The following is a 57,083-nucleotide window of genomic DNA, read 5'->3' as shown; positions in this document are numbered from 1 at the left end:
GTACGCCTTCGGCCGGGTGATCCGGTCGAACGCGTAGAAGGCGGCCCCCGCCTGCGCGCTCAGCCCGTACCGCCGGGCGACGGCCCGGCCGATGTGCCGGCCGCCGGAGAGGTCGCCGAGGTAGCGGGTGTAGTGGTGGGCGACGAAGCGCTCCGGGGAGGTGGTGGCGACGGCGCGGATCCGGTCGGCGTAGGCCAGCGTCGCCGCGTGCGGTGCGCTCCGCCGCGCCCAGTCCGGCCCGACCAGGTGGGTCAGGTCCGCCTCCAGCGCGGGCAGCCGGGTCAACGCGTCGTCGACGAACGGCCCGGCGAGCGGGTCGTCGCGCATCGCCTCGGCAGCCGACTCCAACGCCTGGTAGAGGGCGTGGTGCTGCACCACGAGGTCGACGTAGCCGGCGAGGTCCACGTGCCCGGCGACCAGCGCCGTGACGTAGTGCTGGCCCTCGGCGGCGGCGTGGGCGCCCTGGCTGGCGGCCCGCAACCGGGCCGAGAACGGGACGGGTGCTGTGCTCATCTATTCCTCCGGAACGGTGCGGTGGGCCGGGCCCCGACGGCGGGGCACGACCAGCGGCAGGCGGGTACGCGGGTGCGGCACGACCTCGACGTCGTGCCGGTAGACCTCGCTGAGCAGCGGTGCGGTCAGGACGGTGGCCGGCGCGCCGGTGGCCCGGACCCGCCCGTCGGCGAGCAGGGTCATCCGGTCGGCGTACGCCCCGGCCAGGGCGAGGTCGTGCAGCACCACCACGACGGCGTCCCCGGCCTCGGCACGGTCGCGGGCGATCCGCATGACCAGCTCCTGGTGGCGCAGGTCGAGGGCGGCGGTCGGCTCGTCGAGCAGCAGCACACCGGCCCGCTGCGCCAGCGCCCGGGCCAGCGCCGCGCGGGCCTGCTCGCCGCCGGAGAGGGTGGGGAACGGCCGGGCGGCGAACCGGACCACGTCGCAGCGCCGCATGCTCTCGGCGACGACCGCGTCGTCGTGCGCCTGCTCGGGCCGCCCGACCCAGGGCGCGCGCCCCATCCGGACGACGTCGACCACGGCGAACGGGAAGCTCAGCGTGTGCCGCTGGGTCAGCACCGCCCGGCGCATCGCGAGCTCCACGGCCGACCACCCGCCGAGGGGACGGCCGTCGACCTCCACGCTCCCGGTCGTGGCCGGCAGGTCGCCGCTGACGGCGGCCAGCAGGGTCGACTTGCCCGCACCGTTGGGGCCGACCAGGGCGTGCACCTCACCGGCGCGGACGGCGAGGTCGACGCCGTCGAGCACCGGCCGGCCGGCGCGTTCGACCCGCAGCCCGGCGGCCCGGATCCGGACGCTGCCCGGCGTCGCCGGGGCCGGCGGCTGCGCTGCCGCCCGCCGGCCGAGCAGGCGCAACCGGGCCCGCCCGCGCGGGACGGCTGCGCCGCCGGAGGGGGTCGGCGTGCCCCGGCCGGTCACGCCCAGCCCCCCGCGCGGTCCCGCGTGCGCCGCAGCAGCCAGAAGAACGCGGGCCCGCCCACGACCGCGGAGAGCACGCCCAGCGGCAGTTCCTGGTAGTCGACGAGGGTCCGGGCGGCGAGGTCGGCGGCGATGACCACGATCGCGCCGCCGAGCGCGCTGGCCGGCAGCAGCAGCCGGTGCCCGGGGCCGGCGACCATCCGGACCAGGTGCGGCACGACCAGGCCGATGAAGCTGATGATGCCGGTGAAGGCGACCGCCGCCGCGCCGAGCAGGGCGGTGACCACGATCATCCGGACGCGCAGCCGCTCCACGTCGACGCCGAGGTGCCGGGCCGCCGGCTCGCCGAGGGCGAGCAGGTCGAGCCGGCGGGCGTCGGCGAGGGCGGCCACCAGGCCGACCGCGAGGCAGGGTGCGGCCAGCCCGACGGCCGACCAGTTCGCCTGGGCGAGGCTGCCGAGGTTCCAGAACGCGATGGCCTGCACGCCGGACTCGTCGGCGACGAACATCAGCAGCCCGATCGCGGCGCCGGCGACGGCGTTGACGGCGACGCCGGTGAGCACGAGGGTGACCACCTCGGTCCGGCCGCCGGAGCGGGCGAGCGCGTAGACCAGCCAGGTGGTGACGAGCCCGCCGGCGAACGCGGCGGCCGGCACCGTCCAGCCGCCGAGGACGGTGACGCCGGTGACGATCGCCAGGGCCGCTCCGAGGGCCGCGCCCGCGGACACGCCGATGACGCCGGGCTCGGCCAGCGGGTTGCCGAAGACGCCCTGCATCACCGCCCCGGAGCAGCCGAGCGCCGCGCCGACCACGGCGGCGAGCGCCACCCGCGGAAAGCGGACGAGCCACAACGCGCTCTCGCCGTGCGCGGCGGCCGGGCGGGGGCCGACGTCGAGGCCGAGCCGGTGCAGCACCGAGCCGAGCACCTCCGCCGGGGCGATCGCCACCTGCCCCCGGCCGGCGGCGAACAGGGCGGCCAGCAGCAGGCCGGCGGTGAGCCCGGCGAGCAGGAGCGCCCCGCGCCGGGGCCGGCGTCCGCGGGCGCGGCCGGCTGCGGCCTCCACGGTGGCCGGTGGGGTGTCGGTGGCGGTCACGACCGGCCCCGGCAGTGCAGCGCGGCGGCCAGCGCCCGCACGACCCGGCCGGAGCGGGTGCCGAAGGTGAGCAGGACGCCGTCGTCCATGTCGACGATCCGGCGGGCGGCCCCGGCGGGGGTCTGCGCCACCCCGGGGAGCCTGAGCAGGCCGTCGACGCCGCCGACGGACGCCAGCCCGCCGCTCATCACCAGGATCACGTCGGGGGCGGCGTTGATCAGGCCCTCGCTGGTCAGCGGCCGGAACTTCGCCAGGCCGATCGCGGTGCCGGCGTCCACCCCGCCGGCCGCCTCGATCATCGCGTCGGAGCCGGCGCCCCGGCCGCCGATGAGGTAGACCCCGGCGGTGCCGCGCAGGTAGAGGAAGGCGACGCGGGGCGACGCGCCGTCGGGCACGCCGTCGCGGGCGGCGGCGATCTCCCCCCGGACCCGGGCGACGAGCCGCTCGCCGGCCTCGCCGACGCCGAGCGCGGCGGCGATCGCCCGCACGTGCGCGGGCACGGCGTCGAGGGTCTGCTCGGCGGCGACGAGGACGACGGGGATGCCGGCGGCCCGTAGCTGGCGCAGCGTCTCGGGTGGACCGATGCTGTCGTCGGCGAGGATCACGGTGGGGGCGAGGGCGAGCACCGCCTCGGCGGACAGGTCGTGCCCGGCGGGGGTGACCACGGGCAGGCGCGCGGCGGCCGGGAAGGTGGTGGAGGTGTCCCGGCCGACGACGTTGCCGCCGAGTCCGAGGCTGAACACGATCTCGGCGATCGAGCCGTAGAGGTTGACCGGCAGGATCCGCGTCGCGTCGGTGACCGTGGTGGCGACGCCGTCGGCGGAGGCGACGGTGACCGGCAGGGCCGGGGCCGGCGCGGGGTCGAGCGGGGTGACGTCGGTGTCGGGCAGGGCGGCGGTGACCGGGCCGCAGGAGGTGGCCGACGGGGTCGTCCCGCCGGCGGGCGGCGCGCCGGCGCAGCCGGCCAGGGCGCCGGCGAGCAGCAGCAGGACGGCCAGCAGCGCGCGGCCCCGGCCGGGCGACCCGGCCCGCCGGGTCAGGGCGCGCCGGGTCGACGCCCGGCGGGTCACGGGGCGGGTCGACGCCCGGTCGGTCACGGGGCGGCGGGTCGACGCCCGGTGGGTCGCGGGGTGGGTCACGGGGCGGCCCTCCGCCGGCGTCGGCGCAGGCCGGCGAGCAGCGTCAGCCCGAGCAGGGGCAGGGCCAGCGCGGCGAGCCACCAGCCGCCGATTCCGGAGGCGGCGCTGACCCGGGTGACCTGGGCGGCGGGGTCGGTGCCCGCGGCGACGGCACCGCCGGTGCCGGTGGGGACCGGTGCCGCGCTGCCGGCGGGCGCGGCGGTGCCCGGGGCGGCGGCCGTGGCGGCGGGCGGCGCGGTGGTGGTGGTGCGCGCGGTGGGTCCGGCGCCGCCCGGGCCGGCGGCCCCGGTGGTGGCCGGGGCGGCGCTGGACCGGGCCGGGGTGGCCGCCGCGGCGAAGGTGATCGGCACCCGGACGTCCTGGGACCGGTCGGCGGGGCGGGTGTGGTCGGCGCGGGTGGCCACCACGCACCGGCGGACGGTGCAGTCCACGTCGCCGATGCGGGTGCCGACGGTGAGCGTGACCCGGAACGACCCGCCCGTGCCGTAGGGCTTCGCCAGTCCCTCCCCGTAGGACGGTGGGTTGGACGAGATCCAGTGCGAGGCGCCGGTGCTCCCGGTGGTGTCGGCCCCGCCACCGCACGGGCTGGGCGCGACGCCGGCCCCGTTGTCCACGCAGTAGGCGACGTAGATGCCCTTGGTGACGTCGTACCCGGTGCCGGAGACGGTGACGCTCGCGCCCGAGCGGGCGACGCCGCCGCTGGGCGTGACGGTGAGCGCCTGGCCGCCGCTCCCTCGCCCGGTGCCGGCGTGGGCCGGTGCCGCGCCGGCGGCGACACCGAGGGTGATCAGTGCTGCGGTCAGGACGGCGCGACGCAGTGCTCGCATCAGGCTCCCCACATGACGGATCAGGTCGGTTGACACACCGACCGTGACTAAGGTTTGCCTAACCTAAGCGATGGATTCGCAGTTCACAAGGGGTTCTTCGGGTCAAGATCTTCAACCCGTCGCCCCTGTGCCGCAGCAGTTAGGTTTGCCTAACCTCAACCACTGTCCGTATTGGGCGTGAGAAAGGAACAGCATGGTCCGATCCAGAACCGGTGCCGGCCGGTGGCGTTCGCTGCGGTGGGCCGCGGTCGCCCTCCTCGGCGCCTCGGCCGCCCTCGTCGGCGTCACCCCCGCCTCGGCGGCCGGGGCCGACATCAGCACCGGCAGCCTCACCTGGGGCTTCAAGGCGTCGTTCCGCAGCTACGTCAACACCGGCAACGGCAACCCGCCGATCGCGGCGAGCAACGGAGCCAGCATCAACGCCGACGGCACCTTCACCTTCCCGGCGAAGGGCGGCACGTACGACGCCGGCACCGGCGCCATCGACGCCAGGTACGGCGGGACTGTCGTCTTCTCGTACCCGGCGCACATGTTCACCATCACCCTGGCCAACCCGACGGTCGCCGTCTCCGGCGGCACCGCCGCGCTGAAGGCGGACGTCGACCTGGCCACCACCGCCACCGAGCCGGTCTCGGTCCGCCAGGCCACCATCGCCACCATCGCCGTCACCGACGGCAACCCCGGTGGCAGCGGCGGCACGGTGACCGCGACCGGCCTGGCGGCGACGTTGACCGCCGAGGGCGCCAGCGCGTTCAACGGCTTCTACGCCGCCGGCGCCGCGCTCGACCCGCTGTCGTTCACCTTCTCCACGGGTGGCGGCGGCGAGCCGGCCGGCCCGGCGGTCGCCGTCGCCCCGTCCACCGGCGTCGACCCGGCCGGGGCGACGATCACGGTCGAGGGCAGCGGCTTCGACCCCGAGGCCAACGGGGCGGCCGGCATCTACGTCTCCTTCGGTCCGAAGGTCGACGAGCACTGGACGAACGCCGGCGTCCTCCAGGTCACCAAGTGGGTGAGCAAGACGAACGAGCCGACGGAGGCCCGCGACCGGCTCCACGCCGACGGCACGTTCCGCACCACCCTGCCGATCAGCGCGGTCTACACCGACCGCACCGGCGCACAGGTCGACTGCACGCGGGTGCAGTGCTACGTGATCACCTTCGCCGCCCGCGGCTCGGCCGACCGGAGCCAGGACACCTTCACCCCGGTGACGTTCCGCAGCGCCCCGGTCGGCGGCGGAGGCGACGCCGACCAGCAGATCACCGCCACCGTCACCGGCGGCGCGCTGACCCTCGGCGTGGCCGGCTCCACGGTCGCGCTGCCGGCGGTCAGCAACGGGCAGGTCACCAGCGGGGCGCTGAACACCGCCACGGTGGCCGACCTGCGCGGCACCAACGCCGGCTGGAGCCTGGTCGGGCAGGTCTCCGACTTCGCCTCGGCCGGCGGCGGCAGCATCGACGCGGACAACCTCGGCTGGGTGCCGAACGCGTCCGTCGTCACCGACGGCCTCGCCGGCACGCCCGGCGTGGTCACCCCGGGCGCGGCCGCCGCGCCCGGTGCCGGCCTGGGCACGGCGCGCGCGCTGTGCACCTCGGCCAGCGGCGCGAGCAACGGCACCTTCGGCTGCGGCGCCCAGCTCAACCTCGGGATCCCGGCGTCCGCCCCGGCGGGCGACTACACCGCGGTCCTGACGCTCACCCTCTCCTGATCACGGCACCACCGGTGGGGCGGGCTCCGCGCCCGTCCCACCGGCCCGACCACCTGCGGAGCCCGGCATGCCCCTGCCCACCGCCCTGTCCCGGGCGAGCGTCGCGCTCGCCGCCGCGCTGCTCGCGGCGACGGCCCTGCCCGCGCCGGCCGACGCCGCGCCCGCCCCGTCGCCCGGCGTCGACGCCGACGCCGCCGACCGGACCGGCGCGGCCCGCTGGTCCGTGCAGCCGTCCAGCGCGAAGGGACCCACCGGGCGCAACTACTTCATCTACGACCTGGCCCCGGGCAGCACCCTGACCGACCACGTCGGCATCACCAACCTCGGCGACCGCCCGCTCACCTTCGACGTGTACGGCACCGACGCCTACACCTCCGCCGACGGGGCGTTCGCCCTGCTGCCGGCCGATCAGCCCGCCACCGACGTGGGCTCGTGGATCCGGTTCGAACGGCGGGCCTGGACGGTCCCGCCCGGCAAACGGGTCGACATCCCGTTCCGCCTCGCCGTGCCGGCCGACGCCACCCCGGGCGACCACACGGGCGGGGTGATCGGCTCGGTCGCCCGCGCCCGGACCACCGCCGACGGGCAGCGGGTCCTGGTCGACCAGCGCCTCGCCGCCCGGGTCCACCTGCGGGTCGACGGCCCGGTGCGCCCCGCCGTCACCGTCGAGTCGGTCGACGTCTCCTACGCCAACCCGGTCGACCCGTTCGCCGGCGGCGACCTCGTGGTCCGCTACCGGGTACGCAACACCGGCAACGTCCGGGTCACCGGCAGCGGCGCGGTGACCGTCGCCGGGCCGTTCGGCTGGGAGCAGGCCCGCACCTCCCCCACCGACCTGCCGGAGCTGCTGCCCGGCGGCACCGTCACCGTCACCGAGCGGATCACCGGCGTGCCCCCGCTGCTGCGGCTGACCGCCGAGGTCGACCTCGCGGCGGCCACCACGGACACCGCGCTGCCGCCGGTGCTGCGCTCCGCCGGGGTGTGGGCCCCGCCGTGGGTGCCGCTGGCGCTACTCGCGGTCGCGGGCGGCTGGGGCGGGCTGCGGTGGTGGCGTCGCCGCGCCCCCGGCGACGGCGGGCGGACCACGGCGGACGATGCGCGGCCCACCGTGGACGGCGGACCGGCCACGGTGGACGCCGGGCCGGCGACGGCATGACCGCCCGGACCCGCGCCGGCGCCCCGCTGGCCGCAGCCGTGGCCCTGGCCCTGGCGCTGGCACCCACCGCGGCCGGGGCGGCCGAGGGCGGGCCCGGCGTCACCGTGCCCGCCGGGCCGCTGCGGGTCGGGCAGCGGGTGCTGGTCGACCTCGACGGCTGGCCCGCCGGCACGGCGCAGGCCGAGGTGTGCGGCAACGCCGCCCGGCGCGGGGCGCTGGACTGCGCGACGGGCGACGCCACGCACGCCCAGGTGCCGCCGTCCGGTCGCGCCCGGCTGCCGGTGCTGCTGGCCGCCCCGCCGGTGGCGTGCCCCTGCGTGCTGCGCGTCCGGACGCCGACCGGCACGGCCGCCGCCACCGCCGCCCTGCCGCTGGCCGGGGTGGACGCGCCGCCCGCCGCGCCGGGCGTCCCGGCCGCGCTGACCCTGGAGTCGGTGCGCGCCGACGACCGGTCCGGGCCACGCGGCTGGTTCGGCCTGCCGGGCGAGCTGGCGCTGGGGTTCACCCTGCGCAACCCCGGCACCGAGGACGTGACCGACCCGCCGTTCACGCTGCTGGTCGGGCCCCCGGGGCGAGCCCGGACCATCGTGGCCGCCCCGGCGGTCGGCACCGTCGCCGCCGGGGCGACCCGCGACTACCGGGTCACGGTGCCCACGGGCGCGGCCCCGTACGGCCGGTACGAGATCGACGGTCGGATCGAGGTGCCCGGCCGCCCGGTCGCGTTCACGGTGGAGGCCGCCCGGCGGCCCTGGGGCCTGCCGGTGGCCGCGGCGGTCCTCACGGCGGCGCTGCTGCTCGCCCGACGGGGCCGTCGGGCACCGGCCCGGTGACCCGTTTCCGCAGCTCGGAGGTCGTGCCGACCGCGCCGCTCGCCGCTTGCCTACGCGGTCGGGAGGTGACCGGCCGCCCGCCCGGCGCGGCGCCGCGGCCCCGTTGACGGCCGACGCCGCCGCGCACTACGTTCGAGATGGGCACACCCGTCCGCATTCCGAACGCCGGCGCGGACGCCACGACGGCACAGAAGGCGGGAGGCCGATGGCGAAGATCGTCTCGCTGGCCGACGGGATCGCGGAGCTGGTGCACGACGGGGACGTGGTGGCCCTGGAGGGGTTCACCCACCTCATCCCGTTCGCCGCCGGTCACGAGATCATCCGGCAGGGGCGGCGCGGCCTGACCCTGGTGCGGATGACCCCGGACGTCATCTACGACCAGCTCATCGGGGCCGGCTGCGCCAGCCGCCTCGTCTTCTCCTGGGGCGGCAACCCGGGGGTGGGCTCGCTGCACCGCTTCCGCGACGCCGTGCAGCACTCCTGGCCCGCGCCCCTGGAGCTGGAGGAGCACAGCCATGCGGGAATGGCCAACCGCTACGTCGCGGGCGCCTCCGGCCTGCCGTTCGCCGTCCTGCGCGGCTACACCGGCACCGACCTGCCCCGGCACACCGCCACCGTCCGCACCGTCGACTGCCCGTTCACCGGCGAGACGCTCACCGCGCTGCCCGCGCTGCGCCCCGACGTGACCGTGGTGCACGCCCAGCGCGCCGACCGGGCCGGCAACGTGCAGCTGTGGGGCATCACCGGCGTGCAGAAGGAGGCCGTGCTGGCCGCGCGCCGGTCCCTGGTCACCGTCGAGGAGCTCGTCGACGAGCTGACGCCGGTGCCGGGGCAGGTCGTCCTGCCCGGCTGGGCGGTCACGGCGGTGGCCCGGGTGCCCGGGGGCGCGCACCCGTCGTACACCCAGGGTTACTCGGTCCGCGACAACGACTTCTACCGCGACTGGGACGCGATCAGCCGGGACCGCGACGCCTTCCGGGCCTGGATCGCCCGGCACGTGCTGGCGACGGAGGTGCCGGCGTGAGCGCGGCGGACTGGTCGGCCGACGAGATGATGACGGTCGCCGCCGCCCGGCAGCTACGCGACGGCACCGTCTGCTTCGTCGGCATCGGCCTGCCCAGCACCGCCGCGAACCTGGCCCGCGTCACCCACGCCCCCGGCCTCGTGCTGGTCTACGAGTCGGGCTGCCTCGGCGCGAAGCCCGACCGGCTGCCGCTGTCCATCGGCGACGGCGTCCTCGCCGACACCGCCGACGCGGTCGTCTCCGTGCCGGAGGTGTTCAACTACTGGCTCCAGCCCGGCCGCATCGACGTCGGGTTCCTCGGCGCGGCCCAGCTCGACCGCCACGGCAACCTCAACACCACGGTCATCGGCGGCTCCTACGCCGAACCGTCGGTCCGCCTGCCCGGCGCCGGCGGCGCACCGGAGATCGCCGCGTCCTGCGGCGAGGTGGTCGTCATCGTCCGGCAGAGCAGGCGCACGTTCACCGACCGCGTCGACTTCGTCACCTCGGTCGGCTACGGCGCGGGGCCGGACGACCGGGCCCGGCTCGGGCTGCGCGGCGGCGGCCCCCGCACGGTGATCACCGACCTCGGCGTCCTCGAACCCGACCCGGCCACCCGCGAGCTGACCCTCACCCGGCTGCACCCCGGCGTCACCGTCGCGCAGGCCCGGGCGGCAACCGGCTGGCCGCTCGCCGTCGCCGACGGGCTGACCACCAACGAGCCGCCCACCCCCGCCGAGCTCGCCGCGCTGCGGGCCCTGCGGGCCACGTCGAGGGCGACGACCTGACCCGTGACGTGCACATTCGCGCCGCCGTCCGCACCCCCGTCGGCCGCCACGGCGACGGCCGGCCGGCGGCGCGTAGGCGGGACGGGACGACCGGCCCCCGCCGGCGCGGCCGCGCGAGGCGCGGGGGCACCGGTGCCTGCCGTGGCGGGCGGCGCGGCTACGCTGGCCACCGACGGTGACCGGGCGCTCAGGCCACCCCGGGAGACCTGCGGCAGGAGACCGAGTGACCGACGCGGCGCGATCCGGGGAGTTCGTCCAGTCGCTGGAGCGCGGCCTGGCCGTGATCCGCGCGTTCGACGCCGAGCACCCCCGGCTCACCCTGAGCGAGGTGGCGCGGGCCACCGGGCTGACCCGGGCCGCCGCCCGGCGCTTCCTGCTCACCCTGGTCGAGCTGGGCTACGTGCACACCGACGGCCGGCTGTTCTCGCTGCGCCCGCGCGTGCTCGACCTCGGCTACGCCTACCTGTCGGGCCTGAGCCTGCCGGAGGTCGCCCGGCCGCACCTGGAGGCGCTGGCCGCGCAGGTGCGCGAGTCCTGCTCGGTGTCGGTCCTCGACGGCGGCGAGGTGGTCTACGTCGCCCGCGTCGCCACCAGGCGGATCATGACGGTGGGGATCAGCGTCGGCAGCCGGTTCCCCGCGTACGCGACGTCGATGGGGCGGGTGCTGCTCGCCGCGCAGCCCGCCGACTGGCTGGACGACTACCTCGCCACGGCGCGGCTGCGGCCGTTGACCCGGCACACCGTCACCGACCCGGCCCGGCTGCGCGCCGCCCTGACCACGATCGCCGCGCAGGGCTACGCGATCGTCGACCAGGAGCTGGAGGAGGGGCTGCGCTCGCTGGCCGCGCCGATCCGCGCGGACAACGGGTCGGTGGTCGCCGCGATCAACGTCTCCGCGCACGCCAGCCGCGGCTCGTTCGAGACGATCCGCACGGAGCTGCTGCCGCCCCTGCTGGCCACCGCGCAGCGCGTCGAGGAGGACCTGGCGGCCGGTCCGGGCCGGTGAACCGGCGCCGGACCGGCCCGCCACCGCGTCGGCGGCGGATGGTCCGGCTCAGCGCGCCGGCACCGCGGGCAGGCGGCCCGGGCCTAGGTGCCGGGCGTACGCGCCGGTGGTGAAGAACGCCGGCAGGTCCTCGCCGAACGCGGTGTCCTCGACGACGCGGGCGGCCCGCTCGGCGCGCTCCCGGTCGGCGGCCCCGCGCCCCGTCACCAGCTCGGCCAGCTCCTGCGCGAGGATGCTCCGGACCAGCTCGTCGGTGACGCAGCCGCCGTCGGCCAGCGGGGTGCCGTGGTGCAGCCACTGCCACACCTGGCAGCGGGCGATCTCGGCGGTCGCCGCGTCCTCCATCAGGTTCCACAGGGCGACCGCCCCGGCGCCGCCGAGCCACGCGTCGATGTAGCGCAGCGCGACCGCGATGTTGGCGCGCACCCCCGCGGCGGTGACCTGGCCGGGGGTCTTGTCGACGGCGAGCAGGTCGGCGGCGGCGACGTTGACGTCGTCCCGGAGCCGGTCGAGCTGATGCGGGCGCTCGCCGAGCACCGCGTCGAACTCCTCCCGGCAGGTGGCGACCAGCCCCGGGTGGGCGACCCACGAGCCGTCGAAGCCGTCGCCGGCCTCGCGCCGCTTGTCCGCCCGCACCCGGTGCAGGGCCACGTCGTTGACCTGCGGGTCCCGGCTGGGGACGAACGCGGCCATCCCCCCGATCGCGTGCGCGCCCCGCCGGTGGCAGGTGGCCACGAGCAGCTCGGTGTACGCCCGCATGAACGGCACCGTCATGGTGACCTCGGCCCGGTCGGGCAGGACGAAGTCCGGCCACTGCCCGAAGTTCCTGATCACGCTGAAGATGTAGTCCCACCGCCCGGCGTTCAGGCCCGCCGAGTGCTCGCGCAGCTCGTAGAGGATCTCCTCCATCTCGAAGGCGGCGGTGATCGTCTCGATGAGGGTGGTGGCCCGGATGGTGCCGCGCGGCAGGCCCAGGCGCTGCTGGGCGAAGACGAAGACGTCGTTCCACAGCCGCGCCTCGTGGTGGCTCTCCAGCTTCGGCAGGTAGAAGTAGGGTCCCGCGCCCGCGTCGAGCTGCCGCCGCGCGCAGTGGAACAGGTAGAGCCCGAAGTCGACCAGGCTGGCCGAGATGGGCCGCCCGTCCACCGCGATGCCCTTCTCCACGAGGTGCCAGCCGCGCGGCCGCACGACGATCGTGGCCAGCTCGTCGCCAAGGGCGTAGCGCCTGCCGCGCGCGTCGGTGAAGTCGATGCGCCGGTCCAGGGCGTCGATCAGGTTGAGCTGGCCGGCGACGACGTTGCGCCAGGTCGGCGAGGTGGCGTCCTCGAAGTCGGCGAGCCACACCCGTGCCCCGGAGTTGAGCGCGTTGACGGTCATCTTGCGGTCGGGCGGTCCGGTGATCTCGACCCGCCGGTCGAGCAGGCCGGGCGCGGGCGGGGCCACCCGCCAGGTCGGGTCGGCGCGGATCGCGGCGGTCTCGGGAAGGAAGTCGGGGAGCTGGCCGGTGGCGTACCGGTCCCGGCGGGCGCGGCGGGTGTCGAGCAGGGCCACCCGGCGGGCGGCGAACTCGCTGTCCAGCTCGACCAGGAACTCCAGCGCCGCCGGGGTGAGGACCTCGTCGAACCGGTCGGCCAGCGGACCGATGATCTCGTATCTCATGCGAACTGCTCCTCCTCGGTGGAACCGCGCAGGGCGGTGGTCTCGGCGGCCGGGTTGAGCACGGTGCTGATCAGGTCGAAGTATCCGGTGCCGACCTCGCGCTGGTGCTTGACGGCGGTGTAGCCGGCCGGCTCGGCGGCGAACTCCCGCTCCTGCAACGACACGTAGGCGGGCATGCCGTCGGCGGCGTAGCCGCGGGCCAGGTCGAACATCGAGTAGTTGAGGGCGTGGAAGCCGGCCAGGGTGATGAACTGGAACTTGTAGCCCATGTGGCCGAGTTCCCGCTGGAACTTGGCGATGGTGGCGTCGTCGAGGTGCTTGCGCCAGTTGAACGACGGCGAGCAGTTGTAGGCGAGGAGCTGGTCCGGGTGCTCCGCCTTGATCGCCTCGGCGAAGCGCCGGGCGGTCTCCAGGTCCGGGGTGGAGGTCTCCATCCAGAGCAGGTCGGCGTGCGGGGCGTAGGCCAGGCCCCGGGCGATGCACGGCTCGATGCCGTTGCGCACCCGGTAGAAGCCCTCGGCGGTGCGCTCGCCGGTGACGAAGGGCCGGTCGCGCTCGTCGACGTCGGTGGTCAGCAGCGTGGCGGCCTGGGCGTCGGTGCGGGCGATGACCACCGACGGCACGCCGGCGACGTCGGCGGCGAGCCGCGCCGCCTCGAGGGTGCGGACGTGCGCCCCGGTGGGGACGAGCACCTTGCCGCCGAGGTGGCCGCACTTCTTCTCGGCGGCGAGCTGGTCCTCCCAGTGCACGCCCGCCGCGCCGGCCGCGATCATGGCGGTCATCAGCTCGTACGCGTTGAGCGGCCCGCCGAAGCCGGCCTCTGCGTCGGCGACGATCGGGGCCAGCCAGTCGGTGCCGTCCTCGTCGCCCTCGGCGGTGGTGATCTGGGCGGCGCGCAGCAGGGCGTTGTTGATCCGGCGCACCACGGCGGGCACCGAGTTGGCGGGGTAGAGGCTCTGGTCGGGGTAGGTGTGCCCGGCGAGGTTGGCGTCGGCGGCCACCTGCCAGCCGGAGAGGTAGATCGCCTTCAGCCCGGCCCGGACCATCTGCACGGCCTGGTTGCCGGTGAGCGCGCCCAGGGCGTGGACGTAGTCCTCGCTGTGCAGCAGCCGCCACAGCCGCTGCGCCCCGTGCCGGGCCAGGGTGTGCTCCTCCTGGATCGCCCCGCGCAGGCGCACCACGTCCTCGGCGCGGTAGCCGCGGCGCACCCCCTGCCAGCGGGGGTCGGTCGCCCACTCGGTCCGCAACTTCTCCACGGCGTTCTGCATGATGTCGTCTCCTCGGCTGTCGTGACGCCGGCGCTCCGTCGTGCCGCCCGGGGGGCGTGACCGCGGTGCCGGTCCGGCGTGCCGCCAACGGTCACACGGCGTCGGCGGCACGGTCGAGGGGCGGAAGAAGCCAAGTTCTGAGAAGTTCGCGCCCCGTCTTGCGAAGTTGCGAAGGGTTATATTTGCAGCCTGCCAACGGTGCTGGGCTGCCGAAAGAGCGACGAGGAGGTGAGCGCGATCAGCAAGACCTTCGCGGGCGCCCGGCTGCGCCGGATGCGCGAGGACCGCGCGCTGAGCCAGTCGCACCTGGCCCGCCTGCTCAACATCTCCCCCAGCTATCTCAACCAGATCGAGCACGACGCGCGACCGCTGACGGTGCCGGTGCTGATGCGGATCACCGAGGTCTTCGGCGTCGACCCGACGGTGTTCGCCCCGCGGGACACGCCGCGGCTGGTCGCCGGGCTACGCGAGGCCCTCCCGGGGCGGCCGAGCGTCGCCGACCTCACCGAGCTGGCGACCCGGCTGCCGGAGGTCGCCGAGGCCGTCCTCGACCTGCACCGGCGTTCCCGGCAGGCCGACGAGCAGCTCGCCGAGCTGCTCGGCGACCGGGAGACGATCGGGCGCAGCCCGCACGACCGGGTGACCGAGTTCTTCTACCGGCGGCAGAACTACGTGCCGGACCTCGACGAGGCGGCGGAGCGGCTGGCGGCGGCCATCGGGCTGCGCCGCGGCGAGGTGCGCTCCGCGTTGCAGGACCGGCTCGCCGAGCGGCACGGCGTGCAGGTGCGCCGCGACGACGCCACCCTGCTCGGCGACGAGTTGCACCGCTACCGGCCGCAGACCCGCACCCTGCACCTGTCGACGTCGCTGCGGGCCGGGCAGGAGGCGATGCGGATGGCGGCGCAGATCGCGCTGCTGGAGTTCGCCGACGTGATCGACGAGATCGTGGAGGAGGAGCGCTTCGACGACGTGCAGACGCAGATCCTCACCCGGGTCGGCCTGGCGAACTACTTCGCCGCCGCGCTGATCCTGCCCTACGAGCGGTTCCTGGCGGCGGCGGAGCAGCGCCGCTACGACATCGACCTGCTCACCCAGCACTTCGCGATGGGCTGGGAGACGGTCTGCCACCGGCTCAGCACCCTGCAACGGCCCCGCGCGCGGGGGGTGCCGTTCTCGTTCGTCCGGGTCGACCGGGCCGGCAACCTGTCCAAGCGGCAGTCCGCCACGGGTTTCCCGTTCTCGCTGACCGGCGGCACCTGCCCACTGTGGAACGTCTACGAGGCGTTCAGCGCGCCCGGCCGGGTGGTCGTGCAGGTCGCGGCGATGCCCGACGGGCAGCGCTACCTGTGGATCGCCCGCACCATCACCCGGCACCACGGCGGCTACAACCAGCCGGGCAAGGTCTACGCGATCGGGCTGGGCTGCGAGGCCCGGCACGCCGAGCGGCTCGTCTACTCCGCCGGGATCGACCTGTACGCGGCCGACGCGACCACGTCGATCGGCCCCGGCTGCAAGACCTGCGAGCGGATGACCTGCCCGCAGCGCGCCGCCGCGCCGATCACCGGCCGGCTGGACCTGGACGAGAACCGCAGCACCTTCATCCCGTACCCGTTGAAGGGCTGACCCGGCCGGCTGCGGGCCGCGGGCCGCGGACGCCCGTCGGGGCGGGCCGGTGCCCCCGCGTCCCCCCGTCGGGCCGTAAGATGAGCACACTTCAACGTGATTCGAGAGTTGTAAAGGGGCACTCAACGTGACCGAGTTGGACGCCGTCGGCGGCCGGATCCGCGCCGCGCGGCAGGCCCGGGGGATGTCCCTGCGCGCGCTCGCCGAGAAGGTCGGCGTCTCGGCGAGCATGCTCTCGCTGCTGGAGAACGGCCGGTCGCGCTCCTCGATCCCCACGCTCTACGCCGTGGTCGAGGCCCTGGACCTGTCGATGGACGAGCTCTTCTCCGGCGCCCAGCCGCCCCCGGAACAGCCCCCCGCGCCGACGGCCGGGCCGCCCGCGTGGGGCGGCGGCACCGCGCCGACCGGCTCCGAGCTGCTCGTGGTCCGGGCCGGCAACCGGCGACGCATCGAGATGGAGACCGGCGTCGTCTGGGAGCAGCTCGGCCACAACGAGCAGGACGGCGTGGAGTTCATGCTGGTCACCTACCCGCCGGGGGCCAGCTCCAGCGACTCGGGGCGCTACCAGCGGCACAGCGGCCTGGAGTGCGCCCACGTCATGCAGGGCGAGCTGACCTGCAAGGTCGGCTTCGAGGAGGTCACCCTCGGGGCCGGCGACAGCCTGACGATCGATTCGTCCCGTCCGCACCTGTTCGAGAACAACGGGAGCGTGGACATGAGGGCCGTGTGGCTGGTGTTGCGGCACCGGGAGCCCGGCCCCGGCGACCCGCCGGCCCGGTAGCGATCCACCGCGATAAGTGTCCGTCAACAGGATGTTAAACAAGACTTGACACGCCTGTGACGGCGATCGCATCATGGGGACCGCCGATCCACCGTCCCGCACCCCCGGATCGGACACACACCACCCCCCTGCGGGCGTCTGTGGAGGTCCCTTACATGCCCAACCTGCTTCTCGCCGGCGGAATCGTCGTCACCTGCGCCGGCCCCAACGAGGTGCTGTGGCCCGGTGACGTCCTCGTCCGGGACGGACGGATCGCCGCGATCGGCCGCGACCTCGACGTCCCCGACGCCGAGCGGATCGACGTCAGCGGCCGGATCGTGATGCCCGGCCTGGTCGACACCCACCGGCACACCTGGCAGTCCGTCGTCCGCAACATCGCCTCGGACTGGACCCTCGACCAGTACCTCGTCGGCCTGCACGCCGGCCTCAGCCGGTACTTCCGCCCGGAGGACACCTACGCCGGCAACCTGCTCGGCGCGCTGGAGGCCCTGGACTCCGGCGTGACCACCCTGCTCGACTGGTCGCACAACCTCTTCACCCCGGAGCACACCGACGCCGCGATCGACGCCCTGGAGGAGGCCGGCCTGCGGGCCGTCTTCTCGCACGGCGGCGGCGCGCCGCAGTGGGGCGGCGTGATGCCGTCGCCGGTGCCGCACCCGGCCGACGACGTGCGCCGGCTGCGCTCCGGCCGGTTCGCCGCCAACGACGGCCGGGTCACCCTGGGCCTGGCCCTGCGCGGCCCCCAGTTCTCGACGATGGACGTCACCGTCGCCGACTTCGCGCTCGCCCGCGAACTCGACCTGCGCGTCTCGGTGCACGTCGGCGACGGGCACTGGGGCAAGACCAGGCCGGTCCATCGGATGAACGCCGCCGGGCTGCTCGCCCCCACCACGACCTACGTGCACTGCAACACCCTCGCCGAGGACGAGCTGAAGCTGATCGCCGACACCGGCGGCAGCGCCTCCGTCGCCACCGACGTGGAGATGCAGATGGGCCACGGCTGGCCGGCGACCGGCCGGCTGCTGGCGGTGGGCGTCCAGCCCTCGCTCTCGGTCGACGTGTGCAGCTCCATCGGCGGCGACATGTTCACCACGATGCGCACGACGCTGGCCGTGCAGCGGGCCACCGACAACCACGCGGCCGTCGAGGCCGGCGAGGCCCCCGAGCGGGTGAAGCTCGCCTGCTCCGACGTGCTGCGCTTCGCCACCATCGAGGGCGCGCGGGCCAACGGCCTCGGCGACGTCACCGGCTCGCTGGAGGTCGGCAAGGCCGCCGACATCGTCGTCCTGGCCGGCGACACGCTGGCCACCACGCCGGTCAACAACCCGTTCGGCACCATCGTCTACGCCGCCCACCCCGGGCTGGTCCGCGACGTGCTCGTCGACGGCCGGTTCGTCAAGCGCGACGGCAGGCTCGTCGGCGTCGACCTCGACCGGCTGCGGGCCCTCGCCGAGGCGTCCCGCGACCACGTGATCGGCTCGATGGCGGGCGCCGAGATCGGCGGCCGGTGGCAGCCCGAACCGAAGCTGAACCTGGCATGAGCCTGCTCGGACTGCCCCTCGCCGGCGCCGCGCCGCAGCCCGTCGCGGTGCGCGCGACCGACCCGCTCGGCCCCCGCCTGCTCGGCTGGCCGACGAGCCGGGCGGCGGCGGCCGTGGTCGTGCTGTTCGCGGTGAGCGCCGTGCTCTCCGGCGCCAGCGTCGGCCGCACCGCCCTGCTGGCGATGCTGCCGTTCGCGGCGCTCACCGCGATCGTCGCCGTGGGGCAGACCCTCGTCGTCCAGCAGGCCGGGCTCGACCTGTCGGTGGCCGGCGGCATCTCCCTCGGCGCCCTCGTGGTGGCCCGCTACGGCGACGCCGCGCAGTGGGGCCTCGGCACCGCGATCGCCGTGGCGCTGGCCGCGACGCTGCTCGCCGGGCTGGTCAGCGGCCTGGTCGTCACGGCCTTCGGGCTGCCGCCGCTGGTCGTCACCATCGCCGTCAACGCGGTCCTGATCGGCCTGGTCCAGTTCCTCTCCGGCGGCTACAGCGCCCAGGCGCCGCCGGCCCTCACCGAGTTCGCGGTCGGGCGCACGCTGGGCGTGCCCCACCTCGTGCTGGTGGCCGCCGTCGTCATCGTGGCCGCGCAGCTCGTGCTCAAGGGCACCGTCGTGGGCCGGCGCTTCGAGCTCGTCGGGGCCAACCGGCTGGCCGCGCACGCCGCCGGCATCAACACCCGCCGGTACACGATCTCGGCGTACGCGCTGTCCGCGCTGCTCGCCGGCGGCGCGGGCGTCCTGCTCGCCGGGTTCCTGCGCACCACCACCAGCTCCGCCGGGGACGCCTACCTGCTGCCGTCGGTGGCCGCCGTGGTGCTCGGCGGCACCGCGCTGACCGGCGGGCGCGGCAGCCTCACCGGAACGGCGCTCGGCGCGCTCTTCCTCGGCCAGCTCACCCAGCTCGTCCAGACCTACACCCAGACCACGGCCGTGCAGAACATCGTGCAGTCCGTGATCATCGGCTTCGGCATCGTGGTGCAGCTCAGCATCGCCACCCGGCTGCGCCGCCGGGCGATCCGCCGCAATCCCACCTGACCCGACCGGTCCACCCGCCGCGCGGAACGGCCCTCGCCGTCCCGCCGATGCCCCCACCCCTGGAGTCCCCATGCCGACACACCGGCGTTACCTCGCCACCGCGACAGCCCTGGGCACCGCCGCCGTCCTGGCGGTCACCGGCTGCTCCACCACCAACAAGACCGCCTCGGCCACGGGCGGCGACCCGAGCGCCGCCGCGCAGGTCGCCGTCGGCAACGCCGGGCCGCTCTCGGCCGCCGCCGCGATGGCCTCCGTCTGCGGCGACAAGCCGGTCAAGGTCGGCCTCGTCGACGGCCTCGGCACCAACTCGTGGTCCAAGATCGTCCGGGCCGAGATCGAGGACGAGGCCCGCAAGTGCCCGGCGATCAGCGGCGTCGAGTACGTCGCCGGCCGGGGCGACCTGCAGTCCACCCTCGCCGGCATCACCAGCATGGCCAGCAAGGGCGTCAACGTCCTGCTGGTGATCCCCGACGCCGGGCCGGGCCCCGCCCACCTGTCCGCGCTGCGTGCCGCCGCCAACGCCGGGGTCACCGTCCTCCCGATCGCCGCCGACCCGCAGGGCAAGCCCGGCAGCGACTACTTCGACTACGTCGACTGGGACACCCCGTACCTGGGCGAGGTGTGGGCCAAGTGGATGATCGACCGGCTCGGCCCGAAGGGCGGCAACATCGTGATGCTCGGCGGCCCCGCCGGCAACCCCGTCTCCCAGGCCCACCTCTCCGGCATCAAGAAGGTGCTGGCCGGCGCGCCGCAGGTGAAGCTGCTGACCGACGAGCCGGTGACCACCAACTGGGACCCGGCGATGGAGCAGCAGGCGATGAGCGGCCTGCTCGCCAAGTACCCCAAGATCGACGGCGTCATCAGCGACTACGGGGCCGCCGCCACCGGCGTGCTGCGCGCGTACCAGAGCGCCGGTCGGCCGCTGGTGCCGATCGCCACCACCGACGACAACGAGCTGAGCTGCGGCTTCACCGCGCTGAAGGCCAAGAACGGCGGCTACGAGCTGGCCACCGTCTCCTCCCGCACCTGGATCGGGCGGGTCGCGCTGCGCAAGGGCGTCGCCGTCGTCAACGGCAAGGCCGACGCCGAGCCGTCGCGGCTGCAACTGGACCTCTTCGAGGACTCCACCGGCGGGGCCGGCGGCGCGGTCACCCCGGACAAGGCGTGCAAGGCGGACCTGCCCAACGACGCCCCGCCGTCCTCGCAGCTCGACACCGCCCAGCTCGCCACCCTCTTCCAGGGCTGATTGGACACCCACGAGATGACGACCGTACGGGACGCCGCGCTGACGCTGACGGGGATCGTCAAGCAGTATCCGGGCGTACGGGCCCTCGACGGCGTGGACTTGGCCGTGTCGCCGGGCCAGGTCCACGCCGTGCTCGGCGAGAACGGGGCCGGCAAGTCCACCCTCGTCGGGGTGGCCGCCGGCTCCGTCACCCCCGACGAGGGCCGGATCAGCATCGGCGGCCGGGACTATCCGGCGCTGACCCCCGCCCTCGCCCGGGAGAACGGGCTCGCGCTGGTCTACCAGACCCCGGCGCTGGCCGGCGGGCTCACCGTCGCCGAGTCGATGCTGGTGCTCCTGCCCGAGCAGGTGCGACCCCGCGTCGGCGCGGCGTCGGCGTGGACCGCCGCGCACCTGCGCGGGCTCGGCCTGGACATCGACGCCGACCGGCTGGTCAGCGAGCTGACCATGCGCGAGGCGCACCTGGTGGAGATCGCCGCCGCGCTCGCCACCGACCCGCGGGTGCTGGTCCTCGACGAGCCGACCGAGGCGCTCGGCCCCGACGAGACGGCCTGGCTGTTCGACCGGATCCGGCAGCTCGTGGCGGCCGGCACGGCCGTCGTCTACATCACCCACCGCATCCCCGAGATCCGCGAGATCGCGCAGACCCTCACCGTGCTGCGCGACGGGCGGGTCGTCGGCGGCGGCACGGTCGCCGCGCACACCGACGAGCAGATCGTCGAGCTGATCGTCGGCCGGTCGCTGGACACCACCTTCCCCGCCAAGCCCGACCTGGCCGGCGCGCCCGTCGTGCTGGCCACCGAGGGGCTGCGCGGGGCCGGCTTCGCCGACCTGACCCTGCGAGTGTCGGCCGGCGAGATCGTCGGCTTCGCCGGGGTGGAGGGCAACGGGCAGCGCCAGGCGCTGCGGGCGCTGGCCGGGCTGGTCCGCTCGCACGGCCGGGTCACCGTCGCCGGCCGCCCGGTCGCCCTCACCGGCCCCGCCGCGGCGGCCGGGCGGGGCGTCACCTTCCTCTCCGGGGAACGGCTGCGGGAGGCCGTCTTCGGCGACCTCAGCATCCGGGAGAACGTCGATGCGCTCGCGCTGCCCCGGGTGTCGCTGCTGCGCACCCTCCTGGTGCCCGCCCGGGAACGGGCGCTGGTCGCCCCGGCGGTCGGCGCGCTGCGGGTGAAGGCGGCGAGCCTGGAGACCCCGGTCAACACGCTCTCCGGCGGCAACCAGCAGAAGGTGCTGCTCGCCCGCGCCAGCATCGGCCGTCCGGCGGTGCTGCTGGTGGAGGACCCGACCCAGGGCGTCGACGCCGGGGCCCGGCTGGAGATCTACCGGGTGCTGCGGGAACTCGCCGGGCAGGGCACGGCGGTCGTCGTGCTCTCCACCGACGCGGTGGAGTTGGAGGGGCTCTGCGACCGGGTCCTGGTCTTCTCCCGGGGACGCGTCCACGCCGAGCTCTCCGCCGCCACGCTCTCCGAGCGGGACATCACCGGCGCGGCGGTGCTCGCCACCGAGCAGGCGGTGGCCGCGCCGGCCGCCGGGCCCCGGCCGGGCCCGCGCCGTCGGCTGCTCGGCGGCGAGTCCCAGGCCGCGCTGATGCTGCTGCTCACCGTCGTGCTCGGCGCGGTGACCGCCGCCCGGGCGCCGGCCTTCCTCAGCTCGCTGTCCGTCGGGCAGCTCCTGCTGGCCGCCGCCTCGCTGGCCCTGGTCAGCCTCGGGCAGCTGGTGGTGGTGATGACCGGCGGCATCGACCTGTCGGTGGGCTCGGTGGTCGCGCTGAGCGTGGTCGCCGTGTCGTTCTTCGGCGCCGGCCCACCCGCGCTGTTCGCCGTGGGCGCGCTGGTGGCGCTCGCCGCCGGAGCGGCGGTCGGCCTGCTCAACGGGGTGCTCGTCACCCGGGTCAACCTGCCACCGGTGGTGGCCACCCTGATCACCTCGATCGGCGTGGTCGGGCTGGCGCAGCTGCTGCGCCCGCTGCCCGGCGGGCAGGCCGGCGACACGCTGCTGGCCGCGCTGGGCACCACGGTCGCCGGGGTGCCGGTGGTGTTCGTCGTCGTGGTGCTGGTCGGCGTCGCCGGGCACCTGCTGCTGCGCCGGGCGCGGGCCGGCCGGGCGCTGCGGGCCACCGGCTCGGACGCGCTGTCGGCGTCCCGGATGGGCGTCGCGACCGTGCCGACGCGGCTGCTGGCGTACCTGCTCGGCGGGACGCTGGCGGCCGGCGGCGGGCTGGCGCTCTACGCGCAGACCGGCATCGGCGACGCCTCGACCGGCCAGGCCCTCACCCTGGCCTCGGTGACGGCCGTGGTGCTGGCCGGGGCCAGCGTCTTCGGCGGCAACGGGTCGGCGCTGGCCACCCTCGCCACGGCGCTGTTCCTGCAGACCATCACCAGCTCGTTGAGCTTCCTGTCGGTCAGCCTCGCCTGGCAGTACTGGATCCAGGGCAGCTTCGTCGTCGCCGCGGCCCTGGTGCCGCTGCTGCGGGGTCGCCGCCGACGCCGGGGCCTGCTCGCCCTGGGCACCGCCTAGCCGCACCGTCACGCCCGGCCGTCCGCCGACGGCAGCCAGAGAAAGGCAGACCGTGTACCACGTCTCCCGCATCGACGACACGCTGGCCAGCACCCCGCCCGACCACCTCGGGCACAGCACCGGATTCCGCCGGCAGGACCTCGTCGGCCGCCAGTACGGCTCGCACCACATGACGATGAGCGTCGCCGTCCTCGACCCCGGCGGGCGCGTCGACGCCACCGTGCACTCGTACGAGAAGAGCCTCTGGCTGCTCGACGGCGAGCTGACCCTGACCATGCTGGGCCAGAGCATCGCGCTGCGGCCCGACGACTGCGCGGTGGTGCCGGTCGCGGTGGCCCACCAGCTCACCACCGGCGACGCCGGCGCCCGGTGGCTGGAGATGTCGGCGCCGGTGCGGCTGCTGCCCGGCAACCGCCGCCGGGACACGTTCTTCCTGCCCGAGGAGATCGCCGCCGGCCGGGCCGAGCCGGTGGACCTGCGCGACCCGCGCAACCGCAACTTCTTCCGCTTCGACGAGGGCTCGATGGACCTGGGCCGGCTGGCCCGGGGCAGCGACCCGGCCGCGCCGGAGGTGTCCGCGAGCATGGCCACGGCGCTGCTGGCCTACAGCGGCATCGGCATCCGGATGCTCGCCGACCAGCGGACCAACGCCCAGCTGCACACCATGTTCATGGTCGAGTACCAGCCCACCGCCGTGGCGCACCCGCACGACCACCCGTTCGAGGAGGCGTACGTCTTCACCCACGGCGAGACGGAGGCGGTCGTCGAGGGCGAGCGGTTCGTGCTGCGCCCCGGCGACGTGCTCTGGACGGGGTCGGGCTGCGAGCACGCCTTCTACAACCGCACCGACGGCCGGACCCGGTGGATCGAGACGCAGGCCCCGCAGCCGCCGGCGCAGCACTCGTACCGGTTCAGCCGCGACTGGGAGTACCTGGGCGACCGGCTCTGCGCCGGCACCCGGATCGACCCGGCGGCCGGCGATGCGTGAGTCCGTCGGCCTGCTCGGCACCGGCCGGATGGGCACGGCCATCGGCCGGCGGCTGCTCGCCGCCGGCGTCGGGCTGACCGTCTGGAACCGGACGCCGGCCAGGACCGAGCCGCTCGTCGCCGACGGGGCCGTGGCCGCCGCCACGCCCGCCGCGCTCGCCGCCTGCGAGGTGGTGTTCGTGGCGGTCTCCGCCTCCGCCGACCTGCTGGCCGTGCTCGACGGCCCCGAGGGGCTGCTGGCCCGCCCGGACGGGCTGCGGGTGGTGGTCGACTGCTCCACCGTGTCGGCGGCCGCGTCGGCGCGGGCCCGGCAGCTCGCCGCCGACGCGGGGGTGGGCTTCGTGGCCGCCCCGGTCAGCGGCAACCCGGCCGTGGTGGCCGCCGGCCGGGCGTGCTTCGTCGCCTCCGCGCCGGCCGCGCAGTTCGCCGTCGCCGAGCCGCTGCTGGGCCGGATCGGCCGGGCCGCCGTGCGGGTCGGCGACGGCGAACAGAGCCGGCTGGTGAAGCTCTGCCACAACCTCTACCTCGGGGTGCTGGTGCAGGCGCTGGCGGAGGTGACCGCGCTGGCCGAGAAGGGCGGCGCGGACCGGGAGGCGTTCCTGCGCTTCCTCGGCGAGACCGTCGTCGGCTCGCCCTGGGTGCGCGACCGGACGCCGGCGCTCGCCGCCGGTGACCTCACGCCCACCTTCACCACCGCGCTGCTGCGCAAGGACTTCGACCTCGGGCTGGCCGCCGCCCGCGAGCACGAGGTGCCGATGGCCGTCGCCGGCCTGACCCACCAGCTCGTCCAGGCGGCGATCGGCCGGGGACTGGGCGAGCGGGACCTGCTCTCCCTCTTCGCCGTGCAGGCGCAGGCGTCGGGCCTGGCCCCACCGGGCTGACCCCCGCGCCGCCCACCCGGGACCACCACCCAGCCGCCGGCACCGGCCGGTACCTGACCAGGAAGCGAGAACACCAACCATGGGGACTGCCACGTTCGGCATGAACGTCGTCGACTGGGAGAGCCGCGTCGACATGGACCGGCTGCGCCGGGAGCGGCTGGCCCGCCTGAAGCACCAGCTCCAGGGCTCGGAGGTCGGCGCGCTGCTCACCTTCGACTTCCACAACATCCGCTACATGACGGCCACCCACATCGGCACCTGGGCGATGGACAAGCTGATCCGGTTCGCGCTGCTGCCGCGCGGGGGCGAGCCGGTGCTGTGGGACTTCGGCTCGGCGGCCCGCCACCACCAGCTCTACGCGCCGTGGCTGGACTACCGCACCGGCGACGACGTCGCCGAGGGCGCGCGGGGCACCAGCGGCGCGCGGGCCGGCATCTCGGTGCTGCGCGGGGCCTTCCACCCCGACTCGGGCGTCGCCGAGGCCGTCGCCCAGAAGATCTACGAGGAGCTGGAGCGGTACGGCCTGCACACCTCCCCGGTGGGGGTGGACGTGCTGGAGATGCCCATCCTCCAGGCGCTGCGCGCCAAGGGGATCGAGGTGGTCGACGGCCAGCAGGTGTTCCTGGAGGCCCGCCGGATCAAGACGCCCGACGAGATCACCCTGCTGACCACCGCCGCGTCGATGGTCGACGCCGCCTACGACGACCTGTACGGCTTCCTGCGCCCCGGGGTGCGGGAGAACGAGACCGTCGGCCTGGTCGCCAAGCGCCTCTACGACCTCGGCTCCGAGCACGTCGAGGGGGTCAACGCGATCTCCGGCGAGCGCTGCTCGCCGCACCCGCACGTGTTCAGCGACCGGCTGCTGCGCCCCGGCGACCCGGCCTTCTTCGACATCCTGCACAGCTTCATGGGCTACCGCACCTGCTACTACCGCACCTTCGCGGTGGGCAGCGCGTCGCGGGCGCAGGTCGACGCGTACAAGCGGTGCCGCGAGTACATGGACCGGGCGATCGAGCTGGTGAGGCCCGGGGCCACCACCGCCGACATCGTCAGCGTGTGGCCGACCGCGCAGGAGTTCGGCTTCGCCGACGAGGAGGCCGCGTTCGCCCTCCAGTACGGCCACGGCGTCGGCCTGTCGATCTGGGAGAAGCCCATCTTCAGCCGGCTCGTGTCGCTGGAGCACCCGGAGGTGCTCCAGGAGGGGATGGTGTTCGCGCTGGAGACGTACTGGCCGTCGGCCGACGGGGTGGGCGCGGCGCGCATCGAGGAGGAGCTGGTCGTCACCGCCGACGGGGCCGAGGTCATCACCAAGTTCCCGGCCGAGGAGCTGCTGGTCGCCGGCCAGCGCTACTACACGACCGCCGGCCCGCTGCCGACCCAGCGCCACGCCCAGTCGCACGTCAACAACCGCCCGGAGGGGGACGCCTGATGGCCATCGCGACGCTGAACCCGGCCACCGGGGTCGTCGAGCGGACGTACGCGCCGATGTCCGACGCCGAGGTGGAGCGGGCCCTGGCCGACGCGCAGCGGGCGGCGAAAGCCCTGCGCCGCACCACCTTCGCCGAGCGGGCCGGCTGGATGCGCGCCGCCGCCGACCTGCTGGAGGCCGACGCCCCGACGCTGGCGGCGACGATGACCCGGGAGATGGGCAAGACCCTCGCCTCGGCCGAGGCGGAGGTGCGCAAGGCGGCGTACGGCTGCCGGTTCTACGCCGCGCACGGCGAGGCGATGCTGGCCCCGGAGCCGGCGGACGCCGCCGCCGTCGGGGCCGCCACGGCCTACTCGGTGTACCAGCCGCTGGGCGTGGTGCTGGCGGTGATGCCGTGGAACTTCCCCGTCTGGCAGGTGCTGCGCTTCGCCGCGCCGGCCCTGATGGCCGGCAACGCCGGCCTGCTCAAGCACGCGTCGAACGTGCCGCAGACCGCGCTCTACCTCGGTGAGCTGTTCACCCGGGCGGGCTTCCCGCGCGGGGCGTTCGCCACCCTGCTCATCGGCGCGGCGCAGGTCGAGGGGGTGCTGCGCGACGACCGGGTCGCGGCGGCCACCCTGACCGGCAGCGAGGCGGCCGGCCGGTCGGTCGCCCGCATCGCCGGGGACGCGCTGAAGAAGACCGTGCTGGAGCTGGGCGGCTCGGACCCGTTCCTGGTGCTGCCGAGCGCCGACGTGGCGCGGGCGGCGGCCACGGCGGTGCGGGCCCGCTGCCAGAACAACGGGCAGTCCTGCATCGCGGCGAAGCGGTTCATCGTGCACACCGACGTCTACGACGAGTTCGTCGCGGCGTTCGCCGAAGGGATGGCGGCGCTGCGGGTCGGCGACCCGGCCGAGCCCGGCACGGACGTGGGCCCGATCGCCACCGAGTCGGGCCGGGCGGAGCTGGAGGAGCTGGTCGCCGACGCGGTGGCCCAGGGCGCGACGGTGCTCACCGGCGGCGCGCGGCCGGACGGGCCGGGCTGGTTCTATCCGCCGACGGTGCTCGCCGACGTCGACCCGTCGATGCGGCTGCACCTGGAGGAGACCTTCGGCCCGGTGGCCACCGTCTACCGGGTGCCCGACCTCGACGCCGCGCTCGACCTGGCCAACGCGACCGCCTTCGGCCTCGGCGCGGTCGTCTGGACCACCGACGAGGCCGAGCGGGCCCGGTGCGTCGCCGAGCTGGAGTCGGGGGCGGTCACCGTCAACGGCATGACCACGTCCTACCCGGAGCTGCCCTTCGGCGGCGTCAAGACCAGCGGGTACGGCCGGGAGCTGGCCGCCGCGGGGATCCGCGAGTTCTGCAACCTCAAGGCGGTGTGGATCGGTCGGTGAAGATCTCGGGGTGCCGGGACAGCTCGACCCGGGTGCGCCGGATGTGGCCCTCCAGGACCCGTCCGGCGTCCACCGGGTCGCGGCGGCGCACGGCGTCGAGCAGCAGCTGGTGCTCGGCGTTGACGACCCAGCGGCGGGACTCGCCGCTGAGCGTCATGTACGTCCGCCGGTAGTACTGGGTGGAGTTCCACAGCCGCACCACGACCCCGGCGAGCGGCTCGGTGTCGCAGCGCGAGTAGCTGAGCAGGTGGAACTGCCGGTCCAGGCGCAGGAACTCGGTGACGTCGGTGTGCCGTTCGATGGCGTCCTGCACCGCGGTGAGCTCGGCGAGGTCCGCGTCGTCGAGCCGGGGCAGGCTCTCGGCGAGCGCCAGCGGTTCGAGCCGTTCCCGCATCCGGTAGACGACGTCGAGCTCGTGCGGGCCGAGCCGGGGCACGCGCGCGCCCTTGTTCGGCTCCAGCTCGGTGAGCCCCTCGGCGGCGAGCATGCGCAGCGCCTCCCGCACGGGCAGCCGGCTGGCCCCGAGCCGCTCGGCGACCTCGTGCTGGCGGATCCGGTGCCCGGGGGGCAGCTCGCCGTCGAGGATGGCCTGGCGCAGGTACGCGGCCACCCGGACGCTCGCCGCGCCGTCGACGGCGTCGTCAGTCACCACGCGCGTCCCGCGCCGCCGCCCCGGCCCGGTCGAACGCCTTGCCGTCGGGATAGGACACCAGCTCGAACTGCATTCCCCATGGGGCCAGAAAGTACACCCACCGCTGCCCCCGGCTCGGCCCCGAGCTGGCGGTCGGCGCGCCGAGCACCCGCACCCCGTGGGCGTGCAGGTGCGCCACGGCGGCGTCGAGGTCGTCGACGTAGAGGGCGACGTGGTGGCCGCCGACGTCGCTGTTGCGCGGGGGGTCGGGCTGCTGGTCGGGGGCCTCGTACCGGAAGACCTCGAAGATCGCCTGTCCGCCGCAGCGGTAGAAGTCGAGCCGGCGCATGACCGCGCGGGGGTGGACGGCCAGGTGCTCGGCCATCCAGTCGTCGTCGTGCCGGAACGGCCCGACCGAGTAGAGGTACTCGCAGCCGAGCACCTCCACCAGGAACCGTCGGGCCTGGTCCAGGTCGGGCACGGTGAAGCCGATGTGATCGACGCCGCGCAGCCCCGGCAGTGCCATGGCAACCTCCAAATGGATCCATTTCCTCCTTCCTACCACCCCCCTTGACCCAAAAGAAGCGGAGGCTGGCCTTGAGAATGGATCCATTTAGTGTGAGACTTCGGCGGTGCGGCCAGCCGCGCCGCAGCCTGAGCCCGGAAGGGGTGCAGCCACATGCCCGAGCGCCGCCCACTCGCGCCGGACCAGCCGTGGGTCGAGTTCGCCGTCACCGACGCCGACTGGGACGCCGCCGCGCCGGAACTCCTGACGTCCATGTACAGCCAGCTGGTCCTGATCCGGGCCTTCGAGCAGTACGTGCTCCAGCTCGCCGCCGAGGGGCTGGTGCACGGCCCCGCCCACTCCAGCATCGGCCAGGAGGGCGGGGCGGTCGGCTCGGTGCTCGCGCTGCACGCCGGGGACACCGTCAACGGCTCGCACCGGGGCCACCACCAGTTCCTGGCCAAGGCGCTCGCCCACGTCGAGCCGAAGGGCATCGACCCGGGCGCCGACTACTCGCCCGAGGTGCGCGACGTCGTGCTGCGCACCCTCGCCGAGATCTGCGGCCTGGACCGGGGCTGGAGCCACGGCCGGGGCGGCTCGATGCACCTGCAGTGGAAGCAGGCCGGGGCCATCGGCACGAACGCCATCGTCGGCGGCGGCGTGCCGCTCGCCGCCGGCAGCGCGTGGGCGCACCGCCGGGCCGGCACCGACGCCGTGGCCGTGACCTACTTCGGCGACGGCGCGATCAACATCGGCTCGACGTTGGAGACGTTCAACCTGGCCGCGGCCTGGCGGCTGCCGCTGTGCTTCTTCGTCGAGAACAACCACTACGCGGTGTCCACCACCGTCGAGGAGTCCACCGCCGAGCCGCGCCTGTCCGCCCGGGGCCCCGGCTTCGGCATCCGCAGCTACCGGGTCGACGGCATGAACGTGCTCGCCGTGTACCTGGCGATGCGGGAGGCGGTGGAGCACATGCGGGCCGGCGGGGGCCCGACCCTGGTCGAGGCCGACGTCTACCGCTACTACCACCAGAACGGCCCCTTCCCGGGCAGCGCGTTCCGCTACCGCACCCGGCAGGAGGAGGACTCCTGGCGGGCCCGCGACCCGATCGACCAGCTCGAAGGGCACCTGGCCCGGCGCGGCATCCTCTCCCCCGGGCAACAGCGCGCCGCCGTGGCACGCGCCAAGCAGCTCCTCGCCGACACCGGCGACCTGCTGCTCGAACCCGCCCCCGGCGGCAAGCCGCAGGAGCGGCGCATCCGCCCCGCCGAGTGGCCCGACCCGGCGTTCGTCGACGTCGGCGTGCGCGGCGACCTGTCGGAGTTCACCACCGCCCGCACCGTCGACCGCGACAGCTACGGAGCCACCGCGCCGGTGAAGTTCATCGACGCGGTCGCCGGGGTGATGGACCGCCGGATGGCCGCCGACGAGCGCGTCGTGGTCCTCGGCGAGGACGTGCACCGCCTCGCCGGGGGCACCAACGGCGCCACCCGGGGGCTGGCCGAACGCTACCCCGACCGGGTCCTCGGCACCCCGATCAGCGAGAACGCCTTCGCCGGCCTGGGTGGCGGGCTGGCGCTGGACGGCCGGTTCCGCCCCGTCGTGGAGTTCATGTACGCCGACTTCCTGTGGGTCGCCGCCGACCAGATCTTCAACCAGGTCGGCAAGGCCCGGCACATGTTCGGCGGCGACGACGCGGTGCCGTTCGTGCTGCGCGCCAAGGTCGCCATGGGCACGGGGTACGGCTCCCAGCACTCGATGGACCCGGCGGGCGTCTTCGCCACCGCCCCCGGCTGGCGCATCGTCGCCCCCTCCACCCCCTTCGACTACGTCGGCCTGATGAACGCCGCGCTGCGCTGCGCGGACCCGGTGGTGGTGCTGGAGCACGTCGACCTCTACACCGGCACCGGCGAGGGGCCCACGGAGGACTGGGACTACTGCCTGCCGGTCGGGCGGGCCGCGGTCCGCCGCACCGGCTCGGCGGCCACCGTGCTCACCTACCTGGCGATGACCGACCGGGTGCTCACGGCGGTCGACCGCACCGGCATCGACGCCGAGGTGATCGACCTGCGCTGGCTGGACCGGGCCAGCATCGACTGGGACACGATCGGCGCGAGCGTCCGCAAGACCAACCGGGTGCTCATCGCCGAGCAGGGGGCGCTGGGCACCTCGTACGGTGGCTGGCTGGCCGACGAGATCCAGCGCCGCTACTTCGACTGGCTCGACGCGCCGATCGAACGCGTCACCGGCGGCGTCGCCTCCCCCAGCATCAGCAAGGTGCTGGAGCGCGCCGCCATCGCCGACGTCGACGACGTCGTGCGCGGCCTCACCACGCTCACGGACGGTGGCAACCATGGCTGACCTGCTGCGCATGCCCGAGATCGCGGCCAACACCGAGGAGGCGGTCCTGGCCGGCTGGCCGGTGGCCGAGGGCGACGAGTTCGCCGCCGGTGACGTGATCGCCACCATCGAGACCGCCAAGGCGGTGGTCGACGTCGAGGCGCCCACGCCGGGCGCGGTCGTCCGCCTCCTGGTGCCCGAGGGGACCGACGTCGCCGTCGGCGACCCGATCGCGTTGATCGCGGCCCCCGGCGAGACGGTGGACGACGTCGACGCCGCCCTCGCCCGGCTCGGCCTCGGCACCGCGACCGGCACCGGCCCGACGCCGGGGCCCACCCTCGCACCGACGACGACGGCGGGCGCGCCGGGACCCGCGCCCGCCCCGCCGCGGTCGGCCCCGGCGGGGGTGGCCGCCGCCCCGGCGACGCCCCCGCCCGCCGGGGCCCCCGCGACCGGCGCCGGCCGGATCTTCGCCAGCCCGCTGGCCCGCAAGCTGGCCCGCGAGGCGGGCATCCCCTTCGACACCCTGCGCGGCAGCGGCCCGCAGGGGCGGGTGGTCCGGGCCGACGTCGAGGCCGCGATCGCCGCCGCCCGCGCCGCGGCCCCGGCGGTCGCGCCGCCCGCCGCCGCCCCCGCGCCGCCGGCCGCCCCGGCCGGCCACTCCCCCGCCGGGGCGGCACAGCCGGCGGCCCCGGCGACCGTGCCCGGCCCGCAGGGCGCGGCGGGGACGCCCGACGGCGACGACGAGCTGGTGCCGCACTCCCGGCTGCGGCGGGCCATCGCGCGGCGGCTGACCGAGAGCAAGTCCACCGTGCCGCACTTCTACCTGCGCGGCAGCGCCCGGGTGGACGCGCTGCTCGCGCTGCGTACCGAACTCAACGCCGCCGCCCCGGTGAAGATCTCGGTGAACGACCTGGTCGTCAAGGCCGTCGGCCAGGCGCACCTGGCGGTGCCGCAGGTCAACGTCGGCTGGACCGACGCCGGGATGCGGGTGTTCGGCGAGGTCGACCTCGGCGTCGCCGTCGCCACCGAGGGCGGCCTGGTCACCCCGGTGCTGCGGGGGGTCGACCGGATGAGCGTGTCCGCGGTGGCCGCCGCCACCCGCGACTTCGCCGACCGCGCCAGGCGCGGCGCGCTGCGCCAGCACGAGCTGGAGGGCGGCAGCGCCACCGTCACCAACCTCGGCATGTACGGCGCGGAGGAGTTCAGCGCCATCCTCAACCCGCCCCAGGCGACGATCCTCGCCGTCGGCGCGGCCCGCCGCGAGCCGGTGGTCACCGACGCCGGTGAGCTCGCCGTCGCCACCGTGCTGCGGGTGACCCTCTCGGTGGACCACCGGGCCGTCGACGGCGCGCTCGCCGCGCAGTGGATGCGGGAGTTCGTCGCGATCCTGGAGCAGCCGCTGCGGATCGTCTGCTGAGCGGCCACCGCCGTCCGGGGGCCGAGGGGGACTCCGGACGGCGGGCGCGCCTGTCCACCGGGGTCGCCCCGGACGCGGTCGGCTGACCGGGGCACCGGGGCGTCGTCGGCACGCGGGTCCGCCGGAGGGGTTCAGCCCGCCGGGCGGTAGTCGAACCAGTCGAACGCCGCGCTGCCCTCGGTGACGTACATGCCGACGACCCGGCCGGTGAAGCCGGCGGCGACCTCGGTGGACAGGTAGCGCCCGTCGAGCTCGGCGAGCACGCGGGGCCCGTCGGGGGTCTCCACCTCGAAGGACACCATGTCGCAGGCGGCGGCGCGCACCCCGAAGGGCGCGGCCCCGGCCGCCAGGTCGGCGGCGCCGGTCACGGTCGGCGGACGGAGGTCGTGGGTGCGGGTGGCGATCGTGAGGACGACCGGCCCGCCGGAGACGGCGAGTTCGGCGAAGACCTGCCGGAAGGGGCCGACCCTGCCGACGACCCGCACGCGGCCGGCGGACACCTCCAGGTCGTAGTGGTGCGCCTCGTCGATGCGGAGGGTGAGCCCGGCGGTGCCGTCGCCCGGGTCGAGGCGGGCGCTGGCACGACAGTCGTGGTGCCGCTGCCGGGCGGCCACGATCGTCGCGCCGGCGCGGTCCAGCGTCGCCCCGGTGGCGGTCAGGGTGAGCCAGCCGGGTCGCGCGGTCAGCGACCAGGCGGCGTCGGGCCGGGAGCGCGGCGAGACCCAGCCGGGAGCGAGGACGGCCGTGTCGAAGTCGTCGCGGTACGCGCCCGGGTCGGCCGGGGCGGCGAGCGCCGGGGCGCTGCCGGCCGGGGCGGCCGTGACCTCCCCGACGGGGTCGACGACCGGCCACCCGTCGACCCAGCGCACGGGCACGAGGAAGGTCTCGCGGCCCAGGACGTGGTAGGGCGGCCACTGGCCCTTGGCCCGGATGCCGAGCAGGACCATCCACCAGCCGCCGTCGGGGGCCTGGACCAGGTCGGCGTGCCCGGTGGCCTGCACCGGCAGGTTGCTGCCCCGGTGGGTGAGGATCGGGTTGGTCGGTGCGGGCTCGAAGGGGCCCCGGGGGCTGCGCGACCGGGCGACGGAGACGGCGTGGCCGGTGTGCGTGCCGCCCTCGGACAGCAGCAGGTACCACCAGCCGTCGATCCGGTAGAGGTGCGGGGCCTCCGGATACTGGCCGCCGGTGCCCGACCACAGGGGAATCGGGCCCTCCAGCACCCGGCCCGTGTCCGGGTCGATCCGGTAGGACTTCACCCCCGAGGTGGTCAGCCAGCAGTTCCCCTCGTCGTCCCAGGTCAGCGACGGGTCGACGTGCGGCAGGTCGACGTGGACCGGGTCGGACCACGGCCCGGCCGGATCCTGCGCGGTGACGATCAGGTGCCGGCCCAGGCTGACGTTGGTGGTGACCACCCAGAACCGGCCGTCGTGGTGCCGGATGGTCGGGGCGTAGACGCCCTGGGAGGCCGGGGTGTCCGCGGGGAGCGCGAGCTGGCTCGGGCGGTCGAGGACGTTGCCGATCTGCCGCCAGTTGACCAGGTTCCGGCTGTGCAGCAGCGGCACGCCCGGGAAGTACTCGAAGCTGGAGCACACCAGGTAGTAGTCCTCGCCGACGCGGCAGATGCTCGGGTCGGGGAAGAAGCCGGCGACGACCGGGTTTCGGTAGTGCGGGTCGGTGGACACCGCGCCACCTCCGGTGAATGTTCGCGATAACATCGCTGACCCTGGATGTTACGAGAATCCCCCACCGGACTCAAGCGCCCCAGGCCCACGGCGCGGTCCCCGCGGAGCGGGCGGGCGTCGGGCCGACAGGCCGGCATCTCACCAGCGGAAAACGTTCGCGAAACCTAAACGTCATATCTTGACGGCAGGCACGTGCATCCACGAGAGTCCATATGGGCAATGCTGGTGCACCGTTGGGAGCTCGGACGCCGGCAGCATCGACGCAGGCCGGCGTCGGGCACGCGAGGCGCTCCTGTTAACGCTAACAGCGCCGTCCGGCGCGGCGCGGGCGACCGGTCGGCGGCGCGACGAGCTTCGCCGGGTCGACGACGCCGGTCCCGGACGCCGGCGACCGGGCAGACACGCCATCCTCCGCGGCACGGCCCGACACGGGCAGGCCGGCCTGCCGGAAGCCGCTCCCGGCCGGATCGGCCGCGCCCGCCCGAGCAACGACGGCATGCCGTCGACACCACCACCCCACGGCATGAAGGAGACGTCTGATGTCCACCTGCATACCCGGAGAGCATCCGTCGCGGTCACGGCGCTGGACGCGCTCCGGCGGGCGGACCGTCACCCAGGTCCGAGGCCGCCACGCACCGGCCGGCGGCACCCGGAACGTCCACGCCGGGACGTGGGACGGCAGCCTGGCCGCCGGCGCGCCCCCGACGTTCGGCTGCCCCGCCGGCGGCACACCCGAGACGCCGTCCCTGACCCGCGTCAGCCTCTGGACCCGCACGACTTGGAGTGATCATGTCTGAAGTGACCCGAAGGAACGTGCTCAAGGCCGGGGCGGCGGGGGCCGGGGCCGCGCTGGCGCCCGCCGCGTGGAGCGCCGTCGCCCGCGCCGACTCGACGGCGCCCCCACAGGCGCTGGCCGCCGGCGACATGGCGCTGTGGTACGACGAGGGGGCCGGCACCGACTGGCTGCGCGCGTTGCCCATCGGCAACGGACGCCTCGGCGCCATGGTCTTCGGCAACGTAGACACCGAGCGGCTGCAACTCAACGAGGACACCGTCTGGGCCGGCGGCCCGTACGACTCCGCCAACACCCGGGGCGCGGCCAACCTGGCCGAGATCCGCCGCCGCGTCTTCGCCGACCAGTGGTCCTCGGCCCAGGACCTGATCAACCAGACGATGATGGGCTCGCCGGGCGGCCAGCTCGCCTACCAGACCGTGGGCAACCTCCGGCTCGCCTTCGGCTCGGCCAGCGGCGTGTCGCAGTACAACCGCACCCTCGACCTCACCACCGCCACCGTCACCACCACGTACGTGCTGGGCGGCGTCCGCTACCAGCGCGAGGTGTTCGCCAGCGCCCCCGACCAGGTGATCGTGCTGCGGCTGACCGCCGACCGGGCCAACTCGATCACGTTCACCGCCACCTTCGACAGTCCGCAGCGGACGACCATGTCGAGCCCGGACGCCAACACGATCGCCGTCGACGGCATCTCCGGCAGCATGGAGGGCGTCAACGGGTCGGTGCGCTTCCTCGGCCTGGCCCACGCGATCGCGTCGGGCGGCACGGTCAGCAGCTCTGGCGGCTCGCTGCGGGTCTCCGGGGCGACGAGCGTGACCGTGCTGGTCTCGATCGGCTCCAGCTACGTCAACTACCGCACCGTCAACGGCGACTACCAGGGCATCGCCCGCACCCGGCTGAACGCGGCCAAGGGCGTGGCCATCGACCAGCTGCGCAGCCGCCACGTCGCCGACTACCAGGCGCTGTTCAACCGGGTGACGATCAACCTGGGGCGCACGGCCGCCGCCGACCAGCCCACCGACGTGCGGATCGCCCAGCACGCGAGCACCAACGACCCGCAGTTCGCCGCGCTGCTGTTCCAGTTCGGGCGCTACCTGCTGATCTCGTCCTCCCGGCCGGGCACCCAGCCGGCGAACCTCCAGGGCATCTGGAACGACTCGCTGGCCCCGTCCTGGGACTCGAAGTACACCATCAACGCCAACCTGCCGATGAACTACTGGCCGGCCGACACGACGAACCTGTCCGAATGCTTCCTGCCGGTCTTCGACATGATCAAGGACCTGACGGTGACCGGCGCGCGCGTCGCCCAGGCCCAGTACGGCGCCGGCGGCTGGGTCACCCACCACAACACCGACGCGTGGCGGGGCGCGTCGGTCGTCGACGGGGCCCTGTGGGGCATGTGGCAGACCGGCGGCGCGTGGCTGGCCACGCTCATCTGGGAGCACTACCTGTTCACGGGCGACCTCGGGTTCCTCCAGACCAACTACCCGGCCCTGAAGGGCGCCGCGCAGTTCTTCCTCGACACCCTGGTCGCCCACCCGACGCTCGGCTACCTGGTCACGAACCCGTCGAACTCGCCGGAGCTCCCGCACCACTCGAACGTCAGCGTCTGCGCCGGCCCCACGATGGACAACCAGATCCTGCGCGACCTGTTCGACGCGGCGGCCAAGGCCAGCGAGGCGCTCGGCGTCGACACCACCTTCCGGTCCCAGGTGCGTACCGCGAAGGACCGGCTGCCCCCGAGCCGCGTCGGCTCGCGCGGCAACGTCCAGGAGTGGCTCGCCGACTGGGTCGAGACCGAGCGGACCCACCGGCACGTCTCCCACCTGTACGGCCTGCACCCCAGCAACCAGATCACCAAGCGCGGCACCCCGGCCCTGCACGAGGCCGCGCGCAAGACGCTGGAGCTGCGCGGTGACGACGGCACCGGCTGGTCCCTCGCCTGGAAGATCAATTTCTGGGCCCGGCTGGAGGACGCCGCCCGCGCCCACAAGCTGTTCAAGGACCTGGTGCGCACCGACCGGCTCGCGCCGAACATGTTCGACCTGCACCCGCCGTTCCAGATCGACGGCAACTTCGGGGCCACCTCCGGCATCGCCGAGATGCTGCTGCACAGCCACGCCGGGGAGCTGCACGTGCTGCCCGCGCTGCCGACGGCGTGGCCCACCGGGCAGGTCGCGGGCCTGCGCGGCCGCGGCGGCTACACCGTCGGCGTGGCCTGGACCAGCAGCCAGATCGACGAGATCGCCGTCCGCGCCGACCGCGACGGCACGCTGAAGCTGCGCGCCCGGCTGCTCACCGGCAGCTTCACCCTCGTCGACGTCACCGACGGCAGCACGCCGGCCGTCACCCGGCCGGAGACGGACGTCGTGCAGCTCACCGTCCGCGCCGGCCACACCTACCGGGCGGCGCGGCCCGGCGTCACGCCGTCGCCGACGCTGACCCCCACGCCCACGCCGACCCCCACCCCCACGCCCACCGGGACGCCGACGCCGACGCCGACCCCGCCGCCGACCAGCTCGCCGCCGTCGTCCGGCGCGCGGGCGACGTACGCGGTGACGGGGTCCTGGTCGGGCGGCTTCCAGGGCGAGGTCACCGTCACCGCCGGCGCGACGGCGATCCGGGGCTGGACGGTCTCCTGGACGTTCCCCAACGGCCAGGTCATCAGCCAGATCTGGGGCGGCTCGCACACCCAGAGCGGGGCGAACGTGACCGTGCGCAACGTCGACTACAACGGGGCGCTGGCCGCCGGCGCCTCCACCACGTTCGGCTTCATCGGCACGACGACCGGGACCAACAACCCGCCGACGAACCTCACCTGCACCACCACCTGACCGGAGCGGGGCGCGCTCCCGCGCCGGGCGGCCTTGGGCGCCGCCCGGAGGGGCGCGCCCCGCCCCGCCTACAGTGGCTTGAGGCGGGCCCTGAGCAGGCAGAACTCGTTGCCCTCGGGGTCGGCGAGGACGTGCCAGGACTCCTCGCCGGTCTGGCCGACGTCGGCCCGGCGCGCCCCGAGCGCCAGGAGGCGTTCGAGCTCGGCGTCCTGGTCGCGGTCGGTGGCGTTGACGTCGATGTGCAGTCGGGGCTTCGCCGGCTCCGGCTCGTCGGCCGGGGCGAGGATGATCGTCGGCTGCGGGCCGCCGAACCCCTCGCGCGGCCCGATCTCGATGCTGCCGTCGCCCTCGCGGTCGAGGACCACGTAGTCCAGCACCGCGCACCAGAACCGCGCCAGCGCCTCGGGGTCGCGGCAGCTGAGCACGAGTTCGCTGATCCGACAGGCCATCGACGCCACCTCACCCGGGTGTGGGAACGGTTCCCGCGCTCCCCGACGGAAGCACGCCGGAGACCGTAGCGGGCGGGGCGGTCGGGCGCGACGGGTTTTTCAGCCCCCGCCGGGCCCGCCGGTGAGGACCACGTGCAGGTTGCGGGGCCCGTGGACGCCCTCGACCCGGTCGAGCTCGATGTCGCTGGTGGCCGACGGGCCGCTGATCCAGGTCAGGGGGCGCCGCGGGTCGAGGCGGGCGAGGGCGTCCGGCACGGTGGCGACGACCTGGTCGGCCCGCAGCACGCAGACGTGCACGTCGGGCAGCAGGGTGACGACCCGGCGGCCCTGGTCCGGGGCCCCGTCGAGCACGATGGTGCCGGTCTCGGCGACGGCAACGGCCGCCGCGGTGACCACGCCGTCGACCGCGGCGATCCGCGCGGCGTCGAGGCCGTCGTCGACCACGACGTCGACGCCGGGCGGCAGCCAGTGCGGGGGCAGCCCGGGCGGCACCACGACCCGCCGGCCGCCGAGCACCTCGGCGACGACCCGGGCCACGTCGGCGTCCGCGCACCGGTGCACGGTCGCCCGGTAGTCGGTGAGCCGGTCCGCGAGCAGGTCCGGGTCGGCGGCGACGACGCCGGCGGGCCGGTAGTCGCGGGGCGTCTCGGCCGGCGTGGGCGCGGGTGCGGCCAGCGCGGCCCGCAGGCGGCCGAGGACCAGGTCGCGGGCGCTCACCGGTCGGCCCACCACTGGCGGAAGGTCTGCGGCGGGGGCTCCGGCAGGTCGCGGCTGGCCGTCCAGCCCGACAGCGGCGGGGGCAGGCCGCGCCCGCGCGGGCCGGCGAGCCGGCTCAGCCTCGCGCCGCGCTGGGCGGCCGCGTACAGGGCCGGGTGGTCCATCGCGTACGCGGCCGCGGCCATCGCCGCCGCCTCGCCCCTCGGGTGGGGCGCCTGGGCGCGCAGGTGCACCAGGATCGACGGGATGTCGATCAGCACCGGGCAGGCGTCGTAGCACGCGCCGCAGAGCGACGACGCGTACGGCAGCGAGGCGTTGTCGGCGACGCCGGTGAGCTGCGGAGAGAGCACCGCGCCGATGGGCCCCGGGTAGACCGACCCGTAGGCGTGCCCGCCGGTGCGCTCGTAGACGGGGCAGACGTTGAGGCAGGCCGAGCAGCGGATGCAGTGCAGCGCCTCCCGGCCGACCGGGTCGGCGAGCACCGCGCTGCGGCCGTTGTCGAGCAGCACCAGGTGGAACGCCTGCGGGCCGTCGCCGGGGGTGACGCCGGTCCACATCGAGGTGTAGGGGTTCATCCGCTCCCCCGTCGACGCCCGGGGCAGCAGTTGCAGGAAGACCTCCAGGTCGCGCCAGGTGGGCACGACCTTCTCGATGCCCATGACGGTGATCAGGGTCTCCGGCAGCGTCAGGCACATCCGCCCGTTGCCCTCGGACTCGACGACGGCGAGGGTGCCGGTCTCGGCGACGGCGAAGTTCGCCCCGGACACGGCGACCCGGGTGCTCAGGAACGTCTCGCGCAGGTGCCGGCGCGCGGCGGCGGCCAGGGCCGCCGGCTCGTCGGTCAGCGCCGGGTCGACGCCGGGCATCTCGCGGAGGAAGATCTCCCGGATCTCGGCCCGGTTGCGGTGGATCGCCGGCACCAGGATGTGGCTGGGCCGATCGTCGCCGAGCTGCACGATCAGCTCGGCGAGGTCGGTCTCGACCGGCTCGATGCCGGCGTCCGCCAGGGCCTCGTTGAGGCCGATCTCCTGGGTGGCCATCGACTTGACCTTCATCACCCGGTCGACGCCGGCCGCCCGGACCAGGTCGGTGACGATCCGGTTGGCCTCGACCGCGTCGGCGGCCCAGTGCACCGTCCCGCCGGCCCGGCCAACCGCCGTCTCCAGCTGCTCCAGCAGCTCGGGCAGGCGGGCCATGGTGTCGGTCTTGATCGCCCGGGCGGCGGCCCGCAGCTGCGGCCAGTCCGGCACCTCGCCGATCACGGCGGCCGACCTGGCGCGGATGGTGCTGGTGGCGTGGCCCACGTTGCGGCGCAGCTGGGCGTCGGCCAGCGCCCGCCGGGCGGCGACGGGGAACGGCTCGTCGCCGCGCAGGTGCCCGACGCCGGGCGGGGCGGTGGCGGGCATGCCGAGGAACGTCTCGGTCATCGCGCGCCCCCGGTGGCCGGCGTCGCGGCCACCCCGCCGGCCGGGTTCGCCTCGGTGCTGGCCAGGATCTCGGCCAGGTGCACGGTGCGCACGCCGGCGCGCAGCCGGGACAGCCCGCCGCCGATGTGCATCAGGCAGGAGACGTCGCCGGCCGTGCACACGTCGGCCCGGGTGGCGAGCACGTGGCGCATCTTGTCGGCGAGCATCGCCGTGGAGGTGTCGGGGTTCTTCACCGCGAAGGTGCCGCCGAAGCCGCAGCACTGCTCCGCCTGCGGCAGCTCCACCAGCTCCAGCCCGCGCACGGCGCGCAGCAGGCGCAGCGGCCGGTCGGCCACCCGCAGCATCCGCAGCGAGTGGCACGTCGGGTGGTACGTCACCCGGTGCGGGTAGTAGGCCCCGACGTCGGTGACCCCGGCCACGTCGACGAGGAACTCCGACAGCTCGTAGGTGCGGGCGGCGACCTCCCCGGCCCGGGCGGCGAGCCGCTCGTCGCCCGCCCGCCGGGCCACCGTGGCGTGCTGGTGCCGCACCGAGCCCACGCACGACCCGGAGGGCGCCACCACCACGTCGTACGGGGCGAAGACCCGCACGTGCCGGCGGACCAGCCGCAGCGCGTCGTCCGGGTAGCCGGTGTTGACGTGCATCTGCCCGCAGCAGGTCTGGCCCTCGGGGAAGACGACCTCGTGGCCGAGGCGCTCCAGCAGCCGCACCGTCGCCACCGCCGCCTGCGGGAACAGGGTGTCGGCCAGGCAGGTCACGAACAACGCGACGCGCATCCTCCACCACCCATCCGCTCCGGCGCGGCCCGCCGGACCGCCCGGTCGCCCCCCGGCTCGTGCCGGACGAGGTGCGGGTCTCGCGCGGCAGGCCCCGCAGCGCGGCCGGGTCGCCGCCGATCGCGCCTGCACCGGGATGTTACCCAACGCGGTGGCCCCGACCAGCCCCGCGAACACCGCAGGCGCGGCAGTGGTCGCGCCGCGCGCCGGGAGAGCGACGCGGATCCGAGCCCCGCGTGTCCCACGTCACATCGGCGGGGCGGGCCGGGCCTGAACGGCAGGTGCGCCCACCCGTCTTCCCCGCTGAGGCACGGGGCAGGCGCGCCAACAGCCCGGACGAGGGGAAACCGATGACGCAGGTGAAGATCTCGGCCGATCGCTTCGGGCCGTGGGCCCTGGTCACCGGGGCCTCGTCCGGCATCGGCCGCGAGTTCGCCCGGCAACTGGCGGCGAACGGCCTCCACGTCGTCCTCGCCGCCCGGCGCACCGACACGCTCGCCGAGCTCGGGGCGGAGATCGAGAGCCGGTACGGTGTGCGGCACCTGGCCGTCACGGTGGACCTGAGCGAGGCGAGCGGGCCGGACCGCCTCGCCGAGGCGACGTCCAGCCTGGACGTGGGGCTGCTCGTCTCCAACGCCGGCGACCTGACGCCCGGCGAGTTCCTCAGCCTGGACCTGCGCCACTCGATCGACTCGTTGCAGCTCAACGCCTACAGCCATCTGGTGCTCGCCCGCGTGTTCGGCAGGCGGCTCGCCGACCGCGGCCGGGGCGGTGTCGTGCTGGTCGGCGCGGCGGGCGCCGAGCACGGCATCCCCTGGCTCGCCGCCCATGCCGCCGCGAAGGCGTACACGAACACGCTCGGGCGGGGGTTGCACGCCGAGTTCGCCGCCCGCGGGGTCACCGTGACCGTGCTGGCGCCCGGCCCGACCCGCACCGAGCTGCAAAGCCGGCGGTCGCTGCCGGACTCCGTCGGGATGACGGCCGCGGACTGCGTGTCCCAGGCGCTCAGGGCGCTGGAGGCCGGCCGGGGCATGGTGATCCCCGGCGTCGTCGCGCGCGTGATGAACCGCCTGCCCGCCTCGCTCACCCGCCGGATCGCGGGGCGGACCATGGCCGCCGCCGCAGCGCAGGAATCGGCCCGGTGAGGCCACACCACCGCCCCGGCCACCCGGTCGGCTCCGGGGCACGGACATGAGCGGGGCGGGCGGGGGCAGCGCCACCCGGACTGTCGAGTGGCACCGGATGCTCCTCGCCCTCGCGGGTCGCCTGCCCGACGAGGTGACCGCCCGGTGCCGGGCGTGGCTGGCCGACGGCAGCACCACGCGGGCGGCCCGGGCGGCGGTGCTGGCCGCGCTGGCCCACCGGGTGGGCGTCACCGGCGCAGAGGCCGCCCTGCTGGCCGCCGCCCTCGCCGACGGCGGCGAGGACGCGCGGACGGTGGACCGCGTCGGGCGGGTCGACCGCGCCGTCGCGCCCGCCTACGGCATGGCCCCCACCGGCCCCGACGTCCTGGCCGAACACGGCGACGAGATCCCGTTCCGCATGGACCTGTCCGTCCGGCACGACGTTCCCGGCGGGCCGGACGCGCTGGACGGCGCGGCGGTGCGGTGGTGCGCGGCGGACGGGCGCGCCCACGCGCTGTGGCGGTCGTGGCGGTACCCGACGGAGGGCACCCCGCAGGGACCGGCCCGGCGGATCTACCTGGCGCAGGTCCGCGAGGAGGCGACGCTGGCCACGGTGACCGCCGACCTCCAGGCGGCCCTGGCGGCGGCCGGCGAGGCCCACCCCCAGGTGGAGGCCTTCGTCGAGGGGGACGCGCTGCCGGCGTACCAGCAGCGGGCCCTCGGCTTCTCCGCGCTGTTGTGGACCGCCGCGCCGGCGCAGCCGCCCCGGCTCGCGCCCGATGCCGTGCCCGCCGACCCCGGCCTGCCCGACGCCCCCCGGGTGGCCGCCTACCTGGACGCCGGGGAACCGCTCAGCGTGGTCACGGATGTGCACGGCGCGCGCGCCGAGGGGGCGTACCGCACCGATGGCGCCTGGATCTGGCCCGCCGCCGCCGGCGAGGCCGTCCGCGCCCGGCGTCAGGACCCCGGCGCGGCGCTGCTCGCGCACGTCCGGGAGCGGTCCTACCAGCCGGCGGCGGTGGGAACCGTGGCGACGCACCGGGCGCTGTGCGTGCTGTACCGGCCGCCGGCGATGCCGGCCGAGGCGGGGCCGTCGCGGCGACGGTCCCACCTGGCGCGTCCCGCGACCCTGCTGGCGGTGCTGGTGCTGCTGGGCGCGGCGGGCGTCGAATGGGCCGCCGCCGGCTACGGCCCGCCGGCCGGCGGGCCGCCGGCGGACCGGGCCGGCGTCGTCGCCCCGCCGCCCGACCGCCCGGGCGGGACCGACGCACCGGCGCCGACCGGGTCCCCGGAGCCGCCCGCCGACCCGACGGGTGCCCCGCGCCCCAGCGCGGTCGTCTCGACGCCGACGCCCCGGCGGCCGGCCTCCCCCCGGGCCGGCACGCCGTCGGCCGCTCCCACGTCCGGCCCGCCCCGCAGCGCCGCGCCGGCGGGCCGGACCCGGGTCGTCACCGCCACCGCCGTGCTCCGGCCGGGCGAGGCGTGGTCCACCGACCGGTTGAGCCTCGCCGTGACCGGCGCCGGCGACGTCGTGCTGCGCGACCGGGGCCGGTCGGTGTGGAGCAGCGGCACCACCGGCCGCGACGTCCGCGATCTGGTCTTCCAGGCCGACGGGAACCTGGTCCTGTACGCGCACGACGACAGCACCGTCTGGAGCTCCGCCACCCCGGGCAACGACGGGGCCACCCTGACCCTCGGCGGGGACGGCAACGTCCGGATCGGCCTCGACGGTCGCACGCTGTGGCAGACCGGCACGGGCCGCTGACGGCGCGCCGCGACGGTGGAGACAATTCCCGGGTGTGGGGGTGGCCGATGACGGTGGACGGCGGCGAGACGGACCTGTGGCTGGAGGTGATGGGCCCGCTGCGGGTGCGGCGCTCGGGCGTCGAACTGGACCCGGGGCCCCGGCAGCAGCGGCTGGTCCTGGCTCTGCTGCTCGCCGACGCGGGGCGGACGGTGCCGGTCGGCGAGATCGTGGACGCGCTGTGGGAGGAGCCGCCGGCCCACGCGGTGAACGTGGTGCAGCGGCACATCGGCGGGCTGCGGCGGCTCCTGGAGCCCGGCCTCGCCGCCCGGTCGACCGGCCGGTGGATCGCGAGCGACCCGGCCGGATACCGGCTGCTGGCGACGGCCGAGCAGCTCGACCTGCTCAGGTTCCGCGCGCTGGTGCGGCGCGGGGCGGCCGCCGAGCGCGCCGGGCACGTCGAGGAGGCGTTGTCGCACTACGTCGAGGCGCTGCCCCTGTGGCGGGGGGCCTGCGGGAGCATGCCGGAGCTGCCGTCGCAGCAGCCCGCGGTCTTCGGCGCGGTGGACCGGGAGTGCGTGGACCTGGTACGCAGGACCGCCGACCTGGCGCACCGCGGCTGCGCCGTGCGGCTCGTCCTGCCGGCCCTGCGGCGGGCGACGGAGCTGCACCCCCTGGACGAGGCGCTGCACGCGCAGTTCCTCGGCACGCTCTCGGCCGACGGCAAGCAGGCCGAGGCGATCGCCGTCTACCAGGACATCTGCCGGCGGCTGGCCGAGGAACTCGACGTCGGCCCCGGCGCACAGCTCCGTCAGGCGTACGCGACGGTGCTGCGCGCCGACGGGGCGCACGGGCTGCCCGGGGCCGGCCCACGGCACCGCCCCCGCGACGCGGCCACGACACGCGCCCGAGCGGCCCCGCTTCCCGTCCCGGCCCAGCTACCGCAGGATCCGCCCCGGATCGTCGGCCGGGACGAGGAGCTGCGCCGGGGCCTCGACGCCCTCGACGGGCCGGACGGCGGCCCGGCCGCCGTGCCGATCCTGGCCGTCGACGGACTGCCGGGCATCGGCAAGACGACGTTCGCGGTCCACCTGGCGCACCGGCTCACGGCCGCCTACCCCGACGGCCAGCTCCACGTGGACATGCGCGGCTTCGCTCCGGACGGCCCGACGGATCCGGGCGAGGCGTTGCGGGGTTTCCTCACCGCCCTCGGCCTGCCCGACGCCGAGGTCCCCGCCGCGCTCCAGGCCCGGGTCGGGCTCTACCGCAGCGCGCTGGCCGGCCGGCGGGTGCTGGTGCTCGTGGACAACGTCCGCGACGCGGAGCAGGCGCGGCATCTGTTGCCGGGCGCGCCCGGCTGCGCGGTGCTGGTGACCGGCCGCGGCCGGCTCACCGCGCTGGCCACCGGGTTCGGGGCGCGGCTGGTGAACCTCGACGTGCTCTCGCCGGCGCAGTCACGCGAGCTGGTCGCCTCCCGGGTGGGCGTCGCCCGGACGCCGGCCGGGCGGCACGCCGTGGATCAGGTCGCGCAGCGGTGCGGCGGGCTGCCGCTGGCGCTTGCCGCGGTCGCCGCCCACGCGTCGCCGCCCACCGGCGACGCCGTGGACAGTCAGGTACGCGAGGCGTTCTCCTGGTCGTACCGGCTGCTCAGCCCGCGCGCCCGGCGGCTGTTCCGGTTGCTGCCGGTGCACCCGGGGCCGGGCATCGCCGCGCCGGCGGTCGCCTGCCTGCTCGGCGCGTCCGCGGCCGAGGCCCGGGCGCTGGTCGGCGAGCTGGTGCGCGCGGGGCTGCTGGTGGAGCGCGGGGCGGGGCGGTACGACAGCCACGACCTGATCCGCGCGTACGCCCACGAGTTGAGCGTCGAGGCGGAGCCGGAGGCGGTGCGTCGGGAGGCGCTGGGCCGGCTCGCCGACCACTACCGACAGCCGGACCTCGTGGGCCTGCGCTGAGCCGGGGCGGGCCGCCCTGGGGCGTCAGCGCCCACGCGTCGCCGACGCCTCGACGGTGTCGCCGAGGTGCCGGCAGTGGTGCCGGTGCAGCCGCCGCCGGGCCGCCCGGCGCACCGGTTCGGCGTCGTGCTCCTGGCACAGCTCGCCGGCGTACGCGTGGATCAGGTCGTGCGAGCGGTACCGGCCGGGACCGGCCCGGGTCAGCAGACCGGTGTGGACCAGCTCGCCGACGAGCTCGCGGCACCGCCGCACCGGCAGGCCGGCGAGGCTCGCGACCGCCGGCAGGCCGATCTCCCGGTCCGGCCGCAGCGACAGCAGCCGGAACAGGCGCGCCGCCGGCTCGCCGAGCAGCCGGTACGACCAGGAGAAGACGGCCCGCAGGTCGGTCTGGATGGTGTGGCTCGCGAACCCGTCCAGGGTGCCCTGGGCCGCCCGCAGTTCCCGGGCGAGGTCCGCCAGTCCCCGCCCCGGGTGCTCCAGGGCGCGTCCCGAAACGAGGGCCAAGGCCAGCGGCAGCCGCCCGCACCGCTCCACGATCTCGTCCAGCGCCTCGTCGTCCGCCGGTGCCACCGCGCCGATGCGGGCGAGCAGGAACCGGCGTGCCTCGTCGGCCGGGAGGACGTCCAGGGTGACCAGGTGCGCCCCGTACGCCGTGGCGAGCCCGTCGAGCCGACGCCGGCTCGTCACCAGCACGAGGCAGTCGGCGGAGCCCGGCAGGAGGTGCCGCACCTGGTCCACGTCGCGGGCGTTGTCCAGGACGATCATCACCCGCCGGCCCGCGAGGTGGCTGCGCGCCAGGCGCAGGCGGGCGTCCAACGCGGCGGGGACGGCGCGGTCGGGCACGCCCAGCAGGTCGAGGAAGCAGCCGAGCACGTCCAGCGGGTCCAGGGCCCTGTCGCTCGGGTGGAAGCCCTGGAGGTCGACGTAGAGCTGGCCGTCCGGGCAGGAGTCGGCGAGCAGGTGCGCCAGGCGCACCGCGCAGGCGGTCTTGCCGCTGCCCGGCAGGCCGTCGATGGCCAGCAGCGGCATGGCGGTGCGGGTGCGGTGGCTGCGCAGCATGCGCGCCATGTGCCGGATCTGCTCGTCGCGGCCGGCGAAGACGGGCAGGTCCGGGGGCAGCTGCGCCGGGCGGAGAGAACCGGCCAGGCGCAGGGGCGCCGCGGGCTCCTCCGCGACCCGCGCGCGGGCCGGCGGGCCCGCGGCCGGGTCGACCGGGCCGCCCCGGCGCGCCACCTCGTCGTACGCCTGGCGCAGCTCGGCATCGGGGTCGGTGCCGAGTTCGTCGGCCAGGCGGGCGCGGACACGCTCGTAGCGCGCGACCGCCTCCGCGCGCCGCCCGCCCGCCTCCAGCAGCAGCAACGTCTGCGCCTGTAGTGCCTCGTCGAGGGGGAACAGGTCGGCGATGGCCAGCACCGTGGGCAGCACCGGGTGGACCGTGCCGGTGTAGAGGGCCGCCTCGGCGGCCTCCCGGGCCACCGCCGCGCACTCCCGGTCGACGGCCGTGAAGGACGGGTGGTCCCGGCGCAGGGCCTCCGGGCCGCCGGCGCACGGCCCCCGCCACAGGCCCAGCGCGTCGACGGCGAGCGCGAGGCCGTCCGCCAGCCGACCCTGCGCCGCCAGCTCACGGCCGCGCGTCACGAGCCGGCGGAACCGGGTCAGGTCGAGCTCGTCGGCCGCCACCGTCAGCCGGTACTCGCCCGCGCCGCCCACCACCCGCCCCGTGGAGCGCGGCGGCAGCGCCGGTTCCAGCAGGCGGCGCACCGCGCCGACGTGCCGGTGCACCACGTTCACGGCCCGGGACGGGGGGTCCGCGCCCCACAGCAGGTCGGCGAACTCGGCGATCGTCACCGGCTCACCGGCGCGGGCCAGCAACAGCGCCAGCACCGAACGCTGCTGGGCCGGGCCCAGGTCCACCTCAAGGCCGTCCCGAAGGACCCGCAGGGGCCCGAGCACCTCGAAGCGCAGCACGCCAGATGCCACCGTCCCTGGTGCCGTGCCCCTCACCGCGGGGACCGAGAAGAGATCAACGATGGTACGTCCGCTCCACGTGGCCGGGTTGTCGAAAGGACGCCGGTTCCCGCCCGATCCTCGCGCCGGGCCCGGCGCTGTTCCTGACCGGCCGGACCCAACCGGGGTGGGTCGCCGGGGGCGGCGGCCGTGCCCGCCCCCGGCGACGGCTCAGAACGCCCGGAAGGAGTGGTACTCGCCGGCCGGGAAGGTGCGCAGGGTGCCCAGCCCCACCGCCGCGCCCGCGCAGTCGGCGCTGCGGAACGCGAGGACCTGCTCCACGCCGCCGGCGGCGGCCAGGGAGTCGGCGCTCGCCGGGAACGCCGTGCAGGCGCCGTCGGGCTCGGCGACGTGCAGCACCGGCGTGGCGAACGTGCCCTGGTAGAAGGTCAGGCCCGCGCCGGCAGACGCGGCGTGCGCCGGCAGCGCCATCGCGGCGGTGGCCCCCGCCACGGCGGCCAGGCTGACGGCGATACGAACGATCCGCTTCCTCATGCTGTTGCCTCCTGTGCTCGACCAACTGTCGGTGTTTCTCAGGTCACCATCCACCGGGACGCGTGCGGTCTCCACCGTCACGCACGGTGATTTAATCGACAGAATTGGATGCTGTCGCCGTTGAATCCGGCGGCGTCGCTCACGTGGCACCCACCGATCGGCAGGATCGGGCGGTCTCGTCACAACTGCCGCCCCGACGCGTCCTGGGCGACGATGCCGTCCAGCCGCCGGCCGGGAGACAGCGCCTGCGGCGGGAACCAGAAGACCACCACGTCGGGGTCCTCGCTCCACCGGGCCAGCCTCGCGGCGACGGCGCGCCCGTCGACGGTGCCGGTGATCTGCGCGGCGGGCCCCACGAAGTAACCGAACGTGGGCACCGGGTTGGCGGGCGGGAGCCTGGCCGACGGTTCGTACCCGATCTGGTGGAAGCCCGGCCGCCGGTCGCCGCCCGCGATGTCGTTCGCCAGGTGGTCCGGGGTCAGTCGGCCGTCAGGGGCGCGGCGGCCGGCGACGAGCCCCATCGTCACGCCCGGCGCGTCGGGCACGGCGACCGGGGTGAAGTAGAGCACCCGCTCGTCGTCGCCGTACCGGATCCCGGTCCGGACGATCTCACCGAGCGCCTGCCTGCTGGGCGGATCCGTGGCGGCGGGCGTCCGATCGGTCGGCGGGGTCGCCGATGGGGTCGCCGATGGGGTCACCGGCGCGGTCGCGGCCGGCTCGGCCCCCCATGGCGGCGGCTCGGCCCGCCGGAGCGCGACCGTGGTCCCGACGATCGCCGCCACGACGGCGAGCATGACCGCCCCGCTGCGCGCCGCCCGGCGGCGACGCAGCCGACGGCCCTCCCGCATGATCGCCTCGACGTCGAACCGGTCCCCCCGGCCCCGCTCCGTGCTGCGCATGGCCGCGCGGAGGCGGTCTGCCTCGTTCATCGGCTTCCTCCAGGGGGAGTCGGCGCCTCGACCAGGGTCTGCCGCAGCTTCTCCAGGGCGCGGGAACTGGTGCTCTTGACCGTGCCCAGCGAGACCCCGAGCTCGCGGGCGACCTGCTGCTCCGGGAGGTCGAACAGGTAGCGCAGCACCACGATCGCCCGCTCCCGCGCGGTGAGCGTGCCGAGGGCCACCTGGAGGAGCCGCCGGGCGGTCACCTCCTCCGCGACGTCGCCCCGCTGCCGGTGCGGCAACTCGTCGGTGGGCTGCTCCCGGATCGGCCGCCGCCAGTTGTCGATGATGTGGTTGACCATCACCTGTCGCGTGTACGCGTAGGGGTCGTCGCGGCGCACCCGCGCCCACGAGGCGTAGGTGCGGACCAGGGCAGTCTGCGTGGCGTCCTCGGCCTGGTGATGGTCACCGGTCAGCAGGAACGCCGCGTGCGCCAGCCGCCCGGAGGCCGCCTGGACGAACTCGACGAACTCCGGGTCACCTCTGGCCATCGCCGTCTCTCATCTGCCTCACGCCCTCCTCCGACGGGTGACGCCCCGGAAAGGTTGAGCCGTCGGCGGACCAACTTTCGCCGCCGGCCGCCCGTCCCCTCTGCCGCGTGCCCCGACCGGGGCACCGGCCGAAGGAGGACCATGGTTCCGCACCCGCCCGCCGCGCTCGCCCGCAGGGCTGCCGCCACGTCGTCGGCCGTGACGCTGGCGGCCGTGCTGCTGGCCGGCTGCGCGCCCGCCCCCGCCGCGCCGGCCCCGCCGGCCCCCGTGTCCTCCGGGGGCGCGCCGGCCGCCGCCGCGCCCCCCGCGCCGCCGCCCGCCCCGCCCGTCAGCTATCCCGCCGGGGGCGGCAACCGGTGGGACTTCGCCGCCGGCGAGGTGGCCCCGGGAGCGGGGCGGGGCCGGCTGCTGCGCTACCGGGTGGCGGTCGAGCGCGACATCCGGGGCGTCCCCGTGGCGGAATTCGCCGCCGAGGTCACCCGGATCCTCTCCGACCCGCAGGGCTGGACCGCGGGCGGGACGTGGCGGCTGCGCCGGGTCGGCCCCGGTCAGCGGGCCGACTTCACCGTCCACCTGGCGACCCCGGACACCCGCGACCTGCTCTGCCAGGACGACCCGGACGGCTACACCTCCTGCCGCAACGGCGACCGGGTGGTCCTCAACGTCGCCCGCTGGGTCAAGGGAGCGCCCGGCTTCGGCACGGACCTCGCCCACTACCGTCGGTACCTGGTCAACCACGAGGTCGGCCACCGGCTCGGCATGGGCCACCAGCTGTGCCCCGGGCGGGGCCGCCCCGCGCCGGTGATGCAGCAGCAGACGCTCGGGCTGCACGGCTGCACGCCCAACGGGTGGCCGTACCCGAACGGCAGGCTCCGCTCCGGGCCGCCCGGCGCCTACGCCGACCCGATCCCGCCCCGCGACCGGGGTCGGCCGGCGCAGCCGCCGGGTCAGAAGTCCTCGTCGAAGCCCACCGTCCCGGTCACCCCGATCTGGTAGGCCGAGACCCGCCGTTCGAAGAAGTTCGACAGTTCCTGCACGTCCTGCAACTCCATGAACGCGAACGGGTTGCGGCTGTGGTAGATCGGCTCGATGCCGAGCGTGGCCAGCCGCCGGTCGGCCACGTGCTGGAGATACTCGCGCATGTCGGCCAGCGACAGCCCGGACACGCCCTGCTCCAGCAGGTCGGCGGCGAACTGCACCTCGCACTCCACGGCCTCGGTCAGCATCTGCCGCACCTGCCGCGCCAGCTCCGCGTCGAACAGCTCCGGCTCCTCGGCGCGCACGGTGTCCACCACGTCGAAGGCGAACGCCATGTGCATCGACTCGTCGCGGAACACCCAGTTGGTGCCGGAGGCCAGCCCGTGCAGCAGCCCCCGGGAACGCAGGAAGTACACGTAGGCGAAGGCGCCGTAGAAGAACAGCCCCTCGATGCAGGCGGCGAAGCAGATGAGGTTGAGCAGGAACGCCCGCCGGTCGTCCCGCGTCCGCAGCTCCCGCAGCGCGTGGATCGAGTTGATCCACTTGTAGCAGAACTCGGCCTTGCGGGCGATCGACGGGATGTTCTCCACCGCCGCGAACGCGGCGAACCGTTCCCGCTCGTCGGGCACGTAGGTGTCCAGCAGGTTCAGGTAGAACTGGACGTGCACCGCCTCCTCGAACAGCTGCCGGGACAGGTAGAGCCGGCCCTCCGGGGAGTTGACGTGCTGGTAGAGGTTGAGCACGAGGTTGTTGGCGACGATGGTGTCGCCGGTGGCGAAGAACGCGACCAGCCGGGACACCAGGTGCTGCTCCGCCGGGGAGAGCCGGGCGAGGTCGGCGAGGTCGGAGTGCAGGTCGACCTCCTCGACGGTCCAGGTGTTCCTGATCGCGTCCTTGAACCGGTCGAAGAACCGGGGGTAGCGCATCGGCCGCAGGGTCAGGTCCATCCCGGGGTCGAGCAGCAGGTGCCGCTCGCCGGCGGCAGGGTGGGGTTCGGAAACGGTGGTCACTGGCACGCCTCGCAGCTCTCGGGGTTCTCCAGGGAGCAGGCCAGCGCCTCGTCGGCGCTCACCGCGACGACCGGCCCGGTGGCCGGGGCGACCGCGACGGTGGCCTGCTGGATCCGGGTCGCGGGACGCGACCGCAGGTAGTAGGTGGTCTTGAGCCCGGCCTTCCAGGCGTACAGGTACATCGAGGAGAGCTTGCCGATGGTCGGCGCGCTCAGGAACAGGTTGAGCGACTGCGACTGGTCGATGTACGGGGCGCGGGCGGCGGCCAGGTCGATCAGCGCGCGTTGCGGCAGCTCCCACGCCGTGCGGAACAGGCTCCGCACCGCCTCGGGCAGCTCGGTGACGCCCTGCACCGAGCCCTCGTCGCGCTTGATCCGCTCGCGGACCGCCGGGGTCCACAGCCCGCGCTCCTTCAGCTCACGGACCAGGTACGTGTTGACCTGGAGGAACTCGCCGGACATGGTCTCGCGTTTGAACAGGTTGGACACCTGCGGCTCGATGCACTCGTAGCAGCCGGCGATCGAGGCGATGGTGGCGGTCGGCGCGATCGCGACCAGCAGCGAGTTGCGCAGGCCGTGCGCGGCGATCCGCGCGCGCAGCGCGGCCCACCGCGCCGTCTGGGTGACCTCCGCGCCCCACAGGTCCGGGTGCAGCTCGCCGCGGGCGGCCCGGGTCCGGTCGTACGCCGGGTGCGGTCCGAACCGTTCGGCGAGCCCGGCGGAGGTCTCCAGGGCGGTCAGCAGGATCTCCTCCTGCACCCGGGTCGACAGCTCGCGGGCCTCGGGCGAGTCGAACGGCAGGCGCAGGGTGAACAGCGCGTCCTGCCAGCCCATCAGCCCGAGCCCGACCGGCCGCCAGCGCGGGTTCGACGCCGCCGCCTGCGCCGCCGGGTAGTAGTTGATGTCGATGACCCGGTCGAGGAACACCACCGCCGTGCGGACCGTCGCGCGCAGCCGGTCCCAGTCGACGCCGTCGGCCCCGACGTGCGCGCCCAGGTTGACCGAGCCGAGGTTGCACACGGCCGTCTCGGCGTCGTCGTTGACCTCCAGGATCTCGGTGCACAGGTTCGACAGGTGGATCACGTTGCCCGGCTCGCCGGTCTGGTTGGACAGCCGGTTGGACGCGTCCTTGAACGTCATCCACCCGTTGCCGGTCTGCGCGAGCGTGCGCATCATCCGCCCGTACAGGTCGCGGGCCCGGACGGTGCGGACGGCCTTCTTCTCCGCCGCCCGGTACGCGGAGTCGAACGCCTCGCCGTAGAGGTCGGGCAGCTCGGGGGCGTCGGACGGGTCGATCAGCGACCAGTCGCCGTCGGCCTCGACCCGGCGCATGAACTCGTCCGGGATCCAGTTGGCCAGGTTCAGGTTGTGGGTGCGCCGGGACTCCTCGCCGGTGTTGTCCCGCAGCTCCAGGAACTCCTCGACGTCCGGGTGCCACGGCTCCAGGTAGACGCAGGCAGCGCCCTTGCGCCGGCCGCCCTGGTTGACCGCCGCCACCCCGGCGTCGAGGGTCTTGAGGAACGGCACGATCCCGTTCGACCTGCCGTTGGTGCCCCGGATCAGCGCGCCGCGGCCCCGCACCCGCGACCAGGAGATGCCGATACCGCCGGAGAACTTCGACAGCTTCGCGACCTGGTGGTAGCGCTCGTAGATCGAGTCGAGTTCGTCGCGCGGCGAGTCGACCAGGAAGCACGACGACATCTGGGTGTGCCGGGTGCCGGAGTTGAACAGCGTCGGCGAGCTGGGCAGGTACGCCAGGCTGGACATCAGCCGGTAGAAGTCGACCGCCTCCCCCGGCGTCTGCGACAGCCCGCAGGCCACCCGCAGCAGCCAGTACTGCGGCGTCTCCACCACCAGCCGGGTCTGCGGGTGCCGCAGCAGGTAGCGGTCGGCGACGGTGCGCAGGCCGAAGTACTCGAACCGCAGGTCACCGGCCGGGTCGACGGCGTCGTCCAGCTCGCGGGCGTGGGCGGCCACGAACGCGGCCGTGTCGTCGCCGATCAGGCCGAGGCCGTGGGCGTACCGGATGGACTGGCTGAAGCTGTCCACCTGCTGCCCGCGGACCTCCTCGGCCACGTACGCGGCCAGCAGCCGCGCCGCCAGCTTCGAGTACTGCGGCTCCTCGCCGATCAGCTCCGCCGCCGTCTGGATCGACAGCTTGTCCAGCTCGGCGGTGGTCGCCCCGTCGTACAGGCCGCTGATCGTCCTCGTCGCCACCCGCAACGGATCGACCTCGTCCAGGTCGGCGACCCAGCGCTGCACCGCCTCGACGATCTTGTTGACGTCCACCGGCTCGGTGTCGCCGTCCCGCTTCCGGACCTGCATGACGTGCCGGCGTTGCCCCGGCCCCGCCAGCTCCCGCGTCGCGCCCATGTTCGCCCTCCTCAAGCCCGTCCCCGAGGTCGAGGGCGCGCGGGAGGACGCCGCCGGGCACCCGCGACGGCGCGCTTCGCCGCCGCTGCCCGGCTGATGGCGTCGGCCGTCCCACGCGGCCTTCGACCGCCGCACGCGACGCGTGCGGCACGCTGGCAGGTCTTCGGACTCGCGGGCGTCGTGCTCGGTGCCTACTGGCCGTCGCTTCCCAGGCCCGGCCGGGCCCAGTGCTTCGTTGACGGCGGTCGTTCCCACTCACCGCTGCGGGGCAGCCCCGGATTCGCACCGGGTTCCCTCTTGCCTCGACCACCGTGGAGCGGCGGCCGAACCAGCTACGGGTGACACCATATATGGGCGCAAGGCGAAGATGGCAACACCAGATGATGTGTCGGGCGAGTCGCCGCGCAGCGTGACCCCACCACCGCGACGGGTGAGCGGAACGCCGGAACCGCGGGCGGCCGGCAGGGCGAGATGCAGTCGGATGACAGACGCCGCGCGCCGCCGGCCACACGAGACTGACCGGCGAGCCGTCGCGGCGGGGCCCGCCCCGGCTCGTCACCATCCCGACCCCTCGACCGAGAGGACCACCCATGTCCGAGGAGAACAAGCGGATCGTCCGCGACTACTTCCAGGAGCTCGACCGCGGCCGGACGACCCCGCTGCACCTGTGCACCGACGACTACCGGTTCCACCCGGCCGGGCTGCCGTCGATGGACCGGCAGGGGGTGAAGGAGTTCGGTGACGCGTTCTTCGCCGGCATGCCCGACCTGCGCCACCCCCTCGTCGAGCTGATCGCCGACGGGGACCTCGTGGCGCTGCGCTGCCGGTACGAGGGCACCCACGACGGGGAGCTCATGGGCGTGCCCGCCAGCGGGCGGCGGGTCTCGGCGGTCGGCATCGGCGTCATGCGCGTCGAGGCCGGCAAGATCGCGGAGTTCTGGGTGTCGCCCGACCGGCTGACCATCATGCAGCAGATCGGCGCCCTCCCGTCGTAGCCGGGCCCCAGCCGCCGGGGCGACGCCTGAGTCGCCCGCCCCGGCGGCGGCCGGATCGGGAAGTCGAATGACAGATGTGACTCCCCCGGCCACCGCACAGCATTGGTGCGGCAACCATCCGAACGGGCGACAGGAGCATTCACGCCATGCAGACGATCCTCATCACCGGTGCCTCCTCCGGATACGGGCGGGAGACCGCCCGGCACTTCCTCGCGCAGGGGTGGAACGTCATCGCCACCATGCGGACGCCGCGCGCGGACGTCCTGCCCGAGTCGGACCGGCTCCGCGTCCTGGAGCTCGACGTGACCAGGCCCGACACGATCACCGCCGCGTTCGCCGCGGCGGGGCCCGTCGACGCCCTGGTCAACAACGCCGGCGTCGGGCTGATCGGCGTCTTCGAGGGCACCCCCATGGCCCGGGTCCGGGAGATCTTCGAGACCAACACCTTCGGGGTGATGGCGACCACCCAGGCGGTGCTGCCGCAGTTCCGCGAGCGCGGGTCCGGGGTGGTGGTCAACGTGACCTCCAGCGTGGTGCTCGGCCACATGGCGCTCTCGGCCGTCTACAAGGCCAGCAAGATGGCCATCGAGGGGTTCACCGCGTCCCTCGCCCTGGAGCTCGCGGAGTTCGGCGTGCGGGCCAGGACCGTCGAGCCGGGGGCCTGCCTGACGACGAACTTCGCCGCCGGGGCGACGAACAACATCGACCTCACCGCCTCGCTGGAGGGACTGGTCCCGGCGCCCTACGAGCCCTTCGCGAAGAGGACCCTCGGCGGCTTCGTCAACCAGGACCTGTTCACCCGGGAGAGCGACGTCGCCGAGACGGTGTGGCGGGCCGTCCACGACACCACCGGCCAGCTGCGCTTCCCCGCCGGCCCCGACGCCCTCTGGCTCGACCAGGCGAGGTGATCGACCGGACCGCGCCGTGCGGCGCGGTCCGGCGGTCCGGCCCCGCGCGCGCGGGGCCGGACCGCCGCGCCACATCGTCACAAACACGTCAGCCGGCGTTCCTAACGTCATTCCCGGCAGCCGTGCCGCCCGAGTGATTGGACCGCCCTGTGACCTGCCTGGCCAACGACAACGACACCGACACCCGCATCCGTGAGCTGCTCGCCGCACACGGCACGCCACTGACCCGGTTCGTCCACGGCCTGACCAACAGCCACCGGCAGACCGCCGAGGACGTCATCCAGGAGACCCTGCTGCGGGCGTGGCGTCACCTCGATTCGCTGCCGCCCGACAGCGACGGCCGAAGCCGACGCTGGCTGTTCACCGTGGCCCGGCGGCTCGTCATCGACGAGGCCCGGCGACGGCAGGCCCGCCCGGTCGAGGTGGCCACGCAGACGGACCAGGAGTTCGGCGCGACCGGCGACGACACCGCCGACACCGCGATCGCGAACCAGGCGTTGCGGGAAGCGGTCGGCCGGCTCAGCGCAGACCACCGCCGCGTGCTGCACGAGGTCTACTTCCGTGACCGGACGGCCCACGAGGTCGCCGCCGACCTCGATGTCCCGGTCGGCACCGTGCGCTCCCGCGTCTACTACGCGCTCCGCGCCCTCCGCGCCGCGGTGGCGGAAGGCTGACCGGGCACGGTCGGCGCCGGCCGTGCCCCGCGGCGGGGGCACGGACGACGGGCCGGCCCGCAGGGTGCGCGGGCCGGCCCGGATCCGGGTGGCGGGCGGCTAGGAGGTCTTCAGGCTCCACCGCTGGTTCGCGCCGCCGTTGCACGACCACAGGACGATCTTCGTGCCGTTGGCGGTGGCGGCGCCGCTGGCATCCAGGCAGAGCCCCGACGCGACCCCGGTGATGGTGCCGTCGGCGTTGACGTTCCACTGCTGGTTGCTGCCGCCGTTGCAGTCCCAGATCACGACCGTGGTGCCGTTGCTGCTCCCCTGGCCGTAGGCGTCCAGGCACTTGTTGCCGTACACCTGGAGCTGCCGGCTCGCCGTGTAGGTCCACCGCTGGTTGCTGCCGCCGCCGCAGTCGAAGAGCTGCACCTGGGTGCCGTTGGTCGTCGTCGAGTTCGGCACGTCCACGCAGCGGTTGGACTGCGCGCCGACGAGGGTGCCCTGCTGGCCGTTCCCGC

At 75.2% G+C, this 57,083-nt stretch carries 47 protein-coding genes and 1 riboswitch (2 of these 48 cut by a window edge); of the genes, 26 read left to right on the top strand and 21 right to left on the bottom strand.

Features of this window, described 5'->3' with window-relative positions:
- The 5 genes in view from HDA31_RS32175 to HDA31_RS11210 are tightly spaced (each overlapping or abutting the next) and all read right to left on the bottom strand, a layout consistent with a single transcriptional unit that may run on beyond the window.
- Positions 1 to 513, bottom strand: the 5' portion of a protein-coding gene (locus HDA31_RS32175; RefSeq protein ID WP_178065016.1) for a biliverdin-producing heme oxygenase. The gene continues 195 nt to the left of window position 1, outside the view; 513 of the gene's 708 nt are visible here — the first part of the coding sequence; the start codon lies at positions 511 to 513; its stop codon lies off the left edge, out of view.
- Positions 514 to 1,434: a heme ABC transporter ATP-binding protein gene (locus tag HDA31_RS32170; protein ID WP_246383879.1), complete on the bottom strand. Its 921-nt coding sequence runs from the start codon at positions 1,432 to 1,434 to the stop codon at positions 514 to 516.
- Positions 1,431 to 2,528, bottom strand: a complete 1,098-nt coding sequence (locus tag HDA31_RS11220) for a FecCD family ABC transporter permease (RefSeq protein WP_219824899.1) — start codon at positions 2,526 to 2,528, stop codon at positions 1,431 to 1,433. The genes HDA31_RS32170 and HDA31_RS11220 overlap by 4 nt, the downstream gene beginning before the upstream one ends.
- Positions 2,525 to 3,667: a heme/hemin ABC transporter substrate-binding protein gene (locus tag HDA31_RS11215; protein ID WP_246383877.1), complete on the bottom strand. Its 1,143-nt coding sequence runs from the start codon at positions 3,665 to 3,667 to the stop codon at positions 2,525 to 2,527. Before HDA31_RS11215 ends, HDA31_RS11220 begins: the two co-directional genes overlap by 4 nt.
- The gene (locus HDA31_RS11210) at positions 3,664 to 4,494 is read right to left on the bottom strand and encodes a neocarzinostatin apoprotein domain-containing protein (protein ID WP_178065015.1); all 831 of its coding nucleotides are present in this window, start codon (positions 4,492 to 4,494) and stop codon (positions 3,664 to 3,666) included. Before HDA31_RS11210 ends, HDA31_RS11215 begins: the two co-directional genes overlap by 4 nt.
- Positions 4,495 to 4,687: 193 nt before the next feature.
- Between HDA31_RS11210 and HDA31_RS11205 the strand changes: the two genes are divergently transcribed.
- The 6 genes from HDA31_RS11205 (at position 4,688) to HDA31_RS11180 (ending at position 10,982) form a co-directional block, all read left to right on the top strand.
- Positions 4,688 to 6,199 (top strand): HtaA domain-containing protein, encoded by a 1,512-nt coding sequence (locus tag HDA31_RS11205; RefSeq protein WP_178065014.1) that lies wholly within the window; start codon positions 4,688 to 4,690, stop codon positions 6,197 to 6,199.
- A 67-nt stretch (positions 6,200 to 6,266) separates the two neighbouring features.
- Positions 6,267 to 7,355, top strand: a complete 1,089-nt coding sequence (locus HDA31_RS11200; protein ID WP_178065013.1) for a WxL protein peptidoglycan domain-containing protein — start codon at positions 6,267 to 6,269, stop codon at positions 7,353 to 7,355.
- Positions 7,352 to 8,185: a hypothetical protein gene (locus HDA31_RS11195; protein ID WP_178065012.1), complete on the top strand. Its 834-nt coding sequence runs from the start codon at positions 7,352 to 7,354 to the stop codon at positions 8,183 to 8,185. The genes HDA31_RS11200 and HDA31_RS11195 overlap by 4 nt, the downstream gene beginning before the upstream one ends.
- A 205-nt stretch (positions 8,186 to 8,390) precedes the next feature.
- The gene (locus tag HDA31_RS11190) at positions 8,391 to 9,209 is read left to right on the top strand and encodes a CoA transferase subunit A (protein ID WP_178065011.1); all 819 of its coding nucleotides are present in this window, start codon (positions 8,391 to 8,393) and stop codon (positions 9,207 to 9,209) included.
- Positions 9,206 to 9,976 (top strand): CoA-transferase subunit beta, encoded by a 771-nt coding sequence (locus HDA31_RS11185; protein ID WP_246383875.1) that lies wholly within the window; start codon positions 9,206 to 9,208, stop codon positions 9,974 to 9,976. The genes HDA31_RS11190 and HDA31_RS11185 overlap by 4 nt, the downstream gene beginning before the upstream one ends.
- 223 nt (positions 9,977 to 10,199) lie before the next feature.
- Positions 10,200 to 10,982: an IclR family transcriptional regulator gene (locus HDA31_RS11180; protein WP_074473153.1), complete on the top strand. Its 783-nt coding sequence runs from the start codon at positions 10,200 to 10,202 to the stop codon at positions 10,980 to 10,982.
- A gap of 48 nt (positions 10,983 to 11,030) precedes the next feature.
- Here HDA31_RS11180 and aceB read toward each other — a convergent pair whose 3' ends face one another.
- Entirely contained in the window at positions 11,031 to 12,641 is a 1,611-nt protein-coding gene (gene aceB / locus HDA31_RS11175; RefSeq protein ID WP_178065010.1) for a malate synthase A, read from the bottom strand.
- On the bottom strand, positions 12,638 to 13,909 hold the full coding sequence (gene aceA, locus HDA31_RS11170; RefSeq protein ID WP_178065009.1) for an isocitrate lyase: 1,272 nt from the start codon (positions 13,907 to 13,909) through the stop codon (positions 12,638 to 12,640). Before aceA ends, aceB begins: the two co-directional genes overlap by 4 nt.
- A gap of 198 nt (positions 13,910 to 14,107) precedes the next feature.
- Between aceA and HDA31_RS11165 the strand changes: the two genes are divergently transcribed.
- From HDA31_RS11165 to HDA31_RS11120, 10 genes are all read left to right on the top strand, one after another.
- A complete protein-coding gene (locus HDA31_RS11165; protein ID WP_246383873.1) occupies positions 14,108 to 15,532 on the top strand; it encodes a short-chain fatty acyl-CoA regulator family protein in 1,425 nt (474 codons plus the stop codon).
- A 127-nt stretch (positions 15,533 to 15,659) separates the two neighbouring features.
- Positions 15,660 to 16,313 (top strand): helix-turn-helix domain-containing protein, encoded by a 654-nt coding sequence (locus HDA31_RS11160; RefSeq protein WP_178065008.1) that lies wholly within the window; start codon positions 15,660 to 15,662, stop codon positions 16,311 to 16,313.
- Positions 16,314 to 16,468: 155 nt separating this feature from the next.
- A complete protein-coding gene (locus HDA31_RS11155; RefSeq protein ID WP_074473149.1) occupies positions 16,469 to 17,854 on the top strand; it encodes an amidohydrolase family protein in 1,386 nt (461 codons plus the stop codon).
- Entirely contained in the window at positions 17,851 to 18,885 is a 1,035-nt protein-coding gene (locus HDA31_RS11150; RefSeq protein WP_178065007.1) for an ABC transporter permease, read from the top strand. The genes HDA31_RS11155 and HDA31_RS11150 overlap by 4 nt, the downstream gene beginning before the upstream one ends.
- A gap of 70 nt (positions 18,886 to 18,955) precedes the next feature.
- Positions 18,956 to 20,131 carry a substrate-binding domain-containing protein gene (locus HDA31_RS11145; RefSeq protein WP_178065006.1) on the top strand — a complete coding sequence of 392 codons (1,176 nt, stop codon included), beginning with the start codon at positions 18,956 to 18,958 and terminating at the stop codon, positions 20,129 to 20,131.
- 15 nt (positions 20,132 to 20,146) lie between these two features.
- Positions 20,147 to 22,648: an ATP-binding cassette domain-containing protein gene (locus tag HDA31_RS11140; protein ID WP_178065005.1), complete on the top strand. Its 2,502-nt coding sequence runs from the start codon at positions 20,147 to 20,149 to the stop codon at positions 22,646 to 22,648.
- A gap of 52 nt (positions 22,649 to 22,700) precedes the next feature.
- A complete protein-coding gene (locus HDA31_RS11135) occupies positions 22,701 to 23,636 on the top strand; it encodes a cupin domain-containing protein (protein WP_178065004.1) in 936 nt (311 codons plus the stop codon).
- Positions 23,629 to 24,516, top strand: coding sequence for an NAD(P)-dependent oxidoreductase (locus tag HDA31_RS11130; RefSeq protein ID WP_178065003.1), 888 nt, complete (start codon positions 23,629 to 23,631; stop codon positions 24,514 to 24,516). The genes HDA31_RS11135 and HDA31_RS11130 overlap by 8 nt, the downstream gene beginning before the upstream one ends.
- A 79-nt stretch (positions 24,517 to 24,595) precedes the next feature.
- A complete protein-coding gene (locus tag HDA31_RS11125; RefSeq protein WP_074473145.1) occupies positions 24,596 to 25,945 on the top strand; it encodes a M24 family metallopeptidase in 1,350 nt (449 codons plus the stop codon).
- Positions 25,945 to 27,321, top strand: coding sequence for an NADP-dependent succinic semialdehyde dehydrogenase (locus tag HDA31_RS11120; RefSeq protein ID WP_178065002.1), 1,377 nt, complete (start codon positions 25,945 to 25,947; stop codon positions 27,319 to 27,321). The genes HDA31_RS11125 and HDA31_RS11120 overlap by 1 nt, the downstream gene beginning before the upstream one ends.
- Here HDA31_RS11120 and HDA31_RS32940 read toward each other — a convergent pair.
- Positions 27,296 to 27,970 (bottom strand): GntR family transcriptional regulator, encoded by a 675-nt coding sequence (locus HDA31_RS32940; RefSeq protein ID WP_178065001.1) that lies wholly within the window; start codon positions 27,968 to 27,970, stop codon positions 27,296 to 27,298. The two genes, HDA31_RS11120 and HDA31_RS32940, sit on opposite strands and share 26 nt — an antisense overlap.
- Positions 27,963 to 28,478, bottom strand: a complete 516-nt coding sequence (locus HDA31_RS11110) for a VOC family protein (RefSeq protein ID WP_074473502.1) — start codon at positions 28,476 to 28,478, stop codon at positions 27,963 to 27,965. The genes HDA31_RS32940 and HDA31_RS11110 overlap by 8 nt, the downstream gene beginning before the upstream one ends.
- A 153-nt stretch (positions 28,479 to 28,631) precedes the next feature.
- Here HDA31_RS11110 and HDA31_RS11105 point away from each other — a divergent pair, with 153 nt between their 5' ends.
- Entirely contained in the window at positions 28,632 to 30,818 is a 2,187-nt protein-coding gene (locus tag HDA31_RS11105) for an alpha-ketoacid dehydrogenase subunit alpha/beta (RefSeq protein ID WP_178065000.1), read from the top strand.
- The gene (locus HDA31_RS11100) at positions 30,811 to 32,217 is read left to right on the top strand and encodes a 2-oxo acid dehydrogenase subunit E2 (protein ID WP_178064999.1); all 1,407 of its coding nucleotides are present in this window, start codon (positions 30,811 to 30,813) and stop codon (positions 32,215 to 32,217) included. Before HDA31_RS11105 ends, HDA31_RS11100 begins: the two co-directional genes overlap by 8 nt.
- 131 nt (positions 32,218 to 32,348) lie before the next feature.
- On the opposite strand, the gene HDA31_RS11095 is transcribed toward HDA31_RS11100, so the two are convergent.
- Positions 32,349 to 33,899: a glycoside hydrolase family 43 protein gene (locus HDA31_RS11095; RefSeq protein WP_246383871.1), complete on the bottom strand. Its 1,551-nt coding sequence runs from the start codon at positions 33,897 to 33,899 to the stop codon at positions 32,349 to 32,351.
- Between the two features lie 789 nt (positions 33,900 to 34,688).
- On the opposite strand from HDA31_RS11095, the gene HDA31_RS11090 reads away from it, so the two are divergent.
- On the top strand, positions 34,689 to 37,526 hold the full coding sequence (locus tag HDA31_RS11090) for a glycosyl hydrolase family 95 catalytic domain-containing protein (protein WP_178064997.1): 2,838 nt from the start codon (positions 34,689 to 34,691) through the stop codon (positions 37,524 to 37,526).
- A 68-nt stretch (positions 37,527 to 37,594) separates the two neighbouring features.
- Here HDA31_RS11090 and HDA31_RS11085 read toward each other — a convergent pair whose 3' ends face one another.
- The 4 genes from HDA31_RS11085 to HDA31_RS11070 all read right to left on the bottom strand — a co-directional run bounded on the left by HDA31_RS11085 (position 37,595) and on the right by HDA31_RS11070 (position 40,895).
- A complete protein-coding gene (locus HDA31_RS11085) occupies positions 37,595 to 37,975 on the bottom strand; it encodes a VOC family protein (RefSeq protein ID WP_178064996.1) in 381 nt (126 codons plus the stop codon).
- Positions 37,976 to 38,074: 99 nt separating this feature from the next.
- Positions 38,075 to 38,692 carry a LutC/YkgG family protein gene (locus HDA31_RS11080; protein ID WP_178064995.1) on the bottom strand — a complete coding sequence of 206 codons (618 nt, stop codon included), beginning with the start codon at positions 38,690 to 38,692 and terminating at the stop codon, positions 38,075 to 38,077.
- Positions 38,689 to 40,119, bottom strand: a complete 1,431-nt coding sequence (locus tag HDA31_RS11075; RefSeq protein ID WP_178064994.1) for a lactate utilization protein B — start codon at positions 40,117 to 40,119, stop codon at positions 38,689 to 38,691. The genes HDA31_RS11080 and HDA31_RS11075 overlap by 4 nt, the downstream gene beginning before the upstream one ends.
- On the bottom strand, positions 40,116 to 40,895 hold the full coding sequence (locus HDA31_RS11070) for a (Fe-S)-binding protein (RefSeq protein ID WP_178064993.1): 780 nt from the start codon (positions 40,893 to 40,895) through the stop codon (positions 40,116 to 40,118). The genes HDA31_RS11075 and HDA31_RS11070 overlap by 4 nt, the downstream gene beginning before the upstream one ends.
- Positions 40,896 to 41,245: 350 nt before the next feature.
- Here HDA31_RS11070 and HDA31_RS11065 point away from each other — a divergent pair, with 350 nt between their 5' ends.
- From HDA31_RS11065 to HDA31_RS11055, 3 genes are read left to right on the top strand one after another with little or no spacing between them, the layout of a single operon-like run.
- Positions 41,246 to 42,040, top strand: a complete 795-nt coding sequence (locus HDA31_RS11065) for an SDR family NAD(P)-dependent oxidoreductase (protein WP_178064992.1) — start codon at positions 41,246 to 41,248, stop codon at positions 42,038 to 42,040.
- A 46-nt stretch (positions 42,041 to 42,086) separates the two neighbouring features.
- The gene (locus HDA31_RS11060; protein ID WP_184871954.1) at positions 42,087 to 43,784 is read left to right on the top strand and encodes a hypothetical protein; all 1,698 of its coding nucleotides are present in this window, start codon (positions 42,087 to 42,089) and stop codon (positions 43,782 to 43,784) included.
- Positions 43,785 to 43,831: 47 nt separating this feature from the next.
- Positions 43,832 to 45,712, top strand: coding sequence for an AfsR/SARP family transcriptional regulator (locus HDA31_RS11055; RefSeq protein ID WP_178064990.1), 1,881 nt, complete (start codon positions 43,832 to 43,834; stop codon positions 45,710 to 45,712).
- 24 nt (positions 45,713 to 45,736) lie between these two features.
- Here HDA31_RS11055 and HDA31_RS11050 read toward each other — a convergent pair whose 3' ends face one another.
- The 4 genes from HDA31_RS11050 to HDA31_RS11035 all read right to left on the bottom strand — a co-directional run bounded on the left by HDA31_RS11050 (position 45,737) and on the right by HDA31_RS11035 (position 49,643).
- Entirely contained in the window at positions 45,737 to 47,680 is a 1,944-nt protein-coding gene (locus tag HDA31_RS11050) for an AfsR/SARP family transcriptional regulator (protein ID WP_178064989.1), read from the bottom strand.
- 210 nt (positions 47,681 to 47,890) lie between these two features.
- Positions 47,891 to 48,214, bottom strand: a complete 324-nt coding sequence (locus HDA31_RS11045) for a hypothetical protein (protein WP_178064988.1) — start codon at positions 48,212 to 48,214, stop codon at positions 47,891 to 47,893.
- Between the two features lie 179 nt (positions 48,215 to 48,393).
- On the bottom strand, positions 48,394 to 49,143 hold the full coding sequence (locus HDA31_RS11040) for a hypothetical protein (RefSeq protein ID WP_178064987.1): 750 nt from the start codon (positions 49,141 to 49,143) through the stop codon (positions 48,394 to 48,396).
- Positions 49,140 to 49,643, bottom strand: a complete 504-nt coding sequence (locus tag HDA31_RS11035; RefSeq protein ID WP_074473131.1) for a SigE family RNA polymerase sigma factor — start codon at positions 49,641 to 49,643, stop codon at positions 49,140 to 49,142. Before HDA31_RS11035 ends, HDA31_RS11040 begins: the two co-directional genes overlap by 4 nt.
- A 141-nt stretch (positions 49,644 to 49,784) precedes the next feature.
- On the opposite strand from HDA31_RS11035, the gene HDA31_RS11030 reads away from it, so the two are divergent.
- Positions 49,785 to 50,639 (top strand): DUF3152 domain-containing protein, encoded by an 855-nt coding sequence (locus tag HDA31_RS11030; RefSeq protein ID WP_178064986.1) that lies wholly within the window; start codon positions 49,785 to 49,787, stop codon positions 50,637 to 50,639.
- Here HDA31_RS11030 and HDA31_RS11025 read toward each other — a convergent pair.
- Together HDA31_RS11025 and HDA31_RS11020 are read right to left on the bottom strand one after the other, a co-directional pair.
- Complete coding sequence (locus HDA31_RS11025; RefSeq protein ID WP_376701377.1) at positions 50,591 to 51,631, bottom strand: ribonucleotide-diphosphate reductase subunit beta; 1,041 nt, start codon at positions 51,629 to 51,631, stop codon at positions 50,591 to 50,593. The genes HDA31_RS11030 and HDA31_RS11025 overlap by 49 nt on opposite strands.
- On the bottom strand, positions 51,628 to 54,003 hold the full coding sequence (locus tag HDA31_RS11020; RefSeq protein ID WP_178064984.1) for a ribonucleoside-diphosphate reductase subunit alpha: 2,376 nt from the start codon (positions 54,001 to 54,003) through the stop codon (positions 51,628 to 51,630). Before HDA31_RS11020 ends, HDA31_RS11025 begins: the two co-directional genes overlap by 4 nt.
- 137 nt (positions 54,004 to 54,140) lie before the next feature.
- A riboswitch (cobalamin riboswitch) is annotated at positions 54,141 to 54,351 on the bottom strand.
- A 242-nt stretch (positions 54,352 to 54,593) separates the two neighbouring features.
- Between HDA31_RS11020 and HDA31_RS11015 the strand changes: the two genes are divergently transcribed.
- The 3 genes from HDA31_RS11015 (at position 54,594) to HDA31_RS11005 (ending at position 56,580) form a co-directional block, all read left to right on the top strand.
- Positions 54,594 to 54,998 (top strand): ester cyclase, encoded by a 405-nt coding sequence (locus tag HDA31_RS11015; protein WP_178064983.1) that lies wholly within the window; start codon positions 54,594 to 54,596, stop codon positions 54,996 to 54,998.
- Between the two features lie 146 nt (positions 54,999 to 55,144).
- Positions 55,145 to 55,906, top strand: a complete 762-nt coding sequence (locus HDA31_RS11010; RefSeq protein WP_074473126.1) for an SDR family oxidoreductase — start codon at positions 55,145 to 55,147, stop codon at positions 55,904 to 55,906.
- Positions 55,907 to 56,055: 149 nt separating this feature from the next.
- Positions 56,056 to 56,580, top strand: a complete 525-nt coding sequence (locus HDA31_RS11005; protein WP_178064982.1) for a sigma-70 family RNA polymerase sigma factor — start codon at positions 56,056 to 56,058, stop codon at positions 56,578 to 56,580.
- 99 nt (positions 56,581 to 56,679) lie between these two features.
- On the opposite strand, the gene HDA31_RS11000 is transcribed toward HDA31_RS11005, so the two are convergent.
- Positions 56,680 to 57,083 carry the final stretch of a glycoside hydrolase family 2 TIM barrel-domain containing protein gene (locus tag HDA31_RS11000; protein ID WP_178064981.1) on the bottom strand. 2,728 nt of this gene lie beyond the right edge of the window, so only the last 404 of its 3,132 coding nucleotides appear in the window; its start codon lies beyond the right edge, outside the window; it ends in the stop codon at positions 56,680 to 56,682.

Source organism: Micromonospora carbonacea (assembly GCF_014205165.1).
GTDB classification, from domain to species: Bacteria; Actinomycetota; Actinomycetes; order Mycobacteriales; family Micromonosporaceae; genus Micromonospora; species Micromonospora carbonacea.
This window is presented reverse-complemented; position numbering and strand designations above follow the sequence as displayed.

Coding starts and splice junctions, on each gene's coding strand:
- HDA31_RS11035 (WP_074473131.1), bottom strand. CDS start 49,643: ATGGCCAGAGGTGACCCGGAGTTCGTCGAGTTCGTCCAGGCGGCCTCC.
- HDA31_RS11075 (WP_178064994.1), bottom strand. CDS start 40,119: ATGACCGAGACGTTCCTCGGCATGCCCGCCACCGCCCCGCCCGGCGTC.
- aceB (WP_178065010.1), bottom strand. CDS start 12,641: ATGAGATACGAGATCATCGGTCCGCTGGCCGACCGGTTCGACGAGGTC.
- HDA31_RS11195 (WP_178065012.1), top strand. CDS start 7,352: ATGACCGCCCGGACCCGCGCCGGCGCCCCGCTGGCCGCAGCCGTGGCC.
- HDA31_RS11110 (WP_074473502.1), bottom strand. CDS start 28,478: ATGGCACTGCCGGGGCTGCGCGGCGTCGATCACATCGGCTTCACCGTG.
- HDA31_RS11200 (WP_178065013.1), top strand. CDS start 6,267: ATGCCCCTGCCCACCGCCCTGTCCCGGGCGAGCGTCGCGCTCGCCGCC.
- HDA31_RS11085 (WP_178064996.1), bottom strand. CDS start 37,975: ATGGCCTGTCGGATCAGCGAACTCGTGCTCAGCTGCCGCGACCCCGAG.
- HDA31_RS11150 (WP_178065007.1), top strand. CDS start 17,851: ATGAGCCTGCTCGGACTGCCCCTCGCCGGCGCCGCGCCGCAGCCCGTC.
- HDA31_RS11125 (WP_074473145.1), top strand. CDS start 24,596: ATGGGGACTGCCACGTTCGGCATGAACGTCGTCGACTGGGAGAGCCGC.
- HDA31_RS11145 (WP_178065006.1), top strand. CDS start 18,956: ATGCCGACACACCGGCGTTACCTCGCCACCGCGACAGCCCTGGGCACC.
- HDA31_RS11105 (WP_178065000.1), top strand. CDS start 28,632: ATGCCCGAGCGCCGCCCACTCGCGCCGGACCAGCCGTGGGTCGAGTTC.
- HDA31_RS11015 (WP_178064983.1), top strand. CDS start 54,594: ATGTCCGAGGAGAACAAGCGGATCGTCCGCGACTACTTCCAGGAGCTC.
- HDA31_RS11205 (WP_178065014.1), top strand. CDS start 4,688: ATGGTCCGATCCAGAACCGGTGCCGGCCGGTGGCGTTCGCTGCGGTGG.
- HDA31_RS11045 (WP_178064988.1), bottom strand. CDS start 48,214: ATGAGGAAGCGGATCGTTCGTATCGCCGTCAGCCTGGCCGCCGTGGCG.
- HDA31_RS11040 (WP_178064987.1), bottom strand. CDS start 49,143: ATGAACGAGGCAGACCGCCTCCGCGCGGCCATGCGCAGCACGGAGCGG.
- HDA31_RS11190 (WP_178065011.1), top strand. CDS start 8,391: ATGGCGAAGATCGTCTCGCTGGCCGACGGGATCGCGGAGCTGGTGCAC.
- HDA31_RS11140 (WP_178065005.1), top strand. CDS start 20,147: ATGACGACCGTACGGGACGCCGCGCTGACGCTGACGGGGATCGTCAAG.
- HDA31_RS11070 (WP_178064993.1), bottom strand. CDS start 40,895: ATGCGCGTCGCGTTGTTCGTGACCTGCCTGGCCGACACCCTGTTCCCG.
- HDA31_RS11090 (WP_178064997.1), top strand. CDS start 34,689: ATGTCTGAAGTGACCCGAAGGAACGTGCTCAAGGCCGGGGCGGCGGGG.
- HDA31_RS11060 (WP_184871954.1), top strand. CDS start 42,087: ATGAGCGGGGCGGGCGGGGGCAGCGCCACCCGGACTGTCGAGTGGCAC.
- HDA31_RS11010 (WP_074473126.1), top strand. CDS start 55,145: ATGCAGACGATCCTCATCACCGGTGCCTCCTCCGGATACGGGCGGGAG.
- HDA31_RS11065 (WP_178064992.1), top strand. CDS start 41,246: ATGACGCAGGTGAAGATCTCGGCCGATCGCTTCGGGCCGTGGGCCCTG.
- HDA31_RS11055 (WP_178064990.1), top strand. CDS start 43,832: ATGACGGTGGACGGCGGCGAGACGGACCTGTGGCTGGAGGTGATGGGC.
- HDA31_RS11210 (WP_178065015.1), bottom strand. CDS start 4,494: ATGCGAGCACTGCGTCGCGCCGTCCTGACCGCAGCACTGATCACCCTC.
- aceA (WP_178065009.1), bottom strand. CDS start 13,909: ATGCAGAACGCCGTGGAGAAGTTGCGGACCGAGTGGGCGACCGACCCC.
- HDA31_RS11100 (WP_178064999.1), top strand. CDS start 30,811: ATGGCTGACCTGCTGCGCATGCCCGAGATCGCGGCCAACACCGAGGAG.
- HDA31_RS11120 (WP_178065002.1), top strand. CDS start 25,945: ATGGCCATCGCGACGCTGAACCCGGCCACCGGGGTCGTCGAGCGGACG.
- HDA31_RS11030 (WP_178064986.1), top strand. CDS start 49,785: ATGGTTCCGCACCCGCCCGCCGCGCTCGCCCGCAGGGCTGCCGCCACG.
- HDA31_RS11130 (WP_178065003.1), top strand. CDS start 23,629: ATGCGTGAGTCCGTCGGCCTGCTCGGCACCGGCCGGATGGGCACGGCC.
- HDA31_RS11020 (WP_178064984.1), bottom strand. CDS start 54,003: ATGGGCGCGACGCGGGAGCTGGCGGGGCCGGGGCAACGCCGGCACGTC.
- HDA31_RS11155 (WP_074473149.1), top strand. CDS start 16,469: ATGCCCAACCTGCTTCTCGCCGGCGGAATCGTCGTCACCTGCGCCGGC.